This is a genomic window from Actinomadura chokoriensis (assembly GCF_039529475.1).
Lineage (GTDB): Bacteria > Actinomycetota > Actinomycetes > Streptosporangiales > Streptosporangiaceae > Spirillospora > Spirillospora bangladeshensis.
This window is the reverse complement of record NZ_BAAAMW010000017.1, coordinates 1-54,098: the sequence shown is the minus strand read 5'-3', so window position 1 is coordinate 54,098 and position 54,098 is coordinate 1. Positions and strand designations below refer to the sequence as shown.

Below are 54,098 nucleotides of genomic sequence, written 5' to 3'. Positions count from 1 at the left end.
TGGTCAGGTCAGCACTTGGGTTGTCAGGAGTTGCGCGAAGTCCTTCTCGAATTGCTTGTAGAGGTCGCGTAGTGCCGGGCCCGGCCAGGTCGGCGGGAGGAGGGGCGGAGGCAGCAGCGGGTCGTTCAGGAGGTGGCGGAGGACGGCGGCGGCCAGGGTGAAGCGGTCGGCGATGTCGGTTGCCTCGGTCAAGGCCGTGCGGAGGGAATCGGCTCTGGTCGTCCAGGCGTCCAGGTCCCAGAGGGTGGCGGCCAGTGCGGCGGGGTCTTCTTCGGGACGGCCGGTCAGGAAGGTGCATTGGCGGACGACCGGGGCGGGCCGTGTGCGGGTCAGGTTGGCGGGACGCAGCCAGGTGCCCTCGCGCAGTTCGGCCAGGCGAAGCGCGGACATCGCCTGGCGCAGCGCGGCGCGGTCGGCGGCCGGGCGGCGTTCGGCGGTGATGACGGCGATCTCCCAGGTGCCGTCCCAGGGGAGGGTCTGCGGCGAGCGGCTCTCGTCCTGGCGGGCCTGGCGGGCGAGCAGGCGTTCGGTCAGGGTGTACTCGCCGCCGGACGGGACGAGGTCGCCGGCGGTGACCATGCGCGAGAGCGCGACCCGGATCGTCCCCTCGGCAATGCCGAACAGGTCGCCGACGCGGACGAGGTGGCGGGCCGGGAGGCGCGGCGGATGGACGCCCAGGAGCGTGCTCAGCACCACCGAGCGGGCGGTGAGCGGGCGGATCTCCGGATGGTCCATGGCTGGAGTCGACTCTAGGCCACCCGGACCAGCCACTCGCCTCGCGCCTCCACGAGCAGGAACGCCGAGCCCGCCAGTTCGCCTTCGGCGGAGGAGATTCCCTTGCCGGAGAGGACGGTCGGGCCGTGGCCGAATTCCGGGGTCAGCTCGGTGACGGAGAACTTGCCGCCTTCCCTGTGGTCCATCTGGATTCGCGCCGCGCCGCCGATGTAGCGGCAGAGGAACGGGCCGCGTGAGGCGATGGTCCGGTCGAGGGAGGGAGCGCTGTCACCGGGTTGCAGCCAGGCCGACCAGGTGCCGGTGCTTTCGATGCGCAGTTGGAGGGGCCATTCGGTGCCCAGGGAGACCGGACGCACGATGCGGAAGGGCAGGGGCGCATCCGCGAGCCGCTGAGCCTTTCCTTGGCGGACGTGTCCGACCTTCCCGCCCCCGTGGAGGCGGACGACGAGTATCGACGGCACGTCCCATTCGGGTTGCCGCAGCAGTGCTTCGCCATCGCCCCGCCCTTTGACGTGGTGCTTCTCGCCGAGTCCGGGAGGCGCCACCTTGAACGGCGCCGGCCGCTTCCCGGGCCGGGGCGCGGTCTTCGTGGGCGCGGGACGCGGGCGCGGAGGCGCGGGCGGCGGCCGGACGCCCGTCGCGATCGGCGGCAGCCCCTCGGTCAGCCGGATCGCGTCGGCCGCGCACACGTCGATGTCGCGGTGCGCGCCGCCCGGCGGCGCCCAGGCGATGCGCTGCGCGGACGGGCCGTGGCGCGGATCGAAGAAGCAGAGGGGGCGGCCCGACAGGACGGCGTTGACGCGCGCGAGCGTGCCGCGTCCCTCGTCGAGCGTGCGCAGGACGTCGGCGGCGTCCGCGCGGTCGCGGTCGCCGAGGAAACGGCGTTTGGCCTGGTCGTAGGCGTCCAGGGCACGGGCGTAGTCGGCCATCAGGTCGGGGTCGGCGCCGTGCTCGTCCGGGTCGAGCGGCAGCCGGGCGAGTTCCTCGCCGAACGCGGTGATCTCGGCCTCGATCTGCGCCAGTTCGTCCTCGCGCCGCCGCTTGAAGATCCCGAACACCAGCCCACCCCCTGTGACCGGGCAAAAGGGTATCGGCATGATCGTTTGCTCCGCGATGCCCCGCGGATACCTTACAGGCTTCCATCATGTGATGAGAAAGTGTAATGTCCGATGGTATGACGTCCTATCTGATCGAGCCGTTCGACCGGCTGCCGTTCGGTGACGCGGAGAAGGCGCGCCGGTACGCGACCGAGCGCTACCAGGGTGCGGTGGGCCGCAACTGGTACGACTGCGATCCCACGCTGCGGTTCCTCATGCGGCGGCACCTCGGGGACGGGTTCGGCTGGGCCGAGCCGCGGCTGAAGGAGATGGGCGCGCTGATGGGCGGGCCGATCGCCGAGCGCGCCGAGGAGACCGACCGGAACCCGCCGCGGCTGGAGAAGTACGACCGGTGGGGACGCGACGTCAGCGAGGTCGTCATGCCGCCGTCCTTCGAGGCGGCCCGGCGGGACCTCGTCGCGACGTCGTTCACCCGGCCCGACTTCGTCGCGGAGGCGCAGGCGAACGGGGTCGACGCCGCGCCGCTGGGCGTGGCCTGGAGCTACCTGCTCGACCAGGCCGACATCGGCATGGCGTGCGCGCTCGGCACCGGCGGCGACATGGTCGTGCGGCTGACGGAGATGTTCGCTCCGCAGGACGTCAAGGAGCGGGTGCGGGAGCTGTTCGCGGCCGGGGAGATGTCCGGCGAGGCGGCGCAGATGCTGACGGAACGGTCGGGCGGGTCGGATCTCGGCGCGCTGGAGTCGACCGCGTCCAAGGACGGCGACGCCTGGCGGCTCAACGGGCTCAAGTGGTTCGCGTCCAACGCCAACGGGTCGGCGTTCGTGGTGCTGGCCAAGTCCGAAGGCGCCGCCGACGGGGTCCGGGGGATCGCGCCGTTCCTCGTCCTGAAGGAGCGGCGGGACGGGTCGCGCAACGGCGTCCGGATCCGGCGCCTCAAGGACAAGCTCGGCACGAAGTCGGTCGCGTCGGCGGAGATCGAGTTCACCGACGCGGAGGCGTTCCTGCTGGCCCCGTCCTCCAGTGCCGGCCAGGGCGGGGACGGCAAGGGCCTCGCGCGCATGATGGAACTGACGAACGGCGCGCGTCTCGGCATCTCGATGATGGGTCTCGGGTGCGCGCGGCGGGCGCTGGTCGAGTCGCTCTGCTACGCGGGGGCGCGGGAGGCGTTCGGCGCCGCGCTCATCGAGCAGCCGCTCATGCGGCGCAAGCTCGCCGAGCTGATCGTGGAGACCGAGGCCGCCCAGGCGCTCGTGTTCGACGGGTATCTCGGCCGGCCGCGCCTCCGCATCGGCGCCGCGCTGATCAAGCTGCGGGCGTCCCGGCTGGGCGTGACGGCGGCGAGCGACGCCATCGAGATCCACGGCGGCAACGGGTACATCGAGCAGTGGCCGGTGGCGCGCATCCTGCGGGACGCGCAGGTCAACCCCATCTGGGAGGGCGGCGACAACATCCTGTGCCTGGACGTCCGCCGCGCCATCGAGCGGCAGGACGCGCACGAGCCGTTCCTCGAACGGCTCACCCAGGCCGTCCGGCAGGCGCCGGGCGGGGACGACGCGACCGCCGACCTGGTCAACGACCGCATCGGGCATCTCCGGCGGGCCATAGAAACGTGGCGCGGCCTCGACCGGACCGTCGCCGAGGCGCGGCTCTTCCCCCTCGCCCAGTACATGGCGGACGTGTACGCGGCGGCGCTGCTGCTGGAGCAGGCCGGCTGGGAGCGCACCGACTCCGGGGCCGACCGCAAGGCGCTCGTCGCCCGCCTCTACGCTCGGACGCACCTGGCCGACGCCGACCCGCTCCGCGCGATCGAAGCCCCGCCCGAGGACCTCGACCGCTTCAAGGACCTGGCCGACGGCGCGTTCACCGCCGACTAGCGTTCGGTGCACCGGATGCGTTGACCTGCGGCGTGTTGTTGTTATGAGCGCGCCGAAAACAACAACACGCCGCAGGTCAACGAAGTGGCGGCCAGGGGAGGGCGTGTGGCGGTGCGGGTTGAGCGGGACGGGGCGGTCACTACGGTGATCATGTCGCGTCCCGAGAGCCGGAACGCCGTGGACGGGACGACGGCGCGCGAGCTGGCCGACGCGTTCCGGGCGTTCGACGCGGACGACGGCGCGGGCGTCGCCGTCCTGTGGGGCGAGGGCGGGACGTTCTGCGCCGGCGCCGACCTCAAGTCGATCGGCACGGAGCGCAGCCCGCGCGTCGAGCCGCCGCCGGCGGACGGCCCGCTCGGCTGCACGCGGATGCGGCTGTCCAAGCCGGTGATCGCGGCCGTCGCCGGCCACGCGGTCGCCGGCGGGATGGAGCTGGCCCTCTGGTGCGACCTCCGGGTCGTGGAGGAGGACGCGACATTCGGGATCTTCTGCCGCCGCTGGGGCGTCCCGCTCGTGGACGGCGGCACGTTCCGGCTGCCCCGGCTGATCGGCGCGAGCCGCGCGATGGACCTCATCCTCACCGGGCGTCCCGTCGGCGCGCGGGAGGCGTTCGAGATCGGCCTCGCGAACCGGCTCGTCCCGGCGGGCACGTCGCGGGAGGCCGCCGAGGCGCTCGCGGCGGAGCTGGCCGGGTTCCCGCAGACCTGCCTGCGCAACGACCGGATGTCCGCGCTGGACGCGGAGGGACGTCCCGAGGACGAGGCGCTCGCCATCGAGTACCGGCACGGCATCGGCTCGCTCGCCGACGCCATCGAGGGCGCCGCCCGGTTCGCCGACGGCCGCGGCCGGCACGGCGACTTCACCGACATCTAGTCCACCGGAATCCAGCGGTCGCGACCGGCCGGCGCCCGGGAAGCGCCGTCCGGCCCGGCGGCGTTGACCGAACCGGATTCGGGCCCGTAGGTTCCTGTGTGGCGGCAGTCACGATCAAGGAGCGGAGCGATGACGCTGACCGTGGAGCGGGCGGGCCTCGACCTGGCCGACCCGAAGGCCTACGCGGACGACCGGCGGTTCCATGAGTCGCTCGCGCTGCTGCGCCGCGAGTCGCCGGTGCACTGGGTGGACGCCCCCGGCTACACCCCGTTCTGGGCGATCACCAAGAACGAGGACGTCCTGGAGATCGAGCGCAACCACCAGATCTTCCTCAACGCGCCCCGGCCGCTGCTCGGCACCGCCGAGTTCGACGAGCTGAACCGGCAGCGGGCCGAGCAGGGCATCGCGCTGCGGACGCTGATCCACATGGACGACCCCGACCACCGGGTCATCCGGGCGATCGGGGCGGACTGGTTCCGGCCGCGCGCGATGCGGGCGCTGGAACCGCGCATCAAGGAACTGGCGAAACGGTACGTCGACCGGATGGTGGACCTCGGCGGCGAATGCGACTTCGCCCAGGAGGTCGCCGTCCATTTCCCGCTGTACGTCATCCTGTCGCTGCTCGGCCTTCCGGAGAGCGACTTCGGCCGCATGCTGAAGCTGACGCAGGAGCTTTTCGGCGGCGATGACGACGAGTTCCAGCGCGGCGCGACGAACGAGGAGAAACTGCAGGTCCTGCTCGACTTCTTCGCCTATTTCCAGGAGCTGACGGAGGCGCGCCGCAAGAACCCGACGGACGACCTCGCGTCCGCCATCGCGAACGCGCGGGTCGACGGCGAGCCCCTCAACGACTTCGACACCGCGTCCTACTACGTCATCGTCGCGACGGCCGGTCACGACACGACGAGCGCGACGATCTCCGGTGGCCTGCGGGCGCTCATCGAGCACCCCGACCAGCTCGGACGGCTCCGCGACAAGCCCGAGCTGATGCCGTTCGCAGTGGACGAGATGATCCGCTGGGTGACACCCGTCAAGGAGTTCATGCGGACCGCGAACCGGGATTACGAACTCCGCGGCGTGACGATTCGCGAGGGCGACGCCGTCCTGCTCTCCTACCCGTCCGCGAACCGGGACGAGGACGTTTTCGACGACCCCTTCCGGTTCGACGTCGGCCGCGACCCGAACAAGCATCTCGCGTTCGGATTCGGCGTCCACTACTGCCTCGGTGCGGCGCTCGCCCGCATGGAGATCCGCGCTTTCTTCGAGGAACTCCTGCCGCGCCTCCGGTCCATCGAGATCGCCGGGACGCCGGAAGGGATCGCGACCACGTTCGTCGGCGGCCTGAAGCGCCTTCCGATCCGCTACTCCATCGCCTAAGGAATCCCTGGTGCAGATCAACGCCGCGGTGCTGCGCGCCGCAGACGCCCCCTACACGATCGAGTCCCTCGACCTGGCCGACCCCGGCCCCGGCGAGGTCCTCGTCAAGATCGCGGGCACCGGGATGTGCCACACCGACCTGCTCGGCCGCGTGCCGGGCGACCTGGTCGGCAAGCCCGTCGTGCTCGGCCACGAGGGGTCGGGCGTGGTCGAGGCGGTCGGCCCGGACGTCGCCGGCATCGCCGTCGGCGACCACGTGGTCATGTCGTTCGACTCGTGCGGGACGTGCGACAACTGCCGCGCCGCGAACCCCGGCGCGTGCCCGCAGATGATGGCGCTCAACATGCTCGCCATGCCGCTGGACGGGCGGCCGCGCGCGACCACCGGCGACGGCGAGGCCGTCCACACCCGCTGGTTCGGGCAGTCGTCGTTCGCGAGCCACGCGCTCGGGACCGTCCGCAACGTCGTGCCGGTGTCGCGCGACGTCCCGATCGAGCAGCTCGGACCGCTCGGCTGCGGCATCCAGACCGGCGCGGGCTCGGTGCTGATCTCGCTCGGCGTCCGTGCCGGGGACAGCATCGCGGTGTTCGGCGCGGGCGCGGTCGGGCTGGCCGCCGTGATGGCCGCGCGGGTCGCCGGCGCCACCACGATCGTCGCCGTCGACCTGCACGAGTCGCGGCTCGACCTGGCCCGCGAGCTGGGCGCCACCCACGTCCTGAACGGGGCGGACGACGACATCGCCGGGCAGATCCGGGCACTCGCCGGCGGCGAGGGCGTGCAGTACTCGTTCGACACCACCGCCGTCCCCGCGGTCGTCGCGACCGCGGTCGCGTCGCTGCGCACCACCGGCGTCTGCGGCCTCGTCGGCGTCGGCGCCGCCGAGTACACCCTGGACGCGAACCTGCTGCTCATGGGCCGGACGGTGAAGGGGATCATCGAGGGCGACGCCGTCCCGCAGACGTTCATCCCGAAGATGATCGAGCTGTGGCGGCAGGGCTGGTTCCCGTTCGACCGCCTCATCACGACCTACCCGCTCGACCAGATCAACCAGGCCGAGCAGGACACGACGTCCGGCAAGGTAGTGAAGCCGGTCCTGATCCCCTAACGCCTACTGCGGCCGCCCCCAGGTCCACCGGATGCGTTGACCTGCGGCGTGTTGTTGTTATGAGCGCGTCCAAAACAACAACACGCCGCAGGTCAACGACGCGGTGAACCGGTCGATGTTCGTGGACACCGCACTAGACGACGCGGTGGAGGAGGCCGTCGCCTCGGGCGAGGCGGCGGCAGTTCTCTGCGGCGACCGCGAAGTACCGGTCCCAGGTCTCGCGGGTCAGCCAGGCGACGTGCGGCAGGACGACGACGTTGTCCAAGGTCAGGAGCGGATTGGACGCGTCCACCGGCTCCTTCTCGAAGACGTCGAGCCCGGCGCCGCCGAGGCGGCCCGACGTCAGCGCGTCCACCAGCGCCGCCTCGTCGATGACCGCCCCTCGCGCCGTGTTCACGACGACCGCGCCCTTCGGCAGCAGCGCGAGCCGCTCGGCGTCCAGCAAGTGGTGGGTCTCGTCGGTCAGCGGGATGTGCACCGACACGATGTCGCTCGCGCGCAGCAGATCGTCCAGCTCCCGCCAGGACGGATCGTCGCGCCGCGGCCGCCGCGACGTGTACAGGACGTTCGCGCCGATCGCCTCCAGCATGCCGCGCAGCAGGGTGGCGATCTCGCCGCCGCCGAGGAGCCCGACCGTCCGTCCGGCGATCTCCCCGCCGACCAGCCCCCGATCGGCGGGCCAGCCCTCGCCGCGCCGCGTCCGCGCGTCGAACGGGACGACCCGGCGCAGCGCCGCCAGCATCAGCAGCAGCGACGTCTCCGCGACGGCCTGCGCGTTCCGCCCCGGCATGTTCGCGACCGCGATCCCGCGTTCCTTCGCCGCGTCCAGGTCGATCGTGTTGACGCCGGTACCGAGCTTCTGGATCAGCTTGAGCTTCGGTGCCCGGTCCATGTCGGCGGCCGTGAGCGGACGCAGCACATGCCAGATGACCTCGGCGTCCGGCAGCAGCTCGGCGAACCGCGCGTCGTCCTGCTCGGAGCAGCTCACGATGTCGAGATCGGGCTCCGCGTGGTCCATGTCGTAATGCAGCAGCACCCGCATGCCGCCCCCTTTCATCCGTTCATGGAACCCCGGGTCGGCGCCCGGTCTTCCCCCCGGTTTATCGTGCGGATCATGAGGACGAGCCCCGGGGGAGCCGCACCGGACGGCCGGACGGCCTCCGTCCTGCGCTTCCTCGCCGAGCTGACCGCCTGGATCGCGACGCCCTGGGCGCTGGCGCCGCACTCGGTCCCGCTGGCGGTCGCGTCGGTCGCCGTGCTCATCGGCCTGCCGACCGTGTTCTCGACACCCGGAGACAAGGCCCGCACCGTCGTCGCCGTGCCGGGTATCGTCACGATCGCGCTGGTCCTGCTGCAACTCGCCGCCGCCGTGGCCGCGTCCTGGACGGCCTGGCCGATACCGGTCGCGATCGGCGTGACGGCCCTCTGCCTCGCGGTCGTCGTCCTCGAACGGCCGCGCCGGCGATGGCTGCTGGGAGCGTCCGCCCAACCGGAAACGAGGTAACGCCATGTGGACGGACATCCCGATCGTGCAGGCGCCGATGGCGGGCGGTCCGTCGACGCCCGAACTGGCCGCCGCCGTGTCGGACGCGGGCGGCCTCGGCTTCCTCGCCGCCGGCTACAAGACGCCCGAAGCCATGCGCGCCGACATTGCCGCGACCCGGAAACTGACGTCCCGCCCGTTCGGGATGAACGTCTTCATGCCGTCGACGGACGAGATCGACCCCGCCGAGGTCGCCGCCTACCGCGACCGCCTCGCACCCGAAGCCGAACGCCTCGGCGTCTCGCCCGGCACGCCCGCCGCCCGCGACGACGCCTACGAGGCGAAGGTCGCCGACCTCCTCTCCGACCCGCCCGCCTTCGTGAGCTTCACGTTCGGCTGCCCGTCTTCGGACGTCATCCAGGCATTCCAGGCCCAGAACGTGGTGGTGGTCGTCACAGTGACGTCCGTGGACGAGGCACGCCAAGCGTCCGCCGCCGACGCCCTCTGCCTGCAAGGATCCGAGGCGGGCGGGCATCGGGGGTCGTTCACGAACACGTCCGACGAACCCTTGCCGCTGCGGGTGCTGCTTCACTCCGTGCGGGCGATGACGTCCCAGCCACTCATCGCCGCCGGTGGTCTGGCCTCATCAACCGACGTCGCCGAAGTGCTCGGCCTGGGCGCAGTGGCAGCCCAGTTGGGGACGGCCTTCGTCCGCTGTCCGGAGAGCGGTGCCAGCGCCGTCCACAGGGCCGCCCTAGCGGACCCGCGCTTCACGTCCACCGCACTGACCCGAGCCTTCAGCGGACGGCTCGCCCGTGGCCTGGTCAACCGGTTCCTCACCGAACACTCGCCGCACGCACCGGCCGCTTACCCGGACGTCCACTACGTGACCTCGCCGCTACGCAAGGCGTCCGCCGCCCAAGGCGATCCGGAGGGCGTCAACCTGTGGGCGGGCGAATCCTTCCACCGGACGACCGAAAGCCCCGCCGCCGACCTGGTACGTGCCCTGACACCACGCTGATGCCCGAGCTGGCGATACTGATCGGCCTTCAGGCGTCCGGGAAGACGACGTTCTACCGACGGCACCTGGCCGGACACGTCCACGTCAGCAAGGACCTCTTCCCGAGGGGCGCCCGGCGCAAGCAGGCGCGCCAGCTGAGGCTCATATCCGAGGCCCTCGAACAAGACCGTGACGTGGCGGTCGATAATACGAATCCGTCCCCGGACGAATGGCAGCCGCTCATCACCGTGGGCCGCCGTCACCACGCGCGCATCATCGGCTATTGGTTCCCGCCGGACATCGCACTCTCGATGCGCCGCAACGCCGTCCGCCCACCCGAAACCCAGGTGCCGGACGTAGGCGTCTACACAACCCTCAACCGCCTCCGCCGCCCACGTCCGGCAGACGGCTTCGACGCGCTATTCACGGTCGTCCCCACCGCCAACGGTGATTTCGTCGTCAGAGAGATGACCGATGAAGAACCATGAGCACGTTGGCGGCGGGTGTCGTCGCCTCTCTGCGCAGCGGCGGGCTACGTCGGTGGCGGCGCCACCGGCGCTACACAATCGACACCCCCTTTGGCACCGCGACGCCCCCGGCATAACTGCCGCGAACGCTCGACCCTCCGCACACGCTCCGTTTGCCGGACGACTTCACGGGTAGCCCGCCACAGGAATGGGGGTCCTGCCCCTTCCACCGCAGACGCCCAGGGGGTTGCACAACGTGCAGGACAACGGAGACGGCCACACGAAGCCACAGGTTCTCTCGGAACCGGCGCCTCCCTACCCCAAACAGCGGCAACAACCGCCCGGCAACGAGCAGGACGTCGAGCTGAAGCCCCGCTACCAGGCGGAACGCTACCGCCCGGCGGGAAAGCTCCGCGAAAAGATCGCCCTGATCACGGGCGGCGACTCGGGCATCGGACGCGCGGTCGCGGTGCTCTATGCCCGCGAGGGCGCCGACGTCGCCATCGTGTACCTGCCAGAGGAGCAGCCGGACGCGGAGGAGACCCGCCGCGCAGTGGAGGCCGAGGGACGCAAGTGCCTGCTGCTGCCCGGCGACCTGGCAGAGGCGTCATTCTGCTACGACGCCGTCGAGCGGACGGTCCGGGAACTGGGCGACCTGAACATCCTGGTGCAGAACGCGGCCCACCTGAACAGCCAACTGGACCTGTCGCAACTCTCCTACGAGGACTGGGACCGGTCCTTCAAGGTGAACGTGTACTCGTACTTCCATCTCGTCCAGGCCGCGCGCCCGCACCTGAAGGCGGGCGACTCCATCATCGCGACCGCCTCGGAGGAGGCCCTCAAGGGCAGCGACACGATGATCGACTACGCGGCCAGCAAGGCGGCCCTCGTCAACTTCACCAAGTCGATCGCCTTCCACCTGGCCAAGGACGGCATCCGCGCGAACGTGGTCGCCCCCGGCCCCACCTGGACCGTCCTCAACATCGCCGACCCGAACATGCCGGAGGAGGGGCTCGCCAACCTCGGCAGCGAGGGCCCGATGGGACGCGTCGCGCAGCCGGAGGAAATGGCACCGGCGTACGTGTACCTGGCGTCCGACGCCGACTCCAGCTACACCGTCGGCGAGATCCTCGCCATTACCGGCGGCCTGACCACCACCCGCTGACCCCCGGTTAGCCCGCGTCCCCCTCCCCATCGCCGGACGAGCCGGCCGCCCCCTCGGCCCGCTCCCGCTCCGCAGCCCTTCGCCGTTCACGCCGCAAGTGGGGAATGAGAATAAGAAACATCATGAGACCGGGTGCCAGGCTGCTGAGGTATGTCTTGCCGCCCCCGACAAGCGCCGCCATGACGACGAGGGCGATCGACCATTCGAATGGACGCTGCAGAACGGGACGGTCCGCCATGTCCCATCCCCGTACCCGCTCCCGTTGCCGCAACCAAGCCTCGGTAAGGATGCCGATCGCCACATACACGCAGGCCCACGCGACAAAGGCGGGAGACCAGAAGAGCGTCGCCCCAAGACCTACACCCGCCATCACGACCATAAAGACACCGACACCCACCAGCAGCCGCAGCCAGAAGGCCCCCACCTAACCACCACCTCCAGGACGCCGCCCCGAACTCACCTACATCAAAGCCCGCTCACGAACGTAAGACCAAGAGAAGACAGCACCGCCGGTTCCGCGCGGACGGCACCGTCGCACGAGGCCGCCGCTAGGAGCGCCGCCAACTGCTCATGGGGTCAGGGGCGAACGATGCTGGGGCATTGCCGACCGTTGTCGAGATTGTGGCACCGTCCACCGAGCCGGTGTGGCCGACAAGTCAGAAGCCGCGGGTCGGGAGGACGCCTTCGAGCGGCTCGGGAATGGCCAGGTCGTCGCCGAGGGCCGCCGAGGCGCTGTGGGCATAGTCGCCGCCGCGCGGCTCGGAGAAGATCGTGGCCTTGCCGTCCAGCCGATCGATCAGCAGGTACTGCGGGATGTCGGCGGCGGCGTAACCCCGGCGCTTGGGCCCACGGTCGCGTTCGGCGCCCTTGCGATCACGTGGGCGGCCGGAGGTCACCTCCACGACCATCACCACGCCGTCGGGCTCGCTGTGCCATTCCCGCCCGGCGAAAGCACCCTTGGGGGCGGCGATCCCATCCGGGACGTACTCGCCCTCCGGACTGATCAATGTCAGGTTGCGGTGCAGCCGCAGACCGTGGACATCCCGGACCCAGTCATCGACGGCCACGACGATGGTCTCGTGCTGCCCGTCGGGGGGCGGCGACACGATGATCTCTTCATCCACCAGTTCGGCGCGGAAGCCCGGCACCACTTCGAGGGCGGCGAACGCCTTGCGCAGATCGTCACGGACGATCGACGACTCTTCGGACATCGCCGCCATCGGAGTTCCCCTCGTGGTGTCAGCGGCGGTGGCGCCGTGACACCCAACGTAGCCTCGCACCGTCCATGAAGGCCGGTGCCACCACATAAGGCCAGGGCTGGACCGACGTACGGTCGCCTTGGGAGGTGGTGGCGCGCGGGATCGCTGTCAATGTGTAACGGCGGCGGACTTGACGGCCGTGCGCAGGGCCGTGCGGGTGAGCAGGAGGACGGGACCGTGCGGGTCCTTGCTGTCCCGCACCGCCACCACCGACGCGCCGGCCACGTCTGCCAGCTCGATGCAGTTGCCGCCGTTAGAGCCGCTGTGGCCGCTTCGGCGCTAGTCGAGGCACTCCACATGCATGTGGTCAGTGTCGGTCGCGCGGTCGGGTCTGTCTGTGGGTGGGTCCGCTTGGTCGGGGTTGCCGCTGGGGTAGGTGGACGGGCCGGGACCCGTCGAGGAGGGGTGGTGCGGCGGGTCGTCCGGGGTGGGTGGGACGGGACGACTCGCCGCCGCTGGGTGGGTTGGCGAGGGTGTTCCCCGGTGATCAGCGCGTGCCGGTGGCGGACTGGACGGCCGTGCGCAGGGCTGCGCGAGTGAGTAGAAGGACGGGTCCGTGCGGGTCCTTGCTGTCCCGCACCGCCACCACCGACGCGCCGACCGTCCCGGCCACGTCCGCCAGCTCGACGCACTCTCCGCCGTTGCTCAGGCTTCGCTTGGCCTTGCGCCACTTGGCGTTCTTCAGGTCCATCGTTCTTCGGCCACCTTCCTGATGAAGTCTCGCGACATGTCTGCCGGAAGCGCTCTGCTCCGGAGTTCAACCAGGACGCGTGCGAGTTCCCCGAGGTCTGTGGGGTCGTCTGTCGTGAGCCCTCGTATAGCCGTTTCTATGTAGGCTATCTGGCTCATATCGGCCATCGTAGCCAGGACGAAGCTGCTGCCGTTTCCTGGGTGTTCGCCGCTTCCGATGACGACTTGGACGGTCACGTTGGGGCGCTCACTGAGGGCGATCAGATGCTCAAGCTGCTCCCTCATCGTCTCGGCGGTACCGACTGGCCTGTACAGCGCTTGCTCGTCGACCAGGAACGTCACCATGGGGCCGTCCTCCCGGTCGAGGATCTTCTGCCGCTCCAGCCGCGCAGCTACGGCCTCTTCGTTTCCCTTGAGGATCGCCTTGGCGTAGGCCGGTGTTTGGGCGAGACCCGCTATCACGCAGAGTTGGTAACACGTCAACTCGACGGCGTCACCTTCGATCTTGGGCCAGTCGAACCAGATCGGTACGGGGTGACCGTCCTTGTTCAAGTCCTCCCACAGGCTGATGAGTGCGCCGTTCGCCTCCAGGTAGTCGTCCACGATCTCGACGAATGATCGACTTGCGCGTCTCTTGCCCGCCTCGATACGGCTGACCTGGGCGCCGCTCAGGTTGGTCAGGTGCGCGATGGTCTCCTGCTTGGCGCCCTTCGCCTCCCGCATTCGGCGCAGTTGACGGCCGAAGGCGACGAGAGCGGGGGACTCTCGGGGTCGCTGACGACGTGGAGGCATGGCTCTTACCTCTCTGTGTCATTTGCCAGTCTGGCTACTGACTTGCCTACACCGACCAAGCTAGCCGGGTAAGGCCAATTCTAGTCGGGTTAGTGGCTCAATGTGTGTTGTACGCCACACACAGTGAGGAGAGGTCATGGGGCAGGGCGCGGCGGAGAACGAGATGGTGGTGAAGCAGGACCCCAGGGTGGTCGCGGAGGTGCGGCGGTTCGTGCGGCTGGTCACGGGGCAATGGGGCATGGACGACTTCGTGCCGTGCCTGGTGGCCAGCGAACTGGTGACCAATGCCCTCCGGCACGCGGCGTCCGGGAGGGACGAGGACGTGATCCTGCGGCTGAGCCGTACCGAGGACGACGCCCTGTGGATGGAGGTCCAGGACGCCGCCTGCGGCCTCCCGCACATGCTGGCGGCCGACACGTCCAGCGAGACGGGCCGCGGCCTGTTCATCGTCGACCAGTACGCCCGCTGCTGGGGCATCCGCGCCCTGGCGGACAACGTCGGCAAGGTCGTCTTCGCGGTCATCGACTGCACATGAAGGTGGTGCGGAGGTAGTTCCTGCGTACCGCAGACACGCTTGGGCAGGGGAGCCGTCCGCGAGAGCCGCTCCCCATTGCCTTTCCTGGGTTGCCACTTACTGCCAATAGAACGACACCGGGTGGCGGTGGTCGGCGGGGCAGCCGAAGAAGCCGCCGTGGCTGCGGCCTATCTGCATGCCGGTCGGTTCGATCGCCTCTCGGTAGGCGTCGTCGTCCAGATCGGCGTCCTCGATCGGGCGCCAGCGGAGCGGGCCTCAGAGCCGCATTCGTCGCACTTTGGCGGGTCGCCCATGTCGGTGAGCTCCCATGACATTCCGCCGCCGAGCTTGCAGCCGGACGCGATGGACAGGCCGTATTGGTAGGCGGGGTAGACGACATCCCAGTCTTCGAGTTCGGGGAACGGCACCATGCCGTCCTCGGCGGTGTGCGGCGTCGGCGGGTCGGTGAGGACGTCGGTGACATCGGCCGCGCGGCGCCAGTGCACGCTGATCGAGGCGTCCGGGAAAAGCGCGTCGTGGTTTGGGCACCACAGGATCTGCAGAAGGTCCTTGGCTGTCGCCGACTCCCGGATTCCCGCGCCGCGGGTGCGGCCGGACGGTCGTGCGGGCGTATGCGGCCAACCCTGGGATGTCTTCGGTGATGTCCACGATCGGCGGACGTGTCGTGTGCGGCATGGGCGCATCCTGCCGCCCACCGCCGACAAGGGATGCAGGACGGCGGTGGGGGCTTCCCGGTCGGGGGTGGCGCGGTTACTCTTCTGGTGGCGTCCATGCCGGTCGTTTGCGCCTTGCGCCTGGGAGAGTTCCGTTCGCGGGACTTGTTCGGCTCTTGCACCGGCTCCTCTGTCCCCGTTCTGGAGGAGTCGTCCCCGTGAGAATCACGTACAAGCGATGGTCCCCGGCCGTCGCCGCGCTGGCGTCGGCCTTGGCGGCGGTGGTGCTGTCGCTGGGCGCGCTGGTGGTGCTGTCGGCGCCGTCGTCCGCGCAGCCCGCCGCCCTGGTCGCCTGCACGTATCCGGCCTGGGCCGAGGGCACCAGCTACAAGGCCGGTGACAAGGTCACCTACAGCGGACACGGCTACGAGGCGCTCGTCGCCCACACCGCATGGCCCGGCGCCAACTGGAACCCGGCGTCCACGCCGACGCTGTGGCGCGACCTCGGTACCTGTGACGGCTCCACGCCGCCGACCACCCCGCCCACCACGCCCCCGACAACGCCCCCCACGACCCCACCGACCACGCAGCCGCCCGGGGACGACACCTGTGCGGTGAAGTCGAAGCCCGCCGGCAAGGTGCTGCAGGGGTACTGGGAGAACTGGGACGGGTCGTCCAACGGCGTCCACCCGCCGTTCGGCTGGACGCCGATCGACAACCCGGTCATCAAGCAGCACGGCTACAACGTCATCAACGCGGCGTTCCCCGTCATCCGCTCGGACGGCACCGTCCTGTGGGAGGACGGCATGGACTCGACCGTCAAGGTCGCCACCCCCGCCGAGATGTGCGCGGCCAAGGCGGCGGGCGCCACCATCCTGATGTCGATCGGCGGTGCCACCGCGGGCATCGACCTCAGTTCCAGCACCGTCGCGGACCGCTTCGTCCAGACCGTCGTGCCGATCCTGAAGAAGCACAACTTCGACGGCATCGACATCGACATCGAGACGGGGCTGTCGGGCAGCGGCAGCATCAGCCAGCTGTCGGCGTCCCAGGCGAACCTGATCCGCATCATCGACGGCGTGCTCGCGCAGATGCCGTCCAACTTCGGGCTCACGATGGCGCCGGAGACCGCGTACGTGACCGGAGGCAGCGTCACCTACGGCTCCATCTGGGGCGCCTACCTGCCGATCATCAAGAAGTACGCCGACAACGGCCGGCTGTGGTGGCTGAACATGCAGTACTACAACGGCAGCATGTACGGGTGCTCCGGTGACTCCTACTCCGCCGGGACGGTCGAGGGCTTCGTGAAGCAGACCGAGTGCCTGAACAACGGCCTCGTCATCCAGGGCACCACCATCCGGGTGCCCTACGACAAGCAGGTCCCGGGGCTGCCCGCGCAGCCCGGAGCCGGCGGCGGTTACATGTCGACCGGCCTCGTCGGGCAGGCATGGAACCACTTCAACGGCCAGTTGAAGGGTCTGATGACCTGGTCCATCAACTGGGACGGCTCGAAGGGCTGGACGTTCGGCGACAACGTCCGCGGCCTGCAGGGCCGGTGACGGATCGGGGACGGGCCCGGCACCGCGCCGCCGGGCCCGTCCCCGGCCCCCGACCCGTCCCAAAACGGGCTTGACCTTGACGCCGGTGTCAGGGGATAGCGTCGCGAACGGCCACAAGGGAGGACGGACGGATGCGCATCGGGGAACTCGCCGCACGCGCGGGCGTCAGCACCCGCACGCTGCGCTACTACGAGCAGCAGGGGCTGCTGCCGGCGCGGCGCGCGTCCAACGGGTACCGGCAGTACGAGGAGTCCGATCTCCGGCTCGTGTCGGAGATCCGGTCGCTGCTCGCCGCCGGGTTCACGCTGGACGACGCCCGCCCGTTCGTCGACTGCCTGCGCGCGGGCCACGCAGACGGCGCGTCCTGCCCCGAATCGGTCGCGGTCTACCGGCGCAAGCTCGCGGAGATCGACGCCGAGATCCGCACCCTGATCCGCCTGCGCGCGGACGTGGCCGACCAGCTGGCGCGGGCCTGCCCGGGCTGCGCCCTCTCCACGGAGGCGACGAATGATCGATCTGACCAGCGAGAACTTCGACGAGCAGGTGCTGCGCGGCGGCAAGCCGGTACTGGTCGAATTCTGGGCGGACTGGTGCCCGCCCTGCAAGATGATCGCGCCGATCCTTGAGCAGATCGAGGCCGAGCACGGCGACCGGCTCACCATCGCGAAGATCAACGGCGACGAGAACCCGGACATCGTGACCCGCTACGGCGTCATGGGCTTCCCCACCCTCAACCTCTACCGGGACGGCGAGGTCGTCCGGCAGATCGTCGGCGCCAAGCCCAAGCGCGCCCTGCTCGCCGCCCTGGACGGCCACTTCTGACCACGTCACGCCCCGCCGACCGAACCTGACAATGCCGGACGAAGCCGCTCGCACAAGGCTTCCACCTCACTGGCGTCCGGCACCGTCCCCTCACGGAACATCGCCATCTGCAACGCGGGCCCGAACGCGTCATAACGGGCCATGTCCGCCTGCACCACCGGCTGGACGACGAAATGGAGGTGACCCGGCACGGCATCCGCATGCGACCAGAGGCACACGTAGACCTGTTCCGGCCGGACGACCTCCGTCACCGCCGCGGCCGCCCGCCGGAGCAGCGGCCCCAACGCCTCGCTCTCGGCATCGGTCAACGCGGCGACATGGAGAACATGCCGTACCGGCTTGACCACCAGCGTTCCCAGGCCGAGCGGGCCCACCGAGTGCTCGACGACCCACCCCGCCGACTCCGCGAGACGTCCCCCGGGAAGAGGGCGAACGCCAACGAGAAGCTCACACGCAAGGCATCCGGCGGCCGGTTCCACAGCACCCATCCTCCAGCAAGCACGCCGCCGCGACCACGCCGTCCGATCACCACTCCACCGATCGGCCGACACCACGCGGCCCGCGGCGCATATGCTGATCAAGGTCCTGCTGTAGTCGGGAGGTTGCCGTGCGCACGCTGTTGAACGTCATCTGGCTGGTCCTGGCGGGGTTCTGGATGGCGCTGAGCTATGTCGTCGCCGGGATCATCTGCTGCATTCTCATCATCACGATCCCGTTCGGCATCGCCTCGTTCCGGATCGCGGGCTTCGCGCTGTGGCCGTTCGGCCGGACGACCGTCCCCAAGCGCGGCGCGGGCGTCGGCTCCCTCATCGGCAACATCATCTGGATCATCGTCGCCGGCTGGTGGCTGGCCCTCGGCCACCTGTTCACCGGCCTCCTGCTCTGCCTCACGATCATCGGCATCCCGTTCGGCATCGCGAACTTCAAGCTGATCCCGATCTCTCTGACCCCCCTCGGCCACGAGATCGTCTCCTCCAACGACCCTTCCCGCTTCTAACCCGCCACCGAGCTGACAGAGGTCAGGAGGGCCAGGGGGTGCCGGTCAGGCGTTCGTAGACTTCGGTGTAGCGGGCTCGGGTGGCGTCCACGACGTCCTGGGGGATGGCGGGGCCGGGTGGGGTGCGGTCCCAGTCGAGGGTGCTGCTCCAGTCGCGGACGAACTGCTTGTCCAGGGAGTGCTGGGGGCGGCCCGGCTCCCAGTCGTCGGCGGGCCAGAAGCGGGACGAGTCGGGCGTCAGGACCTCGTCGCCGAGGACGAGGGTGCCGTCGGCGGCGCGGCCGAACTCCAGCTTGGTGTCGGCGATGATGATGCCGCGCTCGGCGGCCAGGGCGGCGCCACGCTTGTAGATCTCCAGCGTGACGTCCTTGAGGCGGGCGGCGGTGTCCTCGCCGATCTCGGACACGACGTCGGTGTAGGTGATGAACTCGTCGTGGCCCTCGGTGGCCTTGGTGGTCGGGGTGAAGATCGGCTCGGGCAGGCGGGACGCGTCGACGAGGCCGTCCGGGAGGGAGATGCCGGAGACGGTGCCGTTCTTCTCGTACTCCTTGAGGCCGAGGCCGGTGAGGTAGCCGCGGGCGATCCACTCGACGGGGAGCATGCTGAGGCGGCGGCAGCGGATGGCGCGGCCCGCCCATTCGGCGGGGACGTCGGTCGCCGAGACGACATGGTTCGGGATGATGTCGGCGAGCTGCTCGAACCACCACAGGGAGAGCTGCGTGAGGATCTTCCCCTTGTCGGGGATCTGCGTCGGCAGGACGACGTCGTAGACGCTCACCCGGTCGGACGCCACCAGGATCAGCTCGTCGCCGTCCGCGTAGACGTCCCGCACCTTCCCCGAGTGGATCAGCTCCATGTCGCTCCTCAGCTTGCCGTTCCTGCCGGATAGGAGTCTGGCACAGCGGCGTCCGCGCGCCTCACGAGGGCCGATAGGTTTTGATCAGTCGGGTGGGGGAGGCCGTCGGGGTGCGGGCTTTTCGTGTGGTGGTCGGGGCCGTTGTGCTGGTCGCGGTGTTGGGGGCGTGTAAGGCGTCCGAGGAACGCAAGGCCGTCCCGTCGCCGGGAGCGCCGGCGCCCAGTGCGACGCCTGTCGTGCGGGACGAGGCGGCCATGTGGGGCAAGTGGGGGCTCAAGCCGTTGCCCCCGGCGCCTGAACCGCCGGTGGAGAAGCCTCTCGAACTCCCTGGGAAGGGGCCCGTGAAGGTCTTCGACCGGGTTCCCACGGAGGAACGCGTCGTCTTCATCACGATCGATGACGGGCAGGAGAAGGACCCCAGGTTCGTCCAGATGCTGACCGACCTGCAGGTGCCGGTGACCATGTTCCTCACCGACAACGTCATCCAGGACGACTACGCCTACTTCAAGCCGTTGCAGGCGTTGGGGAATCACGTCCAGAACCACACGTTGACCCATCCCGTCCTGCCGGTGCTTGGGCTGGACGGTCAGAAGCGTGAAATCTGCGGGGATCAGGACGTCCTGTCCAAGCAGTACGGCACGAAGCCCACTCTGCTGCGTCCGCCCTACGGGAGATGGAACTGGGCCACACAGCAGGCGGCCCGCGAGTGCGGTATCGACGGGATCGTCATGTGGCGTGCGTCCATGCAGATCCACGACATGCAGTACGACGACGTCAACAAGAAGCTGCATCCCGGCGACATCCTGCTGGCGCACTTCAGGGGACCGGAGCAGCTCAAGGGCGAGACGATGACCGCGATGTTCGGCCACATGCTCAAGCGCATCCAGAAGCAAGGGTTCGCCGTGGCGCGCCTTGAGGACTACATCACTCCTCAATGAACACACGGATCGTGTCGAGGGACGAGTCCGCGGCGTCCGGTACGACCATCCCGGCGGAGACCCCCGAGCGCAGGTAGTCGAGGACGGGACGGGTGAGCCGCTCGCCCGGCAGCGCGGCCGGGATCCCCGGCGGGTACGGCGTCAGCATCTCCGCGCAGACGCGCCCGTCGGCGTCGGACGCCGGGACCTGCTCGGCCGGGCCGAAGAACGCGTCACGCGGCAGGACGACCAGTTCGAGCCGCAGCTCCGCGGGCGACGGCACCTCCACGACGGGTGAGCCTCGGAGGTCGTCGATGTGCGCGCGGAGGTCGCGCAGGGCGGTGAGGAGGCGGTCGGCGGTGTCCTTGTCGTCGGCGAACGTGAGCTGCGCGCTGACCCGCCGGTGGTCGGCGAGGTGCGCGTTGACCTCATGGTGCTCGCGCAGCCAGTCGGCGGCCCGGTAACCGGTGACGCCGAGGCCGGCGATGTCGATGACGATGGGCAGCGGGTCGAGGTCGGTGGCGCGTCCGGGGCCGGTGAACTCATCCCGGCCCTGGACGTCGAAGCCGGGGATGGCGGCGATCTCCGCGCGGACGCGGGCGGCCAGGTCGAGCGCGTTCTGGAGCAGCACGTGGCCGTGCTCCACCATCTGCCGCCGCCATCCGTCCAGGCCCGCGTAGAGCAGGACGGACGGGCTGGTGGTGCCGAGCAGGTCCTCGCGGGCCTTCAGCACGGCCGGGTCAACGAGGTCGCCCTGCTGGTGGAAGACCGAGCCCTGTTCGAGCCCGGCGCCCATCTTGTGGACACTCGTCACGCACACGTCCGCGCCGGAGTCCATCGCCCACGTGGGGAGGTCGGGGTGGAACGGCAGGTGCGCGCCCCACGCCTCGTCCACGATCAGCGGCTTGCCGCGCTCGTGGCAGGCGGCGGCGATCGCGGCGAGGTCCGCGCACGTCCCGTACGGGGTGGGGCTGGTGACGAGGGCGCCGCGCGCGTCGGGATGCTCGTCGAGGCGGGCGGCGAACGCGTCCGCGGACGGCGGGTGCGCCAGATTGCGGGACGCGTCCCACTGCGGCTCCACCCAGATCGGACGGACGCCCGACAGGATCAGTCCCGACACGACCGACTTGTGGGCATCGCGTCCGACGAGGAGTTTCTCGCCGGGGCCCGCCACCGCGAGCATCGCGCTCTTGACCGACAGCGAGCTGCCGCACGTCGAGAAGAACGTCTGCTCGGCGTGGACGGCGTCCGCCATCAGCTCCTGGGCCCGTTCGAGGACCTTGTTGCTCGACATGCGGTCGTCCAGTCCGGAGATCGCCAGCACGTCGGAGCGGAACACCGCGTCGCCGAGCACCTCCCGGACGCGCGGGTCGGCGCCGCGGCCCTGCTTGTGGCCGGGCGGGGTGAAGGGGAGCTGCTGCTCGCGGTGGTAGGCCGCGAGCGCGTCGAGGACGGGGGCCTGGGAGTGGTCCATGGCCGTCGCCTTCCCCGAGGCACCGCGACCTAACGCCCCGCGACGCCGACGCCCCATGACCCCAACGCCCCGCGACCCGCGCCCCAGCGCCCGCAGGGGCATAGCCGCTCAAAGAGGACGAATGCGACGCCGGTCATCGGGTAGGGCGGGCATGAACGGCCGAGAGGGAGTGACCGATGAACGATCGCATACCGGCTGAGGCGGAGCTGGCCTGGGACGAGTTCCACCGGGTCGTCAACATGACCTCGGACGAGCTGCGGACGTGGCTGCTCACGGACGCCTCGGGCGAGGAGGCATTCCCCGCGGACGGGCCCGGCCCGGGGGTCGGCGAACTCGGCGCCCGTGTCGTCGACGTGCTGCGCAAGCGCAAGGTCGATCTGACCGAGAGCGACACGGAGTTGATGGTGGAGGTCGTCGACTTCGTCGAGGACCGGCTGGAGAACCGTCCGCCGAACGCGGAGCGGGACGAGGGATGGCGGCACGCGCTGATGAGCGTGGGGCACGACCCGCTGCGTCCCGAGCCGTCGAGCGCATAGGAGGCGAGAGCATGCCGAACCCGCAGCAGCCCGAGATGAGGCGGTCGGAGCGGACCGCGGTGACCGAGGAGCCGGCGCCGGAGGCCACCGACCCGAAGATGACGCGGGCCAAGGGCCACGCGCACGGCACCGACAAGGGGAAGAAGGGCGGCGGCAAGGGCGGCGGGACCCCGCCCGACCAGCGGCCGCCGCACCCCACCTGAGCCGGCGCGCAGCGGGCCGTCCCGGACCGAACCGGGACGGCCCGCCCATGCGCGGTCGGCGTGATGCGCGGGAGGCGCGGGAGGCGCGGGAGGCGCGGGAGGCGCGGGAGGCGCGGGAGGTGCGGAAGGCGCGGGAGGCACGGGAGGCGCGGCCGGCGGGAGGCGCGGGAGGTGCGGGTCGTGCGGTGCGGCGGGGCTTGTGGGATACGGCGGGAGGGTAGGGACAAAAGGTGATGGAGCTGTCGCCGGGCCAGGGGCTCGTCGAGATAGGTGAGCTGCTGCTGGCGATGGTGCTGTCGGCGGCGATCGGCCTGGAGCGGGGGCTGCGCAACAAGAGCGCGGGGCTGCGCACGCACACCCTCGTCGGCGTCGGCGCGGCGCTGTTCATGCTGGTCAGCAAGTACGGGTTCGAGAACGTCCCGGGGAACGTGTCGCTCGACCCGTCCCGGGTGGCGGCGCAGATCGTGTCCGGCATCGGGTTCATCGGCGGCGGGCTGATCTTCGTCCGGCGGGACGCGGTGCGCGGGCTGACGACCGCGGCGGTCGTGTGGGTGACGGCGGCGGTCGGCATGGCGGCGGGCGGCGGGCTGTGGGTGCTCGCGATCGCGGTGACCGCCATGCACTTCCTGGTCGTCTACGGGCTGAGCGCGCTGACGCGGCGGCTGCCGATGCACCGGTTCCGCCCGGCGGGCCTCGCGCGGATGCGGCTCGTCTACCGCGACGGGCGGGGCGCGCTGCGGCGGGTCCTGATGGAGTGCACGCAGCGCGGCTTCGTGATCCTGGACGTCAACGTCGACCGCGACTACCTGCCGGACGACTCCGACCGGGGCCGGGACGAACGCCGCGACCGGCGCGAACCGCCCGAACGGCGCCGCCCCGGCAACGCCGTCGTGATGGTGGTGCTGGAGGGGACGGGCTCGATCCCGGACCTCATCGCGCACCTCAGCGAACTGGACGACGTCGTCGGCGTCACGGTCGGCTCCGACCGCGACGACGACGCGGAGTGAGCCCCGGCCGGCGGGTGCCTTACGGGACCTCGGTCTGCGGGCTGTAGCCCTCGTCCTCGCCGCCCGGGGTGTCGGCCTCGGCGTTCGGCGGGTCCGTCGGGCTCGGGGTGTGCTCGTCGGCGAAGTCCGCGTCGGTGTCCTGCGGCGCCTCCGCCTCGGCGCGCCGGTCGGCGAGCGGCTTGTCCTCATCGCGCTTGCCTGCGCTCATCGCGCCCCTCCTCTGGAACGACTGCGTCTCTATGGCTGTGCCCTGGTGCGGGTGGGGCGGGGCGACCGCCTCCGCGGCGCGCACGGCCTTGGCCATGCCGCGCTGGAACTCGGCGAACTCCTGCCCGGCCATGGCCGTCCTCCTCATCGGATCCGATGGGAGGCGATACCCGGCGGGTGGGATTCAACCCTCCAGGACGCGTTCGCGGACGAAACCGATGAGGCGGGAGGCCTCCTCCTCGTCCAGGACGATCGCGAAATGCTCGGCCAGCACTCCGGGCAGTTCCTCCGGCCGGAGCACGCGCTTTTCGGACGAGCCGTCCGGCCGGGTGACGGTCAGCGTCGTCCCGTCCACCACGTAGAGGGCCTCGGGCGTGAACTTCTGCGTGAACGGACGTGCCGTGAACGGTGACCGGGGATTCGTCGACACGTAGTAGTTGAGCACGTCGAAGTCCAGGCGGAATGTCTCGTTCAACGCGAACGTGTGCCGCAGGCCCCAGCCGCCGCCCTCCATGGTCTGGTGCATCTCCCAGTTGACGGACGGCGGGTCCCACGTCGTGACGGTGCGGCCCCGTTGAAGGCGGAAACCCCACCCGTCCTGGAAGACCTCCGCACCGTCCACGAAGCGGAGCGGCTCCATCGGCCCGGCGCCGAACCCGACGTCGCTCAGCCAGCCGGGCTCGTCCCGCGACTGCTCCGGCGGACGGACGTGCAGCAGCGCGTGCGTCGTCGGCCGGAGCCGCGTCGAGCCCAGCATCACCCGCCCGACCATGGCCGTGACCTCGAAGCCGAGCCGCTCCAGCACCGCCGCGAACAGCCGGTTGTGCTCGAAGCAGTAGCCGCCGCGCGGCCGCCCGACCAGCTTCGCCTGGACGACCTCCAGCGACAGGTCGATCGGCCGCCCGAGCATGATCTCCAGGTTCTCGAACGGGATCGACGCGACATGCGCCCGGTGCAACCCCCGCAGCGTCTCCGCCGTCGGCGCCAGACCACCGTCGTACCCGACGCGCTTGAGGTAGGCGGGCAAGTCCAGCAACTCGCTCTCCCACCCGTAACCCTGCAACCCGTAATCGAGATCCTCGCTCATGACTCCCCTTCACCGGTTTCAGGGATAACACCGGACGCAGTATGGATCTTTCCCGCATTCCGGATACGGCGGGCAATCCGGTCGACGTCGCGGCGCTCCCCGGCGGGCAGCGGCGCGCCGGACTCCGCGCGCAGGGCGGCCGCCTCCGCGAGCAGCCCGGCCGCCGCCTCGTGCTCGCCGGCCAGGGAGCGGGCCCCGGCGAGCCCTTCGAGGGCAAGGGCGATCGCGCGCGGGTCGCCGGTGGCGCGGGCGGCGGCGAGTCCCTCGGTGTGGAGGGCGCGGGCCGCGCGGGCGTCGCCGCGCTCCTCGGCGACGAAGCCGAGCTGGGCGTGCACGAACGCGACGCCGGCCGTCCCGCCGATGCCGCGCAGCCAGCCGAGCCGCGCCCGCAGGTAGGCCTCGGCGGCGTCGAGGTCGCCGCTCGCGCGGGCGACGAGACCGAGCCCCACCTCGGCGAACTCCTCGGCGGACCGCGCGGCGTGCCGCCGCGCGAGGTCGAGCGCCCGTTCGTGCAGGTCGCGGGCCTCGCCCACGGTGCCGGTGAGCAGCGCGACGCGGCCGAGGCCGGCGAGCCGGAACGAGACCTCGGGCCACATCCGCAGCTCCTCGGCCAGCCGCAGGCCGTCCCGCAGGTGGCGGGCCGCCGCGTCGTAGTCGCCGATGGTCTCGGCCAGGCGGGCGAGGGCGTCGGCGGCCTCCAGCCGTCCCCACGGGTCGCCGAGCTCGTCGAAGATCGCCATGCTCTCGGCGGCGTCCCGTGCCACGGCGGGCAGGTCACCGCGGCCCAGGGCGAACTTGGCCCGGGACGCGAGCGCGGCGGCCGTGAACCACCGATCGGCGCGCGCGCGGAACACGGCCAAGGCGCGCTCAACGCGTTCCTCGTTCGAGGCCAGGTCGCCGTAGGCCCAGTGGACGTGACTCAGAAGCCACTCCGCCTTGGCCCTCGCCAGAGGATCCCGATCGTCCTTCAGCGCCGCCCTGCGCAGCTCCTCGGAATCAGCGCTTTCGCCGACCAGCATGGTGAAGGCGGTCAGCCAGGTCTCGGCCTCCGTCCTGGCCGGTGACGGTCTCCGTTCAGTGGAGAGCGCCTCGGCCAGTGCACGCCGCGCGTCTCCGGACCGTCCGCGCAGGTACCAGTACCAGCCGAGCGCGTTCACCAACCGGAAACCGGTGGCGCCGGGCAGGGCCGCGTTCAGGTTCGCGGCCTCCTGGTCGAGTCGCTCCAGCCAGTGGGCCTGCTCCGGGCCGCGCAGCCGTTCGGCCGCCTGCTCGGCCAGGGCGGTGTAGTGGGCGACGTGGCGGCGGCGGTGCTCGTCCTCCTCGCCCCCCTCGCGCAGCCGCTCCAGGCTGTAGGCGGCGACCGTCTCCAGCAGCCGGTAGCGGCCGTCCTCCGTCCGGACGACGAGGGAGCGGTCGACCAGCCGGGCGAGTTCACCGGCGCCGGTGCCGCCGACGGCCTCGGCGGCGTCCAGCGTGCAGCCGCCCGCGTGCACGGCCAGGCGCCGCAGCGCGCGCCGCTCGGGCTCGGGCAGCGGCTCCCAGCTCCAGTCGATCATCGCGCGGAGCGTCCGCTGCCGGGCGGGGCCGCCGTGCCGCCCGCCCGCCAGCAGCCGGAACCGGTCGTCCAGCCGTGCTGCCAGGTCACGCACGCCGAGCCCGCGGACGCGGGTCGCCGCCAGCTCCAGTGCGAGCGGCAGGCCGTCCAGCCGCCGGCAGATCGACGCGACCCAGGGCGCGGTGCCGGAGTCGAGCGCGAACCCCGGCGACGCGGCCGCCGCCCGCGCGACGAACAGTTGCACGGCGGCGGACTCCAGCAGCGCCTCCGGGGCGGTCTCCGGGCCGGGCAACCCGAGCGGCGGGACGATCTGCAGCCGCTCCCCGGGCACCCCCAGCGGCTCCCTGGACGTCGCGAGGATCCGCAGGCCCGGCGCGTCCGCGAGCAGCCGCCCTGCCAGCTCCGCGACCGAGTCGAGCACATGCTCGCAGTTGTCCAGGACGGGCAGCGCCCGCCGCCCGCGCAGTGCGTCGGCGAGCGGCCGCTCCGCGGACTCGTCGCGCAGGCCCAGCACGCCGGCGACCTGCCCGGCCACGTCGCCGGCCGTGGCCAGCTCGACCGTCCAGACGCCGTCGGGATGATCGGCGAGCGACCGCGCGGCCGTCTCCAGCGCCAGGCGGGTCTTGCCGACGCCGCCGGGCCCGGTCAGCGTCACCAGGCGGTGCTCGGCCAGCAGCCCGCGGGCGTGGCGGACGTCGTCCTCGCGCCCGATGAGTTCACCGAGCGGGGCGGGCGGTGCGGGGGTCGTGCGCCGAGGCGGGGCAACCCCGGTTTCGAGCATCGACTGGTAGAGCGCAGCCAGCTCGGGGCTCGGGTCGATGCCCAGCTCGTCGGCCAGGCGCGCGCGCAGGTCGTGGTAGCCCGCGAGTGCCTCGGCCTGCCGTCCGGCCCGGTGCAGCGCGCGCAGGTGCACGGCACGCAGCCGTTCGCGCAGCGGATGCAGGGCCACGACGTCGGCGAGCTCGGCCGCGACCGCGGCGTGCTCGCCCAAGTCGAGCCGCGCCTCGGCGTGGGCCTCCAGCGCGGCGAGGCGGCCCTCCTCCAGCGCGGTGATGGACGTCCGGGCGAACTCGGCATCGGCGAAGTCGGCGTAGGCGGGGCCGCGCCACAGCTCCAGCGCGTCGCCGAGATGCCGCTTGCGGGCGAGCGGGTCGGCGGCCGGACGGGCGCGGAGCGCGGCGAACCGGCCGGCGTCCACCGCGTCCGGGGCGACGTCGAGCGCGTACCCGGGGGGACGCAGCGCGATCAGCCCCCGCGCGCCCGGCTCGGCGCCGTCCAGCACCGTCCTCAGCTGGGAGATCCGGGCCTGGAGCGTTCCGGACGGGTTACGCGGCGGTGCGTCGCCCCACAGCGCGTCGATGAGCCGGTCGGCGGACACAGGGCGCCCCGGATCGGTGAGCAGGACGGCGAGGAGCGTGCGGACCTTCGCTTCCGGGACGTGGACGGGCGTCCCGTCGTCCGTCCACACCAAAAGCGGACCAAGCACCCCGAAACGCACGCCGCCAGCGTAGCCACCGCTACGGACGGACCCGCAGCCGTTCCGTAGCCGCCGCAACGAGGGTGAGGGCAACGCACTGCAGAACGCACTGCAGAACGCACTGACAGCAGGAGGAAACCGTGAATGCTCCAGTGACGGTCATCGGCCTCGGCCCCATGGGCGCGACTATGGCCAGGACGTTCCTCGATAACGGCCGCCCGACCACGCTCTGGAACCGGACCGCGTCCAAAGCGGCGCCCTTGGTCGAGGCGGGCGCGACCCTGGCCCCGACGGCCGCCGAAGCGGTCGCCGCGTCCGAGCTGGTCGTCGTCAGCCAGACCGACTACCAGGCGATGTACGACTCGCTGGACGGCGTCGACCTCAAGGGGCGCGTCCTCGTCAACCTCAGCTCCGGCAGTCCGGACGAGCTTCGCCGCGCGAGCGCATGGGCGTCCGCGAACGGCGGTGTCCTGGTGACCGGCGGCATCATGGTGCCTCCGCCGGGCATCGGCCAGCCGGGTTCGTACGTCTTCTACAGCGGCCCGGAGGAAGAACTGGACCGCCACAGGGAGACGCTCGCCGAGCTAGGGGACGTCACCTTCGTCGGCACCGACCCCGGTCTGGCGATGCTGTACTACCAGTCGCAGCTGTTCCTGTTCTGGTCGACGCTGACCGCCTACATGCACGCCATCGCCCTGCTGGAGACCGCGGGCGTATCGGCCCGGCAGTTCGAGCCGTTCGCCGCCACGACACTGCGCGAGCTGGCCGCGGACGGCCCCATGGGCTTCCTGAAGGAGCTCGCCGAGGAGATCGACGTCGGCGTCTACCCGGGCGAGGCGAACAGCCTCCGGATGCAGGCGGTCGGCGCCGACCACGTCGTCGAGGCGGCGCGGGAGGCCGGCATCGACACCGCCTGGCCGCGCGCGCTCCGGGACCTGTTCTGGCGCGCCGTGGACGCCGGCCACGGCGCCGACGGCCTCGCGTCGGTCGTCACCGCGATCCGGGATCGTCCGTGACGAGCGGGAGGCGGAGGACGAGGCGGGCGCCGCGCGGGCTGTCGGCGACGCGGAGCGTGCCGCCGTAGATCTCGGCGATCTCGCGGGCGATGGGCAGGCCGAGCCCGGTGCCCTGCGGGTCGCGGGCGCGCGACTCCGGGAGCCGCGCGAACCGCTCGAAGACCCGTTCGCGCGACTCGGGCGGGATGCCGGCGCCGTCGTCCAGCACCTCGAGGACGGCGTCGCCGCCGTCGCGGTCCACGGTCACGGTGATCCGCGACTCGGCGTGCCGTTCGGCGTTGTTCAGCAGGTTGCCGAGCACCCGGCCGAGCCGCACCCGGTTCGCCGTGACGACCACGCCCGGTACCGACCGGGTCTCGACGGGGATGCGGTCGTCGCGCCGGGCCACCTCGCGGCGGACCAGTTCGGCGAGGTCGACGCGCTCGACGGGACGCGGGGTGCGGGCGTCCAGGCGGGACAGCTCCAGCAGGTCGACGACGATGTCGTTCAGCCGCCGGACGTCGCCGAGGGCCGCGCGCACCAGCGGCTTCCACGGGTGGTCGTCCGGTTCGTCCAGCGCGACCTCCAGCCGCGTCTGCAGCCCGGCGATCGGGTTCCGCAGGTCGTGGGAGGCGTCGGAGACGAACCTGCGCTCCCGCTCGGACGCCTCCTCCAGGCGCGTGAGCGTGGCGTTGACCGTCTCGGCGAGCCGCCGGGTCTCGCCGGCCGTCGCCGGGACCGCGACCCGCCGGTCCAGGCCGTGCGCGCCGACGTCCGCGAGTTCGGCGCGGAGCCGGTCGACCGGGACCAGCGCCCGGCCGACCGTGTGCCACGTCCACCAGGTGATCAGGGCGAGGAGCACGGTAAGGACGAGGGCGATGGCCAGCGGCAGCAGCCACACGGTGAGCAGGGTCGGCAGCGGCGCCGCCGCCATGACCATCACGCCGGGCCCCCAGGGCGAGCTGCGGAGGCGCAGGCCGAAGACCCACACGCAGCCGTCCAGGGAGCGGGGGCACGTCCGCTCGTCGATGAGCAGTGCCCGCCGCTTCAGTTCCGCCGGGGCGAAGGGCGGATGGCCTTCGGCCGCCTCGGTGGCGGCCACCACCTTCCCCTGCGGGCTGACGACCTGCACCATGGCCGCGTCGCCCGGCCCGACGGCGAGGTGCCCGCGGTTCGCGTTCATGGCGATGTCGAAGGCGACCCGCTCGGCGGTCCGCTGCGTGTTCTGCGAGACCCGGTTCCTCGCCCAGTCCTGGGCGAGGAGCATCAGCAGGACGAACACGACGGCGAGGATCAGCGCGGACACCGCCGCGGTGAGGAGCGTCGCGCGCCCGCGGACCGAGAAGAACAGGACTTCCCGCCGCCTGCGAGCGCGGTCCCGCCTTTCCGTCGTCACAGCCGATCCCCCGGGCGGCGCTCACCGTAATGCACTCACCGTAACCTCTTGCCGCTCAGCGTAGCCGCAGGGTGTGGCGGCCGGAGCGGCGTGAACGCGTGGCGGGGGCGGCGTGAACGGGTGGCGGGGGCGGCGTGAACGGGTGGCGGGTGCGCAACCGTACAGCGGAGGTGACGGGCGACTTTCCGGACGTGGAGGGGGCCGTCGCGTGGGTGTCGAGGACGCGCTGGGAACCGCCATCCCCGGCGAGCCGGGCCGGAGAGCCGCGCGGCGCGGGGAAGGCGGTGCCGTGGGACGGGCGCGGGGGCGCGTGGTGCTCGGCGAGGTCACGCTGCCCGGGGTGCGGCGGTCGGTCGGGGTCGCGCGGGGGTTCGTCCGGGACCTGGCGGCCGATCTGCCCGCCGTGGACGACCTCGTGATGGTGGTGAGCGAGACGGTCGCCAACGCGGTCACGCACACGGCGTCGGGGCTGGCCGGAGGACGGGTGACGGTCGTCCTCCTGGAGGGCGACGGCGTCTACCGGCTGGAGGTCGCCGACGACGGCGCCGCCGGCGGCCGACCGTACGTCAAGCCCGAGTTCGGGGCGGAGACGGGGCGCGGCATGCGGATCGTGGAGGCGCTCGCGGCGCGCTGGGGGTTCCGGGCGGACGGGCCGCGGACGGTGGTGTGGGCGGAGTTCCCGGCCCCGCCAGCGGGGGAGCGCGGGCGGGGCCGGGACGCGCCGGTCAGCGGCCCCGGTTGAGCTGCCGGGTGGGCAGCTGCCGGGCGTTGCGGCGCTGGTTCGCGAAATTGGCCGACCTGGCGTCGGAGTTCCTCCGCTTCCCCTTCTTCTTGGAATTGGCGAAGGGGGTGGAATTGGGGTTGTGAATGGCACGCATGAAAGCAACACCTCCGGGCGGGCTTGAATTCGGCCGTGCGGGGGCCGATGAGGAGAAAAGGTGGGCGCGCGACTGCGCCGCAGGTCAAGCGACCTGCGAGTGAAGAGAAGTGCGCCCGTGAGGAGGATGGGAGCGGGCCCGCGAAAGCGTCCAAGACGACGTGGAAGCCGGCTTCGGGGGCGGCTCGACCAGAGAGAATCACAGCTCCATGCGTAAGAGTTAGCCATAGATCACCCGGCGGTGTCAACCCATTAATTTCAGTCGGCCGTGAACCCGGACGGCGGGAAGCGGAGATACATCGCCGGGAGGCTTCATGAAAGTGCTGGCTTGGGTCGCCGTCGCCGCGGCGGCGGTGATGGTGACGGGCAGCCTGTCCGCGTACGGGTACTACTGGAAGCTGCAGAACGCGGTCCAGCACGAGGACGTGGACAAGCTGATCGGCGGGAACCGGCCGAAGAAGCTGAACGGCGCTCGGAACATCCTGGTGATCGGGTCGGACACGCGGGAGGGCGCCAACGCGCAGTACGGGAAGGGCCTGCGGAACAAACCGCCCGCGTCCGACACGATGGTGCTGCTGCACCTGTCGCCGGGCGGCGGGCAGGCGCTGGCCGTGAGCTTCCCGCGCGACCTCATGGTCCCGATACCGGAGTGCACGCGCAGGGACGGGACGAAGGTGTCCGGTACCAGCGTCGCCATGCTGAACCAGGCGATCGCCCATGCCGGCCCAGCATGCACGGTCAAGACCATCGAGCACGTCACGAAAATCCACATCGACCACTTCGTGCAGGTGGATTTCGTGGGCTTCAAGCGGATCGCCACCGCGGTCGGCGGCGTCCCCGTGTGCGTGAGGGGCGATGTCCACGACAAGGACTCCGGGCTCAACCTCACCAGGGGCAGCCACAGGTTGAAGGGCGAGCAGGCTCTGGCGTACGTCCGCAGCCGTAAGGGGTTCGGGGACAAGAGCGACACCGCGCGCATCAAGCGGCAGCAGCACTTCTTCGGCGCGCTGGCCAAGGAGGCGATGGGCAAGGGCGTCCTCACCGATCCCGGACGCCTGAACGAGCTGCTCAACGCGGTGGCCGAGTCGCTGACGACGGACAAGGCGCTGACCGTCTCGGAGATGCTGAAGATCGCCCAGGGCATGCGCGACCTGAACGCCGGCAAGCTCCGCTTCGTCACGGTGCCGTCGGGCGCCTACGCCCCGGACCCGAACCGGGTGGCCCTGACGCGTCCGGCGGCCGACGAGTTCTTCGACGCGATCCGCAAGGACGTCGTCGTGCCCGTGCGGCAGAAGGCGCCGGCCGTGCCGCCGGGGAAGGTGCACGTCTACAACGCGTCCGGCGTGGAGGGGCGTGCGGCGCAGGTCGCGGCGCAGCTCGAGGACGGCGGCTGGCAGGTCGTCGGCGTCGGCAACCTCCGCTCGCGGACGCGGGCCACGCACGTCCGGTACGGGACGGGCGCCGACGCGCAGGCGCAGGCGCTGGCCGAGCTCCTGCCGGGCGCGCAGGTCGCGCCGCGCGCGAAGGCGCCGGCCGGTGTCGTCGAGCTGGTCATCGGCCCGGACTTCACGCGGATCCGGACGTCCGGCGGCATCCCCGTCCAGCAGGGGGAGAGCCGGGCGAGCGACACCGTGTGCGAGAAGGTGGCGTGATCCGTGGGGTACGTGTCGTTGACGCCATGACGGGCGCGGCTCCAGCCTGGAGTCATGCGCGTCGCGTTCGTGATATTCGACGGATTCCAGGTCCTCGACCTGACCGGCCCACACGAGGTCTTCCAGCACACAGGCCAGTACGAATGCCTCGTCATCGCGCCCGAGGCGGGCCTGGTGCGGTCGTCGGGCGGGCTGCCGGTGCACGCGGGCTTCGGCACGCGCGACGTCGTCCGGCAGAGCATCGACACGCAGAGCATCGCCCCGCAGAGCATCGACACGCTCGTCGTCGCAGGCGGCAAGGGGGTCGACCGGGCGCGGCGGGACCCGGCGCTGGTCGGCTGGGTCGCCGAGGTCGCGACGACCGCGCGGCGGGTCGCGTCCGTGTGCAGCGGGGCGCTGCTGCTCGCCGAGGCGGGGGTGCTCGACGACCGCCGCGTCACCACGCACTGGGCGCGTGAGGCGCAGCTCAGGTCGGAGTATCCGCGGCTGGACGTCGACTGCGATCCGATCTTCATCCGGGACGGGCACGTGTGGACGTCCGCCGGCGTCACGGCCGGCATGGACCTGGCGCTCGCCATGGTGGAGGACGACCACGGCCGCGACGCGGCGCACGCGGTGGCGCGGGAGCTGGTGATGTTCCTGCGGCGGCCGGGCAGCCAGTCGCAGTTCAGCGTCCCGCTGTGGTCGGCGCAGCCCGCGAGCGACCCGATCCGGGCGGCGGTGTCGTCCGTCCAGGCCGATCCGGGCGCCCGGCACACCATCGCCGACCTGGCCGAACGGTCCGGGCTCAGCGCGCGGCACCTGCAGCGGCGGTTCACCGCCGAGCTGGGCGTGCCACCCGCCGCCTACGTCGAGCGGGTCCGGATCGAGGCGGCGCGGCGGGCGCTCGCGGAGGGCGACGAGCCGGTGGAGACGCTGGCCCGGCGGCTGGGATTCGGGACGGGCGAGACGCTGCGCAGGGCTTTCCACCGGCATGTCGGCGTCGCGCCGTCCGACTACAGGGATCGATTCCGAGGAACGAGGGAGTACGCATGACCACGTACGGGCTGCTGGTGTTCGAGGCCGCGGAGGAACTCGACTTCGTGGGCCCCTGGGAGGTGTTCACGGCGTCGGCCATGCTGCGCGACGAAGACGACAAGGCTTTCCTGGTCGCCGAGCAGCCGGGGCCGGTGCGCTGTGCCAAGGGCCTGAGGGTCGTGCCAGACCACACCTTGGACGACCATCCGAAGCTGGACGTTCTCCTAGTCCCGGGTGGACGTGGCGCAAGAGAGACCCAGCCGCACAACCCGTCCGTCACCGGCTGGATAGCGAAGACCGCCGAACAGGCCGACTGGGTGACCAGCGTGTGCACCGGCTCGATCCTGCTCCACGCCGCAGGCCCGGCCAAGGGACGAAGGGTCGCGACCCACTGGGCATCGGAGGACGACCTAGAGGCTCGCGGGGACGTGACCGTCGTACGCGACGCGCGCTACGTCGTGGACGGCAACCTCATCACGAGCCAAGGGGTGTCCGCCGGCATCGACATGGCGCTCTGGCTGGTCGGACGCATCCACGGACGCGACGACGCGCGGGCGGTGCGCCGCTACATCCAGTACGAGCCGGCGCCCCCGTACATGGCCGACGCGCCGGAGTGATCGGAACGAACATTCCGCCATACCGGTGATGATCTTCGCTTATCGGCATAATCACGCGAATGGCGATATCGCTTCCGGTGCGGTTCCGCAGCGAGGGCGGGCGGGTGGCGGTGGAGACCGATCCACTGCACGCCCCGCTCCGCGACTTTCTCATCAACGACCTGGGCGAGGACGTCTCCGCGATCGCCCGCACCCAGGGGCGGCTGGGCGGCGGCGGGCCGTCCGGGCCGTGGGAGGAGGTCTACCGCTACCACCGCCTCGACTTCGACGGCACGACCGTCCACGTGCGGGACGTCGGCGGATGGGCGTCCTGCGACCTCGACCCGGCCGTCCTGCGGCAGTGCCTGGACGAGTACCTCCAGCAGGTCGGCGCCCTGCGAAGCCGCCGCAGCCTGGAGCGCGTGCTCGGCGAGCCGCGCAACGGCGAACCGGTCGCGAGCTCGCTCGCCCTCGGCTCCGTCTCGAACCGGACGCAGGGCTGGGGACTGATCCAGGCGCCGCGCGCCATGCTGGAGGACATCGCCGGGCTGACCCCGCACCCGGACGGCTGCCTCCCGCACGGCGTCCTGGAGACCGGCTCGGGTGCCTGCTGGGCTGACCTCGCCGTGCTGGACGAGAGCGGGACGCGCCTACGCGGCGGCACCAAAACGTTCATGCCGCGTGGGATCGACCCAGAGCGCCTCATGGCGGAACTGGGCAACACCTTGACCCAGGCCCGTTTCCTCAACGGCGTCCCAGGGGCATGGTCTGGTGTCGTCGCCGGTGTACCGGTACACGGCTACATCGACCCGGATTCCGTCCTGCGGCTGCCCTGCCATCCGATCGAGATCGAGGGCGTCGTCCGGCACGTGCGGGTGTTCTTCCCAGAGCTGGCCGACTCGGGGGTCGACCTGGAGGCCGCGGCGTCAAGCGCGAGCATGTTCTCCCAGGCGGTGTACGGGCCGCGTCATGTCCTCACGGCGTTCCTGCTTCATGACGTGCAGAGCCACCGGCACCATCTGGAAGTCGTCCGCGCCGCACGTCCCGGCTGGGAGCACACGGGGAACGCCTGCCATCTGCGGGTCGATGTGCAGACCGTCCGGTTGGAGCACCTGTGGCTGCCCGGCCACGCCTGCGAGTTGCCGACGGGGGAGTTCGCCGGCGTCCTGTACGAATACGAGCGTCTCGTAACTACGGGCGTCTCGTAACCTCGTAACCGGACTGGGGGGCACATGGCCGACCTGATGAGGCGGATCACCGACCTCGCCGACCTCGCCGACCGTCTTGTGGACCGCCTTGGCGATCGACTCGTGGACCGCCTCTTCGGCCTCCCCGAGGTGCGCTCACCGGACGTCGGATAAGGCGCGACATCCGCGTACCCATGCCGGACGGGGTCGCGCTCATCGCCGACCTGTACCGTCCGCGCGGCGCGGGGCCGATGCCCGCCGTGCTGATCCGCACCCCCTACGGCAAGCGGCAGCCCATCATGCGGCTGTTCGCCGGGGTCCTCGCCAGGCGCGGCTTCCAGGTCGTCATCCAGAACGTACGCGGGGTCCTCGGCTCCGGCGGCGAGTTCCACGCCTTCCACAATGAGAAGGACGACGGTCTCGCGACGCTCAAATGGCTCCGTGACCAGCCGTGGTGTGACGGCAGGGTCGCCATGGTGGGCGCGAGCTACCTCGGCTTCACCGAATGGGCGCTCGCGCCTTACGCGGACCCTCCCCTGGAGGCCATGGGGCTCGGCATCACCGCGTCCGAATTCGTGAGCTCCTTCTATCCCGGTGGGGCGCTCGCCCTCCACAACACGCTCGTCTGGTCATCGCTGATGGGCACGCAGAGCGAGCGGAGGCGCCCGCTGCACAACAGGCGTGTCCGGCAGGCGATGCGTCACCTTCCGCTAGGCGAGGCGGACCTGGCGGCCATCGGACGTCCCGAATCGTTCCTCCGCGAGGTCACCGCCCACGCCGAGCCAGGCGACGGCTTCTGGGACGACACCGACCACAGTGCCTCCGTCCCCGGCACCACCACCCCGACCACGATGGTGACGGGCTGGTGGGACCTGTTCCTGCGCGGCCAGTTGCGCGACTTCGCCGCCCTCCACGCCGCCGGACGCCAGGTGCGCATCACCATCGGCCCATGGGGACACGACACGAAAGCCCTCCGCGCGATGGTCGCCGACCAGGTGTCCTGGCTGAACGCCCACCTGAACGGCGACAAGGCCCAACTGCGTCAGGCGCCGGTAAGGCTCCACCTGCAGAAGGCAGACCGCTGGATGGACTTCGACCAGTGGCCCCCGCCCGAGACCAAGCCAACGCCGCTCTACCTTGGCCGAAGCCTGCTCTGGGACGGACCGCCCGACGCAGACCCGGCCACGTTCACCTACGACCCACTCGACCCGACACCGACCGTAGGCGGACCGCTCCTCTCGCCAGGCAAGGGCAAGCAGCGGGACAACACGCCGATCGAGCGTCGCGGCGACGTCGTCGTGATGACCGGTGCGCCCCTGGACAGCGACCTCGACCTGATCGGGCCGGTCTCGGCGACGATCCACGTCCGGACGAGCACGGGCCACGGCGACCTGTTCATCCGCCTCTGCGACGTCGACCGCGACGGCGTCTCCCGCAACGTCACCGACGGCATGCTGCGTCTCAGACCGGCAAGCCTCACGCCAGGAAGCATCGGGCCGGCAAGCATCACACCGGCAAGCACCGGGCCGGCAAGCACCGGGCCGGCGGGCATCGGAACTGAAGGCGTGGTGCGAGCCGAGATCGAGATGCATCCGACCGCGTACCGGTTCCTGCGCGGCCACCGGCTGCGCGTCATGCTGGCGGGCGGCGCGTTCCCCAGGTTCGCCCGCAACCACGGCACCGGCGAACCCGCCGGGCAGGCCGTCGCGTCCCGTCGCACCCGCTTCGACATCCTCCGCGACAAGGACCACCCGTCGGCGATCCACCTCCCGGTATGGGACGGCTAGCCAGCCCCCACCTACCGTGTGCTGCTCCAGCCGTGCTGTTCAAGCCGTGCTGTTCAAGCCGTGCTGTTCAAGCCTGTGCCGCTCTAACCTGCGCCGCTCTAACCCGTGCCGCTCTAACCCGTGCCGCTCTAACCCGTGCCGCTCTAACCCGTGCCGCTCTAGCCTGCGGTGCTCTAGCCTGTGCTGCTCTGGCCTGTGGCGCTCTCCGCGCGCAGGGCCTCGAACTCCTTGAGCACCTTCCTGCGCGCCCTGGTCGAGAGCCGGTCGATGTAGAGCTTGCCCTCAAGGTGGTCGGTCTCGTGCTGGAGGCAGCGGGCGAGCAACCCCGTCCCCTCGACCGTGATCTCCGTGCCGGTGACGTCGAAGCCGTGCACGGTCGCATGGTCGGGACGGGCCAGCCGCGCGTGGGGGCCCGGAACGGACAGGCAGCCCTCTTCGTCGTCGTCCAGCCGCCGGTTCTCCAGCGCCGGCAGCTCCAGGACCGGGTTGACGACGACGCCCCTGCGCCGCTCGCCGTCCTCGTCCGGGCAGTCGTAGACGAAGAGGCGCAGGTCGACGCCGATCTGGTTCGCGGCCAGGCCGACACCGTCCGCCTCGTACATGCTGGCGAACATGTCGTCGGCCAGTTCCGCCAGCGCAGCGTCGAAGTCCTCGACGGGCCGGCACGGCCGATGCAGGACGGGCGTCCCCACCAGCGTGATCGGCCGCGCGTGTCCCACCATCACCGACTCCTCCCGGAACCGATTACATCACGCCCCGCCGGCGGGGAGGTTGATCGCGGAGCGTGTTCCGTTCGTCGCACACCGTCGTCCGCTCATCGACGCGGCGTGCCGAACCCTCGATCCGGCCGGGGCTCCCTCGCTACGTTCTTCACATCCGCCGCACGGCCGGTCGAGCCGCTTCGGGGGGAGCGGCCGGTCCCGTGAGCGCACCCGGGGACCGGCGCGGCGGAACGGGGGGAGAGGGGTCACTTCGGGGGGAGTGGCCCCTCCGTCCGTATTCGGGATGCAGCCGTTCCCGGAGTGGTTTGAAGTCGGCGGTTTGCAAGTCGGCGGTTTGTAAGTTCTCTATAAGAGTCCGGCTGTGAACGCATCGCCGCGTAAGAAGTAAAAGCGCGCCGGGCGTCCCACAATTCTGGCACCGCGAATCACCCCCCCGTTCGCGGTTCGGCTAGTGAAGGGTACGCCCGATGAACAGGCATCTGACGCATGCGTTCAGAGTGCTCCCCGCGGCCGCGGTCCTGGCCGCGGGCGCCGCCCTGGTGCCCGCCGCCCACGCCGCCGCCCCGGCCCGTCCCACCGGCCCCGTCCACCCCGCCGTCCAGCCCGCCGTCCAGCTCGCGGCCAACCCCTACGAGCGCGGGCCCGCGCCGACCGAGGCGAGCATCACCGCGGAGAAGGGCCCGTTCGCCATCGAGAAGATCGACGTTCCGGCGGGCAGCGGCACCGGCTTCAACAAGGGCACGATCTACGCGCCGACCGATCTCGGCCAGGGGACGTTCGGCGCCATCGCCGTCTCGCCCGGCTTCGTCTCGCCGCAGGCCCTGATCGACTGGTACGGGCCGCGCCTCGCGACCCAGGGCTTCGTCGTCATGACGCTGGAGACCAACAGCCTCTTCGACCAGCCGGCCGCTCGCGGCGACCAGCTCCTCGCCGCGCTCGACTACCTCACCGGCAAGAGCAGAGTGAAGAACCGCATCGACTCCACGCGCCTCGCCGTCATGGGCCACTCCATGGGCGGCGGCGGAACGCTGGAGGCCGAGAAGAAGCGGACCTCGCTGCAGGCCGCCGTGCCGCTCGCGCCCTGGGACCTCAACTACGAGTGGAAGAGCGTCCAGACCCCGACCCTCATCATGGGTGCGGACAACGACTTCATCGCCCCCGCCGACTCGATGGCGCACTCGTACTACACGGGCCTCACCGGCGTCCCCGAAAAGGCATACCTGGAACTGCGGAACGCCGGGCACATGACCTTCAACTCGCCCAACACGACCATCGCCAAATACGCGATCGCGTGGATGAAGCGGTTCGTCGACAATGACGCCCGCTACGACAAGTTCCTCTGCCCGGAGCCGCGGCCGGACACGAACATCGCCGCCTACGAGGGCACCTGCCCGACCGGCTGACTCCCACCGTCCCCTCGCGCCGCCACCGTCCCCTCGCGCCGCTCCAGAGCCCCGGATCAGTCAGCCGGGGACAGCCGCCGGTCGCCGGTGTCGAGCCGGACGAGATGGTGCAGGAGCAGCAGCAGCTCTATCCGCCGGTCCGGGTCGAGCATCACGCCGCCGAGCGTCTCCTCCAGCCGCCGGATCCGGTACCGGACGGTCTGCTCGTGCACCAGCAGCCGCTCCGCCGCCGCCACCGCGTTGTCGCGGCACTCCATGTAGGTCAGCATCGTCCGCGACAGCGCGTCCCGCCGGTGCGGCGGCAGCTTCATCAGCGGCGCGAGCCGGCTGCCGAGCGCCATGTCCAGCAGCTCCTCGCTCTGCGCCGCGACCAGGCTCGGCAGATGGTCCAGGCAGCGCAGCGGCTCCTTGCCCGGCAGCGCGCCGCGCTCGACCAGCGCGAGGCCGCGCCGCGCCCAGCGCAGCGACAGCGCCGCCCGCGCCGGCGGAACGGTCGGGCCGATCGCCGCCGACCTCGTGCCCTTGATCGCGGTGAGCATCCGGTCGCGGCCGGGGCCGTCCGGGTCCGGGCAGATCAGGTACGGCTCGGGTGCGTCCCAGTCGGCGAGGAACATCGGCGGCAGCACCGGGACGGCATCGCCGGGGCCGGGGCGGACGGCGACGGCGGCCAGCGTCCGCGGCACCGGCCAGCCCGCCGACGCGGCCAGCTCCCCGATCGCCTCCGCGCTCGCCGGCGGCTCCATGACCAGCAGGTCGCGCAGCCGGCGCCGGAACCGCTCCCGCTCGCCCGCGATCTCGCCCTGCGCCCGCGCGTAGCCCTGGCCGGCCGCGCCGGCGATGCGCTCCAGGAACACGAACAGCGACTCGGTGAACCGGCCGAGGGTGTCCAGCGACCAGCCGAGCCTGCGCGCGTCCTTGATGAACCGGCGGCACGCGACCTGCCCGCTCACCCGGATCGCGGTCTGCAGCCCGTCCAGGCGCCGGCCCTGGCGCGCCTCGTACGCGCCGATGCCCTCGAAGATCGCGGTGACCTTCTCCCAGTCCATGTCCGGGCGGCCGATCGCGTCGACGAACTGCCGGACGGACTCCTCGACGGCCCACCGCATCCGCCGGCCGTAGCGGCTCTCCGGCGGGCGCGCGTACTCCGGGACGAGGCCCTGGATCTCCCGCACCATCTCGACCGCCGCCGCCTCCAGGTGCGGAAGCATCGGCTCCGCGACGTCCGCCGGCAGCCCGGAGAGCGGGAAGTCGGCGGCACTGGACGCCCTGCTCGACGACCCACTGGACGCCGTGCCCGACGACCCGCTCGACGCCGTGCCCGACGACCCGCTGGACGCCGTGCCCGACGACCCGCTGGACGCCGTGCCCGACGACCTGCTCGACGACCCGCTGGACGACCGGTTCCGGCTCATGGTCCACAGGGTCGGATGCGGCGACCGTCCGGGGATAGGCAGGCACGGAAAGTTTCGCCGGGCGCGGATTGTCACCCGGCTGACAGTCGCGAACCGCCCGCGCGGCGTGTCGTCCGGGCGTCGGGCGCGGGGCACGGGCGGCCCTTCGGGGCGCCCGCGACCGGAAAAGAGATCTCCCCGGGGCGGACGTCCCGCCGCCGAACCGGAATTCTTCGCAAAGAAATTCCCTGCCCGCTCCAAACCGCACTGGATTGCCTCCCAATGGGGTGGAGATCAGCGGCGCCGACCGGACTTTCCCGACGTAACGGCAATGGCGTCCCAACCCTCCTCCGCCGCGAAAACTTGACCCGGCGGACGTCGACTTCCCCGGCCGCCTACGAAAAGGTCGTCCGCATGTATTCACGAATTCGAACCGCCGGGACGGCCGGGCCCACCGGCTGGCTGCTGGCCTTTCTCGGCGCCCGCGAGCAGGTGCTGCGCACCCACAACGGACTCGCCGCCGGCCCCGCGGAATGGCTGCTGGTGTTCCTGGAGGTCGAGCGCACCGAACTGGCCGCCCGGCAGCGTCCCGCCACCCTGCTCGCCCGGCGCGACCGGCGCGAGGAGTCCCCGTTCGGCCGGCTGACCGCCCGCAGCGCGTAGAGGAAGGCCATGACCATCGAGATGCTTCTCGCCGCCCTGATCGGCGGTGCGATCGGCCTCGCCGAACTCGTCGCGCGCTACCGCGACAAGCCCCTCTCCGCCCTGCTGTCGCCGGGTGGGCTGCTGTTCGTCCTCGTCAACGCCAGCGCGTCGATCGTCGCGCTGATCGCGGTCATCGCCGCCGGCTGGACGTTCGGGCTGCCCGACGACACGCCCCCGTCGAGCCTCATGGCGGTCCGGGTGATCGCCGCCGGGATCGGGTCCGCGGCCGTCCTGCGGATGTCGTTCGCCCCCGCCCAGAGCCGGGCCGCGGGCACCGGCCCCATCTCCCTCCTCAACGGCATCCTCCGGATCGCCGACGGCGAGTTGGAGCGCAAGCGCGCGCTCAGCAGGCTGTCGCACAACGACCTGTCCGGGCTGTCGTTCGAGCGCGACCACGCGGCCCTCGCCGAACTGTGCTGCCACCTGATGCGGGAGTTCGACCTGGCCGAGGCGCAGCGGCTCGGCGGCCTCGCCGCCGAACTCAGCCACCGCGACGACCTCACCGACGCCGACAAGCTGGACTGCTGGGGCCTGGAGCTGACCCGGCTCGTCGGCGAGCGCGCCCTCCGGCAGGCCGCGCGGCGGCTCCGGGACCGTCCCCGGGACGAGCCCCGCCCGCCCGCGCCCGAGGAACGCACCCCGGCGCCCGAGCCCGACCCCATGGAGACGGTTCCGCCGCCCCGCTCGCCCGTCGCCAAGACCTCCCGGCTCGCCGCGAGCACCTCCGGCCGGACGGAGCGCAAGTCATTCAGCGACGTCTGACACCCCGGGAAATACCGGTGCGTCCCTGTGCGGGCGCACCGGTATTTTCACGGAAACACCCACTATTGCGACCATACGCCTGGTTTTCGCGGGGTGCTCTGGGCAGGGCCGACCGTCACCCTTATGCACCATTCCAGAGCGGCGCGATGTTTCAGCGGGGTAGGCTACTTCGTCCGGGCGCCGGACGGGACGCCGTCATTCTCGTCCCGTTCTTCCAGCGTCGCCGCGATGCGGTGCAGTGCCTCCGCAAGCGACACGAGCGCCTGCACCTGGGCGGCCGCCATGAGATTTCCCGGCGAGGGGTCGGCGGCCTGCGCCTCCGCGGCCGCGTCGCACGCCTGCTGGCTCCACCAATGCACGCGGCGATCCTATTCGAGCCGGCGAATGCGGTGCCCGCCGCCGCGCCGCCACATGACCGGCACCGGAAATGAAAGGGCCAGGAACGTGAACTCAGGACCGCGCGCGGCGTCCGCCGCCGGCCCCGCGGACCGGCGGCTCCCGCGCTGGGCCGGCAAGCCGGTCCGGCACCTCACCGCCGGCGAACTCGCCGAGGCCCTCGCCTATCTCGAACGGCACCGCCCCGACGACGACGTCCTGGGCCGAGCCCTGGCCGGCGAATTCGCCCGCCGCACCGCCGCCGCCGAATTCGCCCGCAAAACCGCCACCGCCCACGAGACGCCCGCTGCCCGAGAGACCGCCTCGGCCCCTGAGACCGCAGCGGCCCGTGGACTCGGCAGCGACCGACAGCCCGACGCGGCGGGCCAGCTGGGTGGGGCGGATCAGCTCGGTGCGGGCCAGGTTGGCGCGGCGGGCCAGCTGGGTGGGGCGGATCAGCTCGGTGCGGGCCAGGTTGGCGCGGCGGGCCAGCTTGGTGGGGCGGATCAGCTCGGTGCGGGTCAGGTTGGCGCGGCGGGCCAGCTGGGTGGGGCGGATCAGCTCGGTGCGGGTCAGGTTGGTGCGGCGGGCCAGCTCGGTGCGCAGGGCCAGCTGGGCGCGGCGGATCAGCTCGGCGCGGACCAGGTTGGTGCGGCGGGCCAGCTGGGTGGGGCGGGTCAGGTTGGTGCGGAGGGCTGGGGCGGTGCGGGGGGCTGGGTTGGCCCACCCGGGACTCCCGGCGGACTGGATGGAGACAGGCGCCGCCGCCCCGGTGGATGACGGTGGTGCGGCGCCGGCACGGGCGAGCGCGCGGGGCAGCGCGTCCACGAGCCGGACGCGGGTCGCAGCGGGCGCCGCAGGTGAAGGCGTCGACGAACACCGCGCCCTACTCGGGATAGGCGCGCACGGAGACGAGCGACTTCGACAGCACGAACACCGCCGTCATCAGCGGTCGGCTCAATCTCCTAGTACTGCTCGAACTCCTCGTAGGGGACGCTGGCACAGCGTCGCGCCCGACTCCTTCGCCCCGTGGTGCACCGCGTCGAGGAGGAGCTCGTTGTCGGTGATGCGGGCCGCAGCGACATTGGTGACGTCGCTGAGGACGTGCGTCCCGCTGAACCCGAACTCGAAGCCCTCAGCCCTTGGCCGCCACCTCCGCCGCGGGTTCCCCGGTCCCCTCCGGTGCGCCGGTGGTCCGGCGCATCAGCAGCGGGACGGACAGGAAGATGAACGTCCCCATGACGAGGAAGTACGGCGTCGTCCCGGCGTCCAGCAGGAAGCCGCCGGCGAACGGACCCAGGAAGAAGCCGAGCTGCCGCACCTCCGACAGGCCGAAGTAGGCGCCCTTGTGCTCGTCGGATGCCATCTCGTGGACGGCCATGTCCGGCATCGGCAGCAGGATGCCCTCGCCGATCGTCCAGAACGTGATCCCGACGTACATCCAGGCCAGGCCGGACGGGCTCGCCCAGAAGCACGCGAACGCGAGCGTGAAGTTCGCCGCGCCGAGCACGATCATGGTGGTGCGGCCGACCCTGCCCGACACGCGGTCGATCGGCAGCTGGAAGGCCAGCGCGAGGACGGCGTTGGTGATGAACAGGACCGCGAAGTACCCCTCGGTGCCGTCGCCGTACTGGCTCTTCATGTACAGCGGAATCATCGACTCCAGCTGGGAGAAGACGAAGAACACGACGATGCCGCCGGCGACGACCGCGAGGAGCCGCCGGTCCCGCAGCGTCGCCGCGATCGACTCCCGCGCGGACGGCGCGGCGCCCGCCCCGGACTCGCGCGGCGGCTGCAGCGCGACGAGGTCGCGGTACCGCACCAGCACCAGCACCAGGTAGGCGCCGTAGAAGAACGCGGGGACCGCGAAGAACGTCACCGGGCTGACGTGGTAGAGCGCGCCGCCGATCGCGGGCCCGACGATCGCGCCCGTGCACAGCGTCATGTACCGCACCCGGAACATGCGGCCCTCGTCGTCCGCCGCATGCGACAGCAGCTTCTTCGCGCCCGGCTCCACCATCAGCCGCGCTCCGCCGAGCAGCAGGAACAGCACCACGATCGCCGCGGCGTCGCGGACCGAGGCCAGCAGCCCGTACACGGCGACGTAGCAGAGCAGCCCGGCCCGCATCAGCGGGATCGGGCCGATCCGGTCGACGATCATCCCGCCGAGCAGCCCCCCGAATGCGGCGGTCAGCGCGACCGCCCCGACAACCGCGCCGACTGCGGGCTTCCCGAGGCTCGTGTGGTCGGACAGGTACAGCGGCGCGAACGGCATCGCCGCGAAGAACGCCAGCGAGTTCAGCAGTGCCCCGCCTTCGAGCAGCCGCTGCGCGGGAGTGAGCCGCCACAACGGCACCCGCGCCCCGTTTCCCTCCAGTGCGTCCTCCTCAGCGGCCCCCGTCATGCCGACACCCCCACCCCGGCAACCCGCCGCGGGATGAATCGCTGTGGGACGGTCTGCTCCTGAACGGTCTGCTGGTCGACGGTGTGCTTCTGGACGGTGGTGTGCTCGCGGACGGTGTGCTGCCGGGCGGTGGGCTCGTAAACCCCGTGCTTGTAAACCCCGTGCTTGTAAACCCCGTGCTCGTAAACGGTGTGCTGCTGGGCGGTGTGTTCCCGAGGGGCGTGCTCGTGGACGGTGTGCTGGCGGACGGCATGCTGGTGGGGGGCGTGTTGCTGAACTGACTCCTCCGTCGGATGGACGGTGAGGCGCAGTTCGTCTTGGACGGCCCGAAAGCGGCGCCCCAGCGTGTCCCCATCGTCGGCGCGGGCGATCACCACGGCGACGCTGTCGAGGGACGAGCGCAGGGGCGGGACGGTGTCACCGACCTCGACGTCCGCCTCCATGTCGACCACGCCGGGCAGTTCGGCGACGCGGACGGCGCCGTCGATCGCGGTGACCACGCCAAGCGGCGCGGCCAGGAACCACACGCAGGCGACGCCGTCGCAGTCCAGCGGAGGCCGGAGCCTGGGCTCACCAAACGCGAGCGCGAGCGCGACATCACAGAGGTCGAACCCGTTCGCGGCCTGGATCATGTCCATGATGTTGCCGCCCGGGGTGGGGACGGCGACCTCCATGATGTGCGGGCCGTCCAGTTCCATGCGCAGTTCCAAATGGGGGAAGCCGCTGCTGATGGCAAGCGTCCGCACGACCCCCGCGAGCAGGTCGTGCACGGCGGCCCGCTCGGCGGCGGTGGGGCGGTCTGCGGGGAACCAGTGGGCGGTCGGCACGCAGTACGGCGGACGCGTGGTCCCCTTCTCGGTAAGGCCATGAAGGGCGACCTCGACCCGGCCGATGATGGCCTCCATCTTGAACTCTGGCCCGGTCAGGTACTGCTCCACCAGGAACGGCATGCCTGTCGGATGTCGTTCGTACCAGGATTCCAAACTGACCTCATCCCTGACCCTCTCGCCGCCTTCGCCGCCCATTCCGGAGAGTGGTTTGACGACTACGGGGCAATGTTCACCGGCCCACTCCAAGGCGTGTTCCACCTGGCAGCACAATTGATGCTCCAGCTGCGAAACATTGTGCCGTCCGAAAAGGCCGCGCTGGAGATACTTGTTGCGCGAGGTGGGCGCGGCGCGCAGCCCGAGGCCCGGCAGGCCCAACTCGGCCGCGAGTTTCGCTGCGGTCACCACGTGCTGCTCTGAGGAGGCGAGGACCGCGCCCACGGGCCCGTCCGCCAGGGCTCTCAGCGCGGCGGCCTGCCAGGCCCCCTCGCCCTCCCCGGTGAGCGGATAGCCCCTGGCCACGCGGGCCGAGGACGTCCCTCGCCCACTCCAGACCCCTGTGCCGCGTCCAGTACCGCGACGCGCATTCCTCGGTCGTGTGCCCGCCGCTGGGAGGCTGTCCCATCCAGCCACAGCCGACGATCAAGAGTCGCGACATGCGACATCCCCGCTCCCCGAATGATCATGACCGCACTCATCGACGCCGAATGTACAACCCCTCAACGACATTGCGACTCCGATGCAAAGCCTCGGATCACGACATCGGGGATAACTGAAGGCGGACGCCCAGGGACTTACCGGGTCCGTTGCTGCGGGAGCGAAATTGTGTATAGCGCACTCGTGCGCTCCGCCCTCGCCGGAGTGCACACCACCAATGTCTTTCTGGAAGAGAGAAGCCTGGTCACCGCGCGTTCGCGGACAGCGCGACCGTCGACATGCCGGTCGAACACCGTCCGGCTCCTTGCCCACATGGCGACGTCCGCCGGTCCAGGTGCCGGGCGCTGGACAGCGTCGCTCGCCGCGAAGACCGTCGCCACCACGTGCCGGACGCTTGACTGACCGGGTAGCCACCCGCGCGGCCGATATCGGCGCGCCCGCCGGAACCCGCCGCAACCTGGAGAATCACGGTGCCGGTAGTCACAGTCCCAGAGATCACGCTGCCGGTGATCACGGTGTTGACCTCGTCCCGGCGGTAGAGGCGCTCGACGCCCTGCTGGCCGGTATCGACAAGGCGGCCCGCGACCACGACCCGCACATCCGGCAGGTGCTGGTCGATGCGGAGCGGTACGAGCAGTGCATCACCTCGGTGCACCTGGGAGGGCGTGGGCACGCAGGCACCGAGCACCGGCATTTGCGGTACCTTGCTATCCGGCTCATCGCGGCCGACTCCGGTCATCGCCACCCGGCGAGCATGGACGGCCGGTCGTGGTGAAGCCTCGGCCCGGCTACACGTCCACAGGCGTCCGCGTTGTACGCACGCCGCGTGGACCTCGCCGCAGAGATCCAGGGCCGCACCCCGGACGATGTCCTCGTGGAGAGTTCGTTATGAGCCGGTCTGCCACGTTGACGGATTCTGCGTCGGGGCTGAGGTGCTGTTCGCCTGCCCGTCCCGATACGTGGACGACTGCCTCGCCTTCCACGACAGTGTTCCGCTCGGCAGTGCGCAACTGGCCCCAGACGCCTCCGCCGCCCGGCCGACGGAGTTCACGTGCGCCGCCGCTGCGGCGCTTTCCGCCCACCGAGCGTAGCCGTTGCAACTCGAAGTGATCGTCGAAGAGCGGACGGGGGAACTCGTCTTCTACTGGATCGCCTGCCGGCTCGGCGACGGCCACATGATGGGGACGCTCAGGCTCTGCACGGGCGTGAACCCGGCCCGCGCCTCGGTCCGTGACCAGGCCAGGTTGACGAGCCCGGGAGTGATCACGTTGGGGCGGACGTTGTACGGCTGGATCCTGATACCGCCCCGTCCCGCCGCCCTGCCCTCGCTGGCGTTCGCGGAGCTGTCGCCGCCACCGTTCGTTCGTCACTTCCATGTCGAGACGCAGTGCCCGCGGACGTCCACCAAAGCGTCCACGAGCGTCGACTCTCCCTCCTCGGGCTTGTCGTGGAGGAAGCGACGAGCGACGAGGTCACCCGACGGCTCGGGGTGCGTCGAGATCGCGGAGGCCATCCTGAAATGGAAATGGCGGCCGGTTTCGGGGCGGTTCACGACCGATTCCCAGGCGCCTGTTCCGGGCCGGGGGCGGCGTGATGGCGGCGAGAGGGGTATAGGTGGGGACGGGAGGAAGCATGGAGGTCAAGCTGCGCAGGGTGTACGAGCCCGCATCGTCCGATGACGGCAAGCGGGTGCTGGTCGACCGCGTGTGGCCGCGCGGGCTGTCCAAGGACAAGGCCCGGCTGGACGAGTGGGAGAAGGACGTCGCCCCCTCGACCGAGCTGCGTAAGTGGTACGGCCACGACGTGGACAAGTTCGACGAGTTCACCGACCGCTACGACGCCGAGCTGCGCGAGCCCGACCGCGCTGCCGCCTTCGACCGGCTCCGGCAGCTCGCCGGCGACGGCACCCTCACCCTCCTCACCGCGACGAAGGACATCGACCACAGCCAGGCCGCCGTCCTGGCCACTCGCCTCCGCGACTCGACCTGACCTGACTGCGGGCGGTGCGCCGACCCCGGTCGGCGGTGAGTTGATCTGTGTTGAGCCCGGCCCGCGTGATGATGCGGGCCGGGCTCCAACCTGTTCTGTCCGTTCTGTAGGACGCATTTGAAACAGCCGCGCAACTTGATGGAACGCTCCCTTTTACAGGAAAATTTCATGGACGTTCCAATGTGGCTGTTCGTGGTGCCGGCATGCCCCCGACGGAAGCGCATTCCACTGTTGAAAAGCGGCGATTGACCCGCTGAGCTGCGAAGTTTACGCTCCCTTTGCGCAGGCTCCAGCGAGGAGGAATCGCATGCGTAAAGGGATTGCCGTTTCCGCTGCCGCCGCAATTACCGGGATCGCCGTGACCGCCGGGCTCGCCGCGCCGGCGTCCGCCGCCCCGCTCCGCCGCGGACCGGACGGGGTCACGATCGAGATCGCCACCGTCAACGGGTCCGGGTGCCCGGCCGGGACGGCCGCCGTCGCCGTGTCGGAGGACAAGGAGGCGTTCACCGTCACCTACAGCGAGTACATGGCGCAGGCGGGCGGTTCCTCGAGTCCGACCGATTTCCGGAAGAACTGCCAGCTCAACATGAAGGTGCACGTCCCGCAGGGGTTCACCTACGCGATCGCGTCCGCCGACTACCGCGGGTTCGCGTGGCTGGAGCCCGGAGCCACCGCCGTCGAGAAGGCGAGTTACTACTTCCAGGGCATGCCGCAGACGTCCGCGATCTCGCACACCCTCAAGGGCGAGTACGCCGACAACTGGCAGTTCACCGACACCAACGACGTGGCGCAACTCGTCTACAAGCCGTGCGGTGAGGAGCGCAATTTCAACATCAACACCGAACTGCGGGTGCTCAGGGGCACCTCCGACCCGGCGAATGTCAGCTTCATCTCCATGGACTCGACCGACGGCAGCATCAAGACGACCTACCACTTCGCCTGGCAGCAATGCCCTCCGTGGTGAGATCTCCGAAGCGAAAGTCCCCGGAGGAAAAAGTCCCCAGGGCTGAAATCTCCCACGGTCAAGGAGCCCCGAACAAACGAGCAAAGGAGCAACGACCAATGCGCAAAGGACTGACCGTTTCGGTGGCATGCCTGGCTGCCGCCGCACTGCCGCTGTCCGCGGCCCCGGCCGCGTTCGCCGCCGCCCCCGCCGACCCGCCCCCGTCCGACAGGATCGTCATCGACGTCCTCACCGTGAACGGGTCCGGGTGCCAGTCCGGGACCGCCGCGGTGGCGACGGCGAGCGACAACACCGCGTTCACCGTCACCTACAGCGACTACCTCGCCCAGACGGGCGGCAACTCCGACCCGACGGACTTCCGCAAGAACTGCCAGATCAACCTCCGCGTCCACGTCCCGCAGGGGTTCACGTACGCGATCGCCGGCGCCGACTACCGCGGCTTCGCCTACCTCGCGGACGGCGCCACCGGCATGGAGAAGGCCAACTACTACCACCAGGGCATGGCGCAGACGACGCCGGCCAGCCACACGATCAAGGGCGCGTACTCGGACAACTGGCAGTTCTCCGACCGGACGCCCGTCACCGAACTCGTCTTCAAGCCCTGCGGCGAGGACCGCAACTTCAACATCAACACCGAGCTGCGGGTGTACCAGGGCACCTCGGACGCGTCGCAGACCAGCTTCATGGCCTTCGACTCGGCCGACGGCGGCGTCCAGACCACCTATCACTTCGCCTGGAAGAAGTGCCCGGGCTGACCACCCGGCCCCGACCGACGCCGGGCCGCGTCCCCACCCAGGGAAGGACGCAGCCCGGCGTCACACCACGTCCGCCCCGAAGCCACGCCATCTCTGTTGCGGGGTGCGGGGCTCGTCGGCCGACGCCGCCTCTCTGGGGAGGCGAAGGGGGTCGCACGGTGCGGTACCTGCTGCGGCGGGGTGCGGGGTGCGGGGTGTGTTGGGGCGCGGGGGCTTCGACGGCGCCGGGTCCGTGTCCGTCCGACCGCGTGGACCTGTCTGATGGTGCGGCTCGTCCGGTGGTGCGGGGTTTGGTTTGTGGGGGTGCGTGTGCGGAGTTAGGTATGCGGGGCTGGGTACGTCAAGCGTTGCAGAGGGCGGGCCGAGGGTTCGCCGGGTCCGTTCAGGGTTTGTTGTAAGTCATGTACGGGTTCCGACCTGCGGTCACCCTGTCTCAGGCGGTGAAACGCAGGTTTTAGAGTGGAGGGGACCGAAGGAAGGAATCTCACCATGCCACTGGCCCCCCGTCTGCCGGCGCCACCCGAGACCCTCGCCGTCCTGGAAGAGTCCTATGACAGGGTCCTCAGGAGGGACCCTGGCGAAGCGGAGTTCCACCAGGCCGTCCACGAGGTACTCGAATCCCTCGGCCCGGTGCTGGCCGCGCGGCCCGGGCTGGCCGCCGCCAAGCTGGTCGAGCGGTTGATCGAGCCGGAGCGGCAGATCATGTTCCGGGTCCCCTGGCAGGACGACAACGGCGAGATCCACGTCAACCGGGGCTTCCGCGTCGAGTTCAACGGCGCGCTCGGGCCGTACAAGGGCGGGCTGCGCTTCCACCCGACCGTGAACCTCGGCATCGTGAAGTTCCTCGGCTTCGAGCAGATCTTCAAGAACGCGCTGACGGGGCTCGGCATCGGCGGCGGCAAGGGCGGCAGCGACTTCGACCCGCACGGCCGGTCCGACGAGGAGGTCATGCGGTTCTGCCAGTCGTTCATGACCGAGTTGTACCGCCACGTCGGCGAGCACACCGACGTCCCGGCCGGGGACATCGGCGTCGGCGGCCGCGAGATCGGCTACCTGTTCGGCCAGTACCGCCGCGTCACGAACCGCTGGGAGGCGGGGATGCTGACGGGCAAGGGCGCGCTGTGGGGCGGCTCCGCCTGCCGGACGGAGGCGACCGGCTACGGCAACGTCATGTTCACCGCCGAGATGCTCCGCCGCCGCAACGAGGACCTCGACGGACAGCAGATCGTCGTGTCCGGCTCGGGCAACGTCGCGATCTACACGATCGAGAAGGCCCAGCAGCTCGGCGCCAACGTGATCACCGTGTCGGACTCCAGCGGCTACGTGGTGGACGAGAAGGGCATCGACCTCGACCTGATCAAGACGGTCAAGGAGGTCGAGCGGGGCCGCGTCTCCGACTACGCCGAGAAGCGCGGCGGGTCCGCCCGGTTCGTTCCCGGTGGACGAGTATGGGACGTCCCGGCCGACATCGCGCTGCCGTCCGCGACGCAGAACGAGCTGGACGCGGAGGCCGCGCGGATCCTCATCCGCAACGGCGTGAAGGCGGTGTCCGAGGGCGCCAACATGCCGACCACGCCGGAGGCCGTGCACATCTTCCAGGACGCGGGCGTCGCGTTCGGCCCGGGCAAGGCCGCCAACGCCGGCGGCGTCGCGGTCAGCGCGCTGGAGATGCAGCAGAACGCGAGCCGCGCCGCCTGGTCGTTCTCCCGCGTGGAGGAGGAGCTGGCCGCGATCATGACGAACATCCACGAGACCTGCTACGAGACCGCCGAGCGCTATGGCGCGCCCGGTGACTACGTCGTCGGCGCCAACATCGCGGGCTTCGAGCGCGTCGCCGACGCCATGCTCGCCCAGGGTCTCATCTGACCCGCGCCTGACCGACTAGAATCCCGGTCCCCTTTCGGACGGGCGCCTTCAACGGCGAGGGCCCCGCCCGCTCCGATATCTTCTCTCTCCATCTTTCTCCGTCCCCTCTCTTATGGGGATGACGCTCCCACCTTCGCGCCTCAGATCCCTCCCGGCGCGCTGATTCAGAACCCACCGCCTCCTTCGCCTCGGCGTGGCGATTTCCCGTATCGCCTGGGCATGGATGAGGAGTGGAGACCCCGTCGCGACGAGCGCGCCGCAGGCTGCTGTTCTGGACGGCACTGCGCACGGTACTGATCACCGCCTGCCTGCTGGCCGCCTACTTCGCGGCGCCGCTGAACAAGCCGTTCACCCTGCTGACCGCGGTGGCGCTGGCCTGTGCGCTGGCCGCGTTCGGGGCGCTCGTCGCCTGGCAGGCACGGGCGATCGTACGGTCGCCGTCACCGCGACTGCGCACCGTCGAGGCGCTCGCGACGTCCGTCCCCCTGTTCCTCGTGGTGTTCGCGGCGAGTTACTGCCTGATGGAGAACGGGACGCCGGGCACTTTTTCAGAACCCCTCACCCACGTCGACGCCCTGTACTTCACGATGACGGTGTTCTCCTCGGTCGGCTTCGGCGACATCGTGCCGCGCTCACAGGCGGCGCGTGCACTGACGACCGTGCAGATGCTGGGGGACCTCATCATTGTGGGCTTCGCCGCAAAGGTCCTGCTCGAAGCAATGCGCAGAGGAGTCGAACGCCACGAACGCAAGACCGATGACCCATAACCATCCTGCGCTCCTCGGGGCCGTCGATGGTGGTGGGCCGTCATGTGCCGTTGGGGTATGGGCTCGTCGGCTGCACGTCGGTGGCGGCTCGCGTGCCTTCCCGTGAAGGTCTTGGCTCCCTGGACGCATGGGGATGGCGGTGCGTAGCCCCCGGTCTGGGTTTTGGCTTGTAAGCGGCGCGGTGATGGTGGCGCTAAGCGCGTGTCTCATGTGGCTTCAGTAGGTGGTGCGGCATGATCGGGGATCGTGTCGTCGGATCTTGCGGTTCGGTTGGTGCCGGATGAGTTGTCGGCGATTGTCGAGCCGTTGGTCCCGGTGTTCACGCCGCGTCGGCAGGGTGGCGGGACGGCGCCGGTGGATGATCGGGCGGTGTTCACCGCGATCGTGTACGTGCTGACGAGCGGGTGTGCGTGGCGGTATCTGCCGGGGGAGTTCGGGGTGAAGGTGCCGACGGCGCATCGGCGGTTCACCGCTTGGACAGCCGCGGGGTTGTGGCCTCGGCTGCACCGTGCCGTGCTGGACGAACTCGGCGCGCGCGGGCAGGTGGACTGGGCGTCGGCGATCGTGGACGCCGCTGCCGTCCAGGCCAAAAGGGGGCACGCTGACCGGCCCCAATCCGGTCGATCGGGGCAAGAAGGGCAGCAAACTCCACGTGCTTTCCGATGCCGCCGGGCTGCCGCTGGTGGTCGCGGTATTGGGCGCCAACGTCCACGACAGCCAGGCGGCTCAAACCCTTGCTGATGGCGTTACCGCCCATCCGATCGCGGCGCGGACCACGCCGTCGGCGACCGGTGAAAGTCCGCGCCGACAAGGCCTACAACTCCGCCGAGCACCTGGCCTGGCTGCGCGGGCGCGGGATCGTGCCGCGCATCGCCCGCGCCGGCATCGAGTCCAGTGAGCGACTGGGCCGCCACTGCTTCCTCGTCCTCGCAGCCACCATCCCCTGCTGCAAGAAGCTCGCCAAACTCCCCACATGAGACACGCTCTTAGCCTTCTTTGGCGAGGACGATGACCTCGATCCACAGCACGCCCCGGGGAGACCTCGGCTGTCATGGGAATGGAAGAAAATAGGGGTTCAGAGGTGGACATGTTTCGCTCACGGCTATTTCCAGTTCGTGGAATTGTGGTGGGGGCGGCGCTGCGTACGGGGCCGCCCCTCCAAAGTCAAGGGCGCCTTCGGCGTCGCTTCGCGATGGCCTTCGGCCACCCTTGACTTCGGAGCCTCTGCGGCCCCTGAG

The 54,098-nt window shown here is 70.8% G+C and carries 60 protein-coding genes and 1 pseudogene; 35 read left to right on the top strand and 26 right to left on the bottom strand.

Annotation, left to right across the window (positions count from 1 at the left end; genetic code table 11):
• Positions 1–3: 3 nt before the first annotated feature.
• Positions 4–735 (bottom strand): PaaX family transcriptional regulator C-terminal domain-containing protein, encoded by a 732-nt coding sequence (locus ABFX46_RS29890; RefSeq protein WP_346047263.1) that lies wholly within the window; start codon positions 733–735, stop codon positions 4–6.
• A gap of 14 nt (positions 736–749) precedes the next feature.
• On the bottom strand, positions 750–1,793 hold the full coding sequence (locus ABFX46_RS29885; protein ID WP_346047262.1) for an ABC transporter C-terminal domain-containing protein: 1,044 nt from the start codon (positions 1,791–1,793) through the stop codon (positions 750–752).
• Between the two features lie 116 nt (positions 1,794–1,909).
• Between ABFX46_RS29885 and ABFX46_RS29880 the strand changes: the two genes are divergently transcribed.
• The 4 genes from ABFX46_RS29880 to ABFX46_RS29865 all read left to right on the top strand — a co-directional run bounded on the left by ABFX46_RS29880 (position 1,910) and on the right by ABFX46_RS29865 (position 7,025).
• Positions 1,910–3,670: an acyl-CoA dehydrogenase family protein gene (locus ABFX46_RS29880; protein WP_346047261.1), complete on the top strand. Its 1,761-nt coding sequence runs from the start codon at positions 1,910–1,912 to the stop codon at positions 3,668–3,670.
• 105 nt (positions 3,671–3,775) lie between these two features.
• A complete protein-coding gene (locus tag ABFX46_RS29875; RefSeq protein WP_346047260.1) occupies positions 3,776–4,543 on the top strand; it encodes a crotonase/enoyl-CoA hydratase family protein in 768 nt (255 codons plus the stop codon).
• A 129-nt stretch (positions 4,544–4,672) separates the two neighbouring features.
• On the top strand, positions 4,673–5,920 hold the full coding sequence (locus tag ABFX46_RS29870; RefSeq protein ID WP_346047259.1) for a cytochrome P450: 1,248 nt from the start codon (positions 4,673–4,675) through the stop codon (positions 5,918–5,920).
• Between the two features lie 10 nt (positions 5,921–5,930).
• Positions 5,931–7,025 carry an NAD(P)-dependent alcohol dehydrogenase gene (locus ABFX46_RS29865; protein WP_346047258.1) on the top strand — a complete coding sequence of 365 codons (1,095 nt, stop codon included), beginning with the start codon at positions 5,931–5,933 and terminating at the stop codon, positions 7,023–7,025.
• 133 nt (positions 7,026–7,158) lie between these two features.
• On the opposite strand, the gene ABFX46_RS29860 is transcribed toward ABFX46_RS29865, so the two are convergent.
• Positions 7,159–8,067 (bottom strand): 2-hydroxyacid dehydrogenase, encoded by a 909-nt coding sequence (locus ABFX46_RS29860; protein WP_346047257.1) that lies wholly within the window; start codon positions 8,065–8,067, stop codon positions 7,159–7,161.
• Between the two features lie 72 nt (positions 8,068–8,139).
• Here ABFX46_RS29860 and ABFX46_RS29855 point away from each other — a divergent pair, with 72 nt between their 5' ends.
• The 4 genes from ABFX46_RS29855 to ABFX46_RS29840 all read left to right on the top strand — a co-directional run bounded on the left by ABFX46_RS29855 (position 8,140) and on the right by ABFX46_RS29840 (position 11,140).
• A complete protein-coding gene (locus ABFX46_RS29855; protein WP_346047256.1) occupies positions 8,140–8,529 on the top strand; it encodes a hypothetical protein in 390 nt (129 codons plus the stop codon).
• A gap of 4 nt (positions 8,530–8,533) precedes the next feature.
• The gene (locus ABFX46_RS29850) at positions 8,534–9,529 is read left to right on the top strand and encodes a nitronate monooxygenase (protein ID WP_346047255.1); all 996 of its coding nucleotides are present in this window, start codon (positions 8,534–8,536) and stop codon (positions 9,527–9,529) included.
• A complete protein-coding gene (locus tag ABFX46_RS29845; RefSeq protein ID WP_346047254.1) occupies positions 9,529–9,996 on the top strand; it encodes an AAA family ATPase in 468 nt (155 codons plus the stop codon). Before ABFX46_RS29850 ends, ABFX46_RS29845 begins: the two co-directional genes overlap by 1 nt.
• A gap of 235 nt (positions 9,997–10,231) precedes the next feature.
• The gene (locus tag ABFX46_RS29840) at positions 10,232–11,140 is read left to right on the top strand and encodes an SDR family oxidoreductase (RefSeq protein WP_346047253.1); all 909 of its coding nucleotides are present in this window, start codon (positions 10,232–10,234) and stop codon (positions 11,138–11,140) included.
• Between the two features lie 7 nt (positions 11,141–11,147).
• On the opposite strand, the gene ABFX46_RS29835 is transcribed toward ABFX46_RS29840, so the two are convergent.
• From ABFX46_RS29835 to ABFX46_RS29815, 5 genes and pseudogenes are all read right to left on the bottom strand, one after another.
• Complete coding sequence (locus tag ABFX46_RS29835; RefSeq protein WP_346047252.1) at positions 11,148–11,564, bottom strand: hypothetical protein; 417 nt, start codon at positions 11,562–11,564, stop codon at positions 11,148–11,150.
• A 232-nt stretch (positions 11,565–11,796) separates the two neighbouring features.
• A complete protein-coding gene (locus ABFX46_RS29830; protein WP_346047251.1) occupies positions 11,797–12,360 on the bottom strand; it encodes a Uma2 family endonuclease in 564 nt (187 codons plus the stop codon).
• A gap of 147 nt (positions 12,361–12,507) precedes the next feature.
• Positions 12,508–12,666, bottom strand: a pseudogene (locus ABFX46_RS29825) (DUF397 domain-containing protein); the annotation flags it as partial.
• 220 nt (positions 12,667–12,886) lie between these two features.
• A complete protein-coding gene (locus tag ABFX46_RS29820) occupies positions 12,887–13,090 on the bottom strand; it encodes a DUF397 domain-containing protein (RefSeq protein WP_346047250.1) in 204 nt (67 codons plus the stop codon).
• Positions 13,081–13,881 (bottom strand): helix-turn-helix domain-containing protein, encoded by an 801-nt coding sequence (locus ABFX46_RS29815; RefSeq protein WP_346047249.1) that lies wholly within the window; start codon positions 13,879–13,881, stop codon positions 13,081–13,083. The genes ABFX46_RS29820 and ABFX46_RS29815 overlap by 10 nt, the downstream gene beginning before the upstream one ends.
• A gap of 136 nt (positions 13,882–14,017) precedes the next feature.
• Between ABFX46_RS29815 and ABFX46_RS29810 the strand changes: the two genes are divergently transcribed.
• On the top strand, positions 14,018–14,416 hold the full coding sequence (locus ABFX46_RS29810) for an ATP-binding protein (protein WP_346047248.1): 399 nt from the start codon (positions 14,018–14,020) through the stop codon (positions 14,414–14,416).
• 167 nt (positions 14,417–14,583) lie between these two features.
• Here the strand turns inward: ABFX46_RS29810 and ABFX46_RS29805 are convergent, their stop codons facing one another.
• A complete protein-coding gene (locus ABFX46_RS29805) occupies positions 14,584–15,111 on the bottom strand; it encodes a hypothetical protein (protein WP_346047247.1) in 528 nt (175 codons plus the stop codon).
• Between the two features lie 176 nt (positions 15,112–15,287).
• On the opposite strand from ABFX46_RS29805, the gene ABFX46_RS29800 reads away from it, so the two are divergent.
• From ABFX46_RS29800 to trxA, 3 genes are all read left to right on the top strand, one after another.
• Positions 15,288–16,628 (top strand): carbohydrate-binding protein, encoded by a 1,341-nt coding sequence (locus ABFX46_RS29800; RefSeq protein WP_346047246.1) that lies wholly within the window; start codon positions 15,288–15,290, stop codon positions 16,626–16,628.
• 131 nt (positions 16,629–16,759) lie between these two features.
• A complete protein-coding gene (locus ABFX46_RS29795) occupies positions 16,760–17,254 on the top strand; it encodes a MerR family transcriptional regulator (protein ID WP_346047245.1) in 495 nt (164 codons plus the stop codon).
• Complete coding sequence (trxA, locus tag ABFX46_RS29790) at positions 17,136–17,450, top strand: thioredoxin (protein WP_346047244.1); 315 nt, start codon at positions 17,136–17,138, stop codon at positions 17,448–17,450. Before ABFX46_RS29795 ends, trxA begins: the two co-directional genes overlap by 119 nt.
• 5 nt (positions 17,451–17,455) lie before the next feature.
• Here trxA and ABFX46_RS29785 read toward each other — a convergent pair whose 3' ends face one another.
• Complete coding sequence (locus ABFX46_RS29785) at positions 17,456–17,824, bottom strand: HIT family protein (protein WP_346047242.1); 369 nt, start codon at positions 17,822–17,824, stop codon at positions 17,456–17,458.
• A gap of 233 nt (positions 17,825–18,057) precedes the next feature.
• On the opposite strand from ABFX46_RS29785, the gene ABFX46_RS29780 reads away from it, so the two are divergent.
• Positions 18,058–18,447, top strand: coding sequence for a YccF domain-containing protein (locus ABFX46_RS29780; protein WP_346047240.1), 390 nt, complete (start codon positions 18,058–18,060; stop codon positions 18,445–18,447).
• 22 nt (positions 18,448–18,469) lie between these two features.
• Here the strand turns inward: ABFX46_RS29780 and ABFX46_RS29775 are convergent, their stop codons facing one another.
• Entirely contained in the window at positions 18,470–19,303 is an 834-nt protein-coding gene (locus ABFX46_RS29775) for a phosphoribosylaminoimidazolesuccinocarboxamide synthase (protein ID WP_346047238.1), read from the bottom strand.
• A gap of 92 nt (positions 19,304–19,395) precedes the next feature.
• On the opposite strand from ABFX46_RS29775, the gene ABFX46_RS29770 reads away from it, so the two are divergent.
• Positions 19,396–20,241, top strand: coding sequence for a polysaccharide deacetylase family protein (locus ABFX46_RS29770; RefSeq protein ID WP_346047236.1), 846 nt, complete (start codon positions 19,396–19,398; stop codon positions 20,239–20,241).
• Here ABFX46_RS29770 and ABFX46_RS29765 read toward each other — a convergent pair.
• The gene (locus ABFX46_RS29765) at positions 20,228–21,694 is read right to left on the bottom strand and encodes an aminotransferase class I/II-fold pyridoxal phosphate-dependent enzyme (protein WP_346047234.1); all 1,467 of its coding nucleotides are present in this window, start codon (positions 21,692–21,694) and stop codon (positions 20,228–20,230) included. The genes ABFX46_RS29770 and ABFX46_RS29765 overlap by 14 nt on opposite strands.
• Before the next feature lie 176 nt (positions 21,695–21,870).
• Here ABFX46_RS29765 and ABFX46_RS29760 point away from each other — a divergent pair, with 176 nt between their 5' ends.
• From ABFX46_RS29760 to ABFX46_RS29750, 3 genes are all read left to right on the top strand, one after another.
• Positions 21,871–22,230 (top strand): DUF3140 domain-containing protein, encoded by a 360-nt coding sequence (locus ABFX46_RS29760; protein WP_163055064.1) that lies wholly within the window; start codon positions 21,871–21,873, stop codon positions 22,228–22,230.
• An 11-nt stretch (positions 22,231–22,241) separates the two neighbouring features.
• On the top strand, positions 22,242–22,433 hold the full coding sequence (locus ABFX46_RS29755; protein ID WP_346047231.1) for a hypothetical protein: 192 nt from the start codon (positions 22,242–22,244) through the stop codon (positions 22,431–22,433).
• A gap of 233 nt (positions 22,434–22,666) precedes the next feature.
• A complete protein-coding gene (locus tag ABFX46_RS29750; protein ID WP_346047229.1) occupies positions 22,667–23,440 on the top strand; it encodes an MgtC/SapB family protein in 774 nt (257 codons plus the stop codon).
• Positions 23,441–23,459: 19 nt separating this feature from the next.
• On the opposite strand, the gene ABFX46_RS29745 is transcribed toward ABFX46_RS29750, so the two are convergent.
• From ABFX46_RS29745 to ABFX46_RS29735, 3 genes are read right to left on the bottom strand one after another with little or no spacing between them, the layout of a single operon-like run.
• Positions 23,460–23,780, bottom strand: coding sequence for a hypothetical protein (locus ABFX46_RS29745; protein WP_346047227.1), 321 nt, complete (start codon positions 23,778–23,780; stop codon positions 23,460–23,462).
• Between the two features lie 51 nt (positions 23,781–23,831).
• The gene (locus ABFX46_RS29740; protein WP_346047225.1) at positions 23,832–24,734 is read right to left on the bottom strand and encodes an arylamine N-acetyltransferase family protein; all 903 of its coding nucleotides are present in this window, start codon (positions 24,732–24,734) and stop codon (positions 23,832–23,834) included.
• Positions 24,731–27,787, bottom strand: coding sequence for an AfsR/SARP family transcriptional regulator (locus tag ABFX46_RS29735; protein ID WP_346047224.1), 3,057 nt, complete (start codon positions 27,785–27,787; stop codon positions 24,731–24,733). The genes ABFX46_RS29740 and ABFX46_RS29735 overlap by 4 nt, the downstream gene beginning before the upstream one ends.
• Before the next feature lie 119 nt (positions 27,788–27,906).
• On the opposite strand from ABFX46_RS29735, the gene ABFX46_RS29730 reads away from it, so the two are divergent.
• A complete protein-coding gene (locus tag ABFX46_RS29730; protein WP_346047222.1) occupies positions 27,907–28,782 on the top strand; it encodes an NAD(P)-dependent oxidoreductase in 876 nt (291 codons plus the stop codon).
• On the opposite strand, the gene ABFX46_RS29725 is transcribed toward ABFX46_RS29730, so the two are convergent.
• On the bottom strand, positions 28,757–30,157 hold the full coding sequence (locus ABFX46_RS29725) for a sensor histidine kinase (protein WP_346047220.1): 1,401 nt from the start codon (positions 30,155–30,157) through the stop codon (positions 28,757–28,759). The genes ABFX46_RS29730 and ABFX46_RS29725 overlap by 26 nt on opposite strands.
• Positions 30,158–30,365: 208 nt before the next feature.
• On the opposite strand from ABFX46_RS29725, the gene ABFX46_RS29720 reads away from it, so the two are divergent.
• Positions 30,366–30,899 (top strand): ATP-binding protein, encoded by a 534-nt coding sequence (locus ABFX46_RS29720; protein ID WP_346047218.1) that lies wholly within the window; start codon positions 30,366–30,368, stop codon positions 30,897–30,899.
• On the opposite strand, the gene ABFX46_RS29715 is transcribed toward ABFX46_RS29720, so the two are convergent.
• Complete coding sequence (locus ABFX46_RS29715; RefSeq protein ID WP_346047216.1) at positions 30,883–31,035, bottom strand: hypothetical protein; 153 nt, start codon at positions 31,033–31,035, stop codon at positions 30,883–30,885. The genes ABFX46_RS29720 and ABFX46_RS29715 overlap by 17 nt on opposite strands.
• 313 nt (positions 31,036–31,348) lie before the next feature.
• Between ABFX46_RS29715 and ABFX46_RS29710 the strand changes: the two genes are divergently transcribed.
• The 6 genes from ABFX46_RS29710 to ABFX46_RS29685 are packed head-to-tail and all read left to right on the top strand — an operon-like array spanning position 31,349 to position 37,273.
• Positions 31,349–32,686, top strand: a complete 1,338-nt coding sequence (locus ABFX46_RS29710; RefSeq protein WP_346047214.1) for an LCP family protein — start codon at positions 31,349–31,351, stop codon at positions 32,684–32,686.
• A gap of 54 nt (positions 32,687–32,740) precedes the next feature.
• Positions 32,741–33,721 carry a GlxA family transcriptional regulator gene (locus tag ABFX46_RS29705; RefSeq protein ID WP_346047212.1) on the top strand — a complete coding sequence of 327 codons (981 nt, stop codon included), beginning with the start codon at positions 32,741–32,743 and terminating at the stop codon, positions 33,719–33,721.
• Positions 33,718–34,320: a DJ-1/PfpI family protein gene (locus ABFX46_RS29700; RefSeq protein ID WP_346047210.1), complete on the top strand. Its 603-nt coding sequence runs from the start codon at positions 33,718–33,720 to the stop codon at positions 34,318–34,320. Before ABFX46_RS29705 ends, ABFX46_RS29700 begins: the two co-directional genes overlap by 4 nt.
• Before the next feature lie 59 nt (positions 34,321–34,379).
• On the top strand, positions 34,380–35,507 hold the full coding sequence (locus tag ABFX46_RS29695; RefSeq protein WP_346047209.1) for a hypothetical protein: 1,128 nt from the start codon (positions 34,380–34,382) through the stop codon (positions 35,505–35,507).
• A gap of 24 nt (positions 35,508–35,531) precedes the next feature.
• Positions 35,532–35,660, top strand: a complete 129-nt coding sequence (locus tag ABFX46_RS29690) for a hypothetical protein (RefSeq protein ID WP_346047207.1) — start codon at positions 35,532–35,534, stop codon at positions 35,658–35,660.
• Positions 35,661–35,680: 20 nt separating this feature from the next.
• Entirely contained in the window at positions 35,681–37,273 is a 1,593-nt protein-coding gene (locus ABFX46_RS29685; protein WP_346047205.1) for a CocE/NonD family hydrolase, read from the top strand.
• A gap of 173 nt (positions 37,274–37,446) precedes the next feature.
• Here ABFX46_RS29685 and def read toward each other — a convergent pair whose 3' ends face one another.
• Positions 37,447–37,995 carry a peptide deformylase gene (gene def / locus ABFX46_RS29680; RefSeq protein WP_346047203.1) on the bottom strand — a complete coding sequence of 183 codons (549 nt, stop codon included), beginning with the start codon at positions 37,993–37,995 and terminating at the stop codon, positions 37,447–37,449.
• 467 nt (positions 37,996–38,462) lie between these two features.
• Here def and ABFX46_RS29675 point away from each other — a divergent pair, with 467 nt between their 5' ends.
• Entirely contained in the window at positions 38,463–39,398 is a 936-nt protein-coding gene (locus ABFX46_RS29675; RefSeq protein ID WP_346047201.1) for a poly(ethylene terephthalate) hydrolase family protein, read from the top strand.
• A gap of 56 nt (positions 39,399–39,454) precedes the next feature.
• Here the strand turns inward: ABFX46_RS29675 and ABFX46_RS29670 are convergent, their stop codons facing one another.
• Complete coding sequence (locus tag ABFX46_RS29670) at positions 39,455–40,810, bottom strand: PucR-like N-terminal domain-containing protein (RefSeq protein WP_346047199.1); 1,356 nt, start codon at positions 40,808–40,810, stop codon at positions 39,455–39,457.
• A 393-nt stretch (positions 40,811–41,203) separates the two neighbouring features.
• Here ABFX46_RS29670 and ABFX46_RS29665 point away from each other — a divergent pair, with 393 nt between their 5' ends.
• Together ABFX46_RS29665 and ABFX46_RS29660 are read left to right on the top strand one after the other, a co-directional pair.
• On the top strand, positions 41,204–41,452 hold the full coding sequence (locus ABFX46_RS29665; RefSeq protein WP_346047197.1) for a hypothetical protein: 249 nt from the start codon (positions 41,204–41,206) through the stop codon (positions 41,450–41,452).
• A gap of 9 nt (positions 41,453–41,461) precedes the next feature.
• Positions 41,462–42,256: a hypothetical protein gene (locus ABFX46_RS29660; protein WP_346047196.1), complete on the top strand. Its 795-nt coding sequence runs from the start codon at positions 41,462–41,464 to the stop codon at positions 42,254–42,256.
• A 164-nt stretch (positions 42,257–42,420) separates the two neighbouring features.
• Here ABFX46_RS29660 and ABFX46_RS29655 read toward each other — a convergent pair whose 3' ends face one another.
• The 7 genes from ABFX46_RS29655 to ABFX46_RS29625 form a co-directional block, all read right to left on the bottom strand.
• Positions 42,421–42,615 carry a hypothetical protein gene (locus ABFX46_RS29655; protein WP_163062462.1) on the bottom strand — a complete coding sequence of 65 codons (195 nt, stop codon included), beginning with the start codon at positions 42,613–42,615 and terminating at the stop codon, positions 42,421–42,423.
• Positions 42,616–42,706: 91 nt separating this feature from the next.
• Positions 42,707–43,459 carry a hypothetical protein gene (locus ABFX46_RS29650; RefSeq protein WP_346047193.1) on the bottom strand — a complete coding sequence of 251 codons (753 nt, stop codon included), beginning with the start codon at positions 43,457–43,459 and terminating at the stop codon, positions 42,707–42,709.
• Positions 43,460–43,766: 307 nt separating this feature from the next.
• A complete protein-coding gene (locus tag ABFX46_RS29645) occupies positions 43,767–45,035 on the bottom strand; it encodes an MFS transporter (RefSeq protein ID WP_346047191.1) in 1,269 nt (422 codons plus the stop codon).
• Positions 45,032–46,303: an ATP-grasp domain-containing protein gene (locus tag ABFX46_RS29640; RefSeq protein WP_346047189.1), complete on the bottom strand. Its 1,272-nt coding sequence runs from the start codon at positions 46,301–46,303 to the stop codon at positions 45,032–45,034. Before ABFX46_RS29640 ends, ABFX46_RS29645 begins: the two co-directional genes overlap by 4 nt.
• Before the next feature lie 460 nt (positions 46,304–46,763).
• Entirely contained in the window at positions 46,764–47,264 is a 501-nt protein-coding gene (locus tag ABFX46_RS29635) for a hypothetical protein (RefSeq protein ID WP_346047188.1), read from the bottom strand.
• Positions 47,265–47,660: 396 nt separating this feature from the next.
• Positions 47,661–47,786: a hypothetical protein gene (locus ABFX46_RS29630; RefSeq protein ID WP_346047186.1), complete on the bottom strand. Its 126-nt coding sequence runs from the start codon at positions 47,784–47,786 to the stop codon at positions 47,661–47,663.
• A gap of 99 nt (positions 47,787–47,885) precedes the next feature.
• The gene (locus tag ABFX46_RS29625; protein ID WP_346047184.1) at positions 47,886–48,032 is read right to left on the bottom strand and encodes a hypothetical protein; all 147 of its coding nucleotides are present in this window, start codon (positions 48,030–48,032) and stop codon (positions 47,886–47,888) included.
• Between the two features lie 119 nt (positions 48,033–48,151).
• Here ABFX46_RS29625 and ABFX46_RS29620 point away from each other — a divergent pair, with 119 nt between their 5' ends.
• The 7 genes from ABFX46_RS29620 to ABFX46_RS29595 all read left to right on the top strand — a co-directional run bounded on the left by ABFX46_RS29620 (position 48,152) and on the right by ABFX46_RS29595 (position 53,837).
• Positions 48,152–48,508 carry a DUF488 domain-containing protein gene (locus ABFX46_RS29620; RefSeq protein ID WP_346047183.1) on the top strand — a complete coding sequence of 119 codons (357 nt, stop codon included), beginning with the start codon at positions 48,152–48,154 and terminating at the stop codon, positions 48,506–48,508.
• Between the two features lie 307 nt (positions 48,509–48,815).
• The gene (locus ABFX46_RS29615; protein WP_346047181.1) at positions 48,816–49,472 is read left to right on the top strand and encodes a DUF4360 domain-containing protein; all 657 of its coding nucleotides are present in this window, start codon (positions 48,816–48,818) and stop codon (positions 49,470–49,472) included.
• A 98-nt stretch (positions 49,473–49,570) separates the two neighbouring features.
• A complete protein-coding gene (locus ABFX46_RS29610; RefSeq protein ID WP_346047179.1) occupies positions 49,571–50,227 on the top strand; it encodes a DUF4360 domain-containing protein in 657 nt (218 codons plus the stop codon).
• Positions 50,228–50,716: 489 nt separating this feature from the next.
• A complete protein-coding gene (gene gdhA / locus ABFX46_RS29605; protein ID WP_346047177.1) occupies positions 50,717–52,093 on the top strand; it encodes an NADP-specific glutamate dehydrogenase in 1,377 nt (458 codons plus the stop codon).
• Between the two features lie 230 nt (positions 52,094–52,323).
• Positions 52,324–52,860 (top strand): potassium channel family protein, encoded by a 537-nt coding sequence (locus ABFX46_RS29600; RefSeq protein ID WP_346047175.1) that lies wholly within the window; start codon positions 52,324–52,326, stop codon positions 52,858–52,860.
• A gap of 246 nt (positions 52,861–53,106) precedes the next feature.
• The gene (locus ABFX46_RS43600; protein ID WP_428831326.1) at positions 53,107–53,601 is read left to right on the top strand and encodes a transposase; all 495 of its coding nucleotides are present in this window, start codon (positions 53,107–53,109) and stop codon (positions 53,599–53,601) included.
• A 50-nt stretch (positions 53,602–53,651) separates the two neighbouring features.
• A complete protein-coding gene (locus ABFX46_RS29595) occupies positions 53,652–53,837 on the top strand; it encodes a hypothetical protein (protein ID WP_346047173.1) in 186 nt (61 codons plus the stop codon).
• Positions 53,838–54,098: the final 261 nt, after the last annotated feature.

Bases quoted from the DNA above. Each gene is read 5' to 3' on its own strand.
- ABFX46_RS29745 (WP_346047227.1), bottom strand. From the start codon at position 23,780: ATGGCCGGGCAGGAGTTCGCCGAGTTCCAGCGCGGCATGGCCAAGGCC.
- gdhA (WP_346047177.1), top strand. From the start codon at position 50,717: ATGCCACTGGCCCCCCGTCTGCCGGCGCCACCCGAGACCCTCGCCGTC.
- ABFX46_RS29620 (WP_346047183.1), top strand. From the start codon at position 48,152: ATGGAGGTCAAGCTGCGCAGGGTGTACGAGCCCGCATCGTCCGATGAC.
- ABFX46_RS29715 (WP_346047216.1), bottom strand. From the start codon at position 31,035: ATGCGTGCCATTCACAACCCCAATTCCACCCCCTTCGCCAATTCCAAG.
- def (WP_346047203.1), bottom strand. From the start codon at position 37,995: ATGGTGGGACACGCGCGGCCGATCACGCTGGTGGGGACGCCCGTCCTG.
- ABFX46_RS29750 (WP_346047229.1), top strand. From the start codon at position 22,667: ATGGAGCTGTCGCCGGGCCAGGGGCTCGTCGAGATAGGTGAGCTGCTG.
- ABFX46_RS29755 (WP_346047231.1), top strand. From the start codon at position 22,242: ATGCCGAACCCGCAGCAGCCCGAGATGAGGCGGTCGGAGCGGACCGCG.
- ABFX46_RS29660 (WP_346047196.1), top strand. From the start codon at position 41,462: ATGACCATCGAGATGCTTCTCGCCGCCCTGATCGGCGGTGCGATCGGC.
- ABFX46_RS29760 (WP_163055064.1), top strand. From the start codon at position 21,871: ATGAACGATCGCATACCGGCTGAGGCGGAGCTGGCCTGGGACGAGTTC.
- ABFX46_RS29705 (WP_346047212.1), top strand. From the start codon at position 32,741: ATGCGCGTCGCGTTCGTGATATTCGACGGATTCCAGGTCCTCGACCTG.
- ABFX46_RS29860 (WP_346047257.1), bottom strand. From the start codon at position 8,067: ATGCGGGTGCTGCTGCATTACGACATGGACCACGCGGAGCCCGATCTC.
- ABFX46_RS29820 (WP_346047250.1), bottom strand. From the start codon at position 13,090: ATGGACCTGAAGAACGCCAAGTGGCGCAAGGCCAAGCGAAGCCTGAGC.
- trxA (WP_346047244.1), top strand. From the start codon at position 17,136: ATGATCGATCTGACCAGCGAGAACTTCGACGAGCAGGTGCTGCGCGGC.
- ABFX46_RS29765 (WP_346047234.1), bottom strand. From the start codon at position 21,694: ATGGACCACTCCCAGGCCCCCGTCCTCGACGCGCTCGCGGCCTACCAC.
- ABFX46_RS29625 (WP_346047184.1), bottom strand. From the start codon at position 48,032: ATGGCCTCCGCGATCTCGACGCACCCCGAGCCGTCGGGTGACCTCGTC.
- ABFX46_RS29675 (WP_346047201.1), top strand. From the start codon at position 38,463: ATGAACAGGCATCTGACGCATGCGTTCAGAGTGCTCCCCGCGGCCGCG.
- ABFX46_RS29665 (WP_346047197.1), top strand. From the start codon at position 41,204: ATGTATTCACGAATTCGAACCGCCGGGACGGCCGGGCCCACCGGCTGG.
- ABFX46_RS29700 (WP_346047210.1), top strand. From the start codon at position 33,718: ATGACCACGTACGGGCTGCTGGTGTTCGAGGCCGCGGAGGAACTCGAC.
- ABFX46_RS29815 (WP_346047249.1), bottom strand. From the start codon at position 13,881: ATGCCTCCACGTCGTCAGCGACCCCGAGAGTCCCCCGCTCTCGTCGCC.
- ABFX46_RS29710 (WP_346047214.1), top strand. From the start codon at position 31,349: ATGAAAGTGCTGGCTTGGGTCGCCGTCGCCGCGGCGGCGGTGATGGTG.
- ABFX46_RS29810 (WP_346047248.1), top strand. From the start codon at position 14,018: ATGGGGCAGGGCGCGGCGGAGAACGAGATGGTGGTGAAGCAGGACCCC.
- ABFX46_RS29670 (WP_346047199.1), bottom strand. From the start codon at position 40,810: ATGAGCCGGAACCGGTCGTCCAGCGGGTCGTCGAGCAGGTCGTCGGGC.
- ABFX46_RS29890 (WP_346047263.1), bottom strand. From the start codon at position 735: ATGGACCATCCGGAGATCCGCCCGCTCACCGCCCGCTCGGTGGTGCTG.
- ABFX46_RS29740 (WP_346047225.1), bottom strand. From the start codon at position 24,734: ATGAGCGAGGATCTCGATTACGGGTTGCAGGGTTACGGGTGGGAGAGC.
- ABFX46_RS29870 (WP_346047259.1), top strand. From the start codon at position 4,673: ATGACGCTGACCGTGGAGCGGGCGGGCCTCGACCTGGCCGACCCGAAG.
- ABFX46_RS29830 (WP_346047251.1), bottom strand. From the start codon at position 12,360: ATGGCGGCGATGTCCGAAGAGTCGTCGATCGTCCGTGACGATCTGCGC.
- ABFX46_RS29845 (WP_346047254.1), top strand. From the start codon at position 9,529: ATGCCCGAGCTGGCGATACTGATCGGCCTTCAGGCGTCCGGGAAGACG.
- ABFX46_RS29775 (WP_346047238.1), bottom strand. From the start codon at position 19,303: ATGGAGCTGATCCACTCGGGGAAGGTGCGGGACGTCTACGCGGACGGC.
- ABFX46_RS29850 (WP_346047255.1), top strand. From the start codon at position 8,534: ATGTGGACGGACATCCCGATCGTGCAGGCGCCGATGGCGGGCGGTCCG.
- ABFX46_RS29690 (WP_346047207.1), top strand. From the start codon at position 35,532: ATGGCCGACCTGATGAGGCGGATCACCGACCTCGCCGACCTCGCCGAC.
- ABFX46_RS29880 (WP_346047261.1), top strand. From the start codon at position 1,910: ATGACGTCCTATCTGATCGAGCCGTTCGACCGGCTGCCGTTCGGTGAC.
- ABFX46_RS29855 (WP_346047256.1), top strand. From the start codon at position 8,140: ATGAGGACGAGCCCCGGGGGAGCCGCACCGGACGGCCGGACGGCCTCC.
- ABFX46_RS29795 (WP_346047245.1), top strand. From the start codon at position 16,760: ATGCGCATCGGGGAACTCGCCGCACGCGCGGGCGTCAGCACCCGCACG.
- ABFX46_RS29610 (WP_346047179.1), top strand. From the start codon at position 49,571: ATGCGCAAAGGACTGACCGTTTCGGTGGCATGCCTGGCTGCCGCCGCA.
- ABFX46_RS29615 (WP_346047181.1), top strand. From the start codon at position 48,816: ATGCGTAAAGGGATTGCCGTTTCCGCTGCCGCCGCAATTACCGGGATC.
- ABFX46_RS29645 (WP_346047191.1), bottom strand. From the start codon at position 45,035: ATGACGGGGGCCGCTGAGGAGGACGCACTGGAGGGAAACGGGGCGCGG.
- ABFX46_RS29695 (WP_346047209.1), top strand. From the start codon at position 34,380: ATGGCGATATCGCTTCCGGTGCGGTTCCGCAGCGAGGGCGGGCGGGTG.
- ABFX46_RS29685 (WP_346047205.1), top strand. From the start codon at position 35,681: ATGCCGGACGGGGTCGCGCTCATCGCCGACCTGTACCGTCCGCGCGGC.